The 42,679-nt window shown below is 63.7% G+C and carries 37 protein-coding genes, 3 tRNA genes and 2 riboswitches (1 of these 42 running past the window's edge); of the genes, 21 read left to right on the top strand and 19 right to left on the bottom strand.

What is annotated here, in order from left to right; translation table 11 throughout:
- Positions 1 to 245 precede the first annotated feature (245 nt).
- The 3 genes from rtcA to F2P45_RS18400 form a co-directional block, all read right to left on the bottom strand.
- Positions 246 to 1,268, bottom strand: coding sequence for an RNA 3'-terminal phosphate cyclase (rtcA, locus tag F2P45_RS18410; RefSeq protein WP_166878207.1), 1,023 nt, complete (start codon positions 1,266 to 1,268; stop codon positions 246 to 248).
- A 53-nt stretch (positions 1,269 to 1,321) separates the two neighbouring features.
- Entirely contained in the window at positions 1,322 to 2,557 is a 1,236-nt protein-coding gene (locus F2P45_RS18405) for an RtcB family protein (RefSeq protein WP_166878204.1), read from the bottom strand.
- Positions 2,558 to 3,080: 523 nt separating this feature from the next.
- Positions 3,081 to 4,634, bottom strand: coding sequence for a vWA domain-containing protein (locus F2P45_RS18400; protein ID WP_166878200.1), 1,554 nt, complete (start codon positions 4,632 to 4,634; stop codon positions 3,081 to 3,083).
- A 195-nt stretch (positions 4,635 to 4,829) separates the two neighbouring features.
- On the opposite strand from F2P45_RS18400, the gene rtcR reads away from it, so the two are divergent.
- From rtcR to F2P45_RS18370, 6 genes are all read left to right on the top strand, one after another.
- A complete protein-coding gene (rtcR, locus tag F2P45_RS18395; protein WP_166878197.1) occupies positions 4,830 to 6,446 on the top strand; it encodes an RNA repair transcriptional activator RtcR in 1,617 nt (538 codons plus the stop codon).
- A 109-nt stretch (positions 6,447 to 6,555) separates the two neighbouring features.
- Positions 6,556 to 6,661, top strand: a riboswitch (glycine riboswitch).
- Positions 6,662 to 6,771: riboswitch (glycine riboswitch) on the top strand.
- Positions 6,772 to 6,828: 57 nt separating this feature from the next.
- The gene (locus F2P45_RS18390) at positions 6,829 to 8,061 is read left to right on the top strand and encodes a D-amino acid dehydrogenase (protein ID WP_166878194.1); all 1,233 of its coding nucleotides are present in this window, start codon (positions 6,829 to 6,831) and stop codon (positions 8,059 to 8,061) included.
- A gap of 111 nt (positions 8,062 to 8,172) precedes the next feature.
- Positions 8,173 to 8,919 (top strand): hypothetical protein, encoded by a 747-nt coding sequence (locus F2P45_RS18385; protein ID WP_229505151.1) that lies wholly within the window; start codon positions 8,173 to 8,175, stop codon positions 8,917 to 8,919.
- Positions 8,920 to 8,963: 44 nt separating this feature from the next.
- Entirely contained in the window at positions 8,964 to 9,557 is a 594-nt protein-coding gene (locus F2P45_RS18380) for a C39 family peptidase (protein WP_166878192.1), read from the top strand.
- Positions 9,558 to 9,652: 95 nt separating this feature from the next.
- On the top strand, positions 9,653 to 10,663 hold the full coding sequence (locus F2P45_RS18375; RefSeq protein ID WP_166878189.1) for a MerR family transcriptional regulator: 1,011 nt from the start codon (positions 9,653 to 9,655) through the stop codon (positions 10,661 to 10,663).
- 16 nt (positions 10,664 to 10,679) lie between these two features.
- A complete protein-coding gene (locus F2P45_RS18370; protein ID WP_166878186.1) occupies positions 10,680 to 12,101 on the top strand; it encodes a carotenoid oxygenase family protein in 1,422 nt (473 codons plus the stop codon).
- Positions 12,102 to 12,105: 4 nt separating this feature from the next.
- On the opposite strand, the gene F2P45_RS18365 is transcribed toward F2P45_RS18370, so the two are convergent.
- Positions 12,106 to 12,882 carry an enoyl-CoA hydratase gene (locus tag F2P45_RS18365; protein ID WP_166878184.1) on the bottom strand — a complete coding sequence of 259 codons (777 nt, stop codon included), beginning with the start codon at positions 12,880 to 12,882 and terminating at the stop codon, positions 12,106 to 12,108.
- Positions 12,883 to 13,022: 140 nt separating this feature from the next.
- Here F2P45_RS18365 and F2P45_RS18360 point away from each other — a divergent pair, with 140 nt between their 5' ends.
- On the top strand, positions 13,023 to 13,178 hold the full coding sequence (locus F2P45_RS18360) for a hypothetical protein (protein WP_166878181.1): 156 nt from the start codon (positions 13,023 to 13,025) through the stop codon (positions 13,176 to 13,178).
- Positions 13,179 to 13,191: 13 nt separating this feature from the next.
- On the opposite strand, the gene apaG is transcribed toward F2P45_RS18360, so the two are convergent.
- Positions 13,192 to 13,566, bottom strand: a complete 375-nt coding sequence (gene apaG, locus F2P45_RS18355; protein ID WP_166878179.1) for a Co2+/Mg2+ efflux facilitator ApaG/CorD — start codon at positions 13,564 to 13,566, stop codon at positions 13,192 to 13,194.
- A gap of 180 nt (positions 13,567 to 13,746) precedes the next feature.
- On the opposite strand from apaG, the gene rpe reads away from it, so the two are divergent.
- Both rpe and F2P45_RS18345 read left to right on the top strand, forming a co-directional pair.
- Positions 13,747 to 14,418, top strand: coding sequence for a ribulose-phosphate 3-epimerase (rpe, locus tag F2P45_RS18350; RefSeq protein WP_166878176.1), 672 nt, complete (start codon positions 13,747 to 13,749; stop codon positions 14,416 to 14,418).
- Positions 14,419 to 14,428: 10 nt separating this feature from the next.
- Positions 14,429 to 15,409, top strand: a complete 981-nt coding sequence (locus F2P45_RS18345; protein ID WP_166878173.1) for a BPTI domain-containing protein — start codon at positions 14,429 to 14,431, stop codon at positions 15,407 to 15,409.
- Between the two features lie 141 nt (positions 15,410 to 15,550).
- On the opposite strand, the gene F2P45_RS18340 is transcribed toward F2P45_RS18345, so the two are convergent.
- The 4 genes from F2P45_RS18340 to F2P45_RS18325 form a co-directional block, all read right to left on the bottom strand.
- Positions 15,551 to 17,605, bottom strand: coding sequence for a TonB-dependent receptor (locus tag F2P45_RS18340; protein ID WP_166878170.1), 2,055 nt, complete (start codon positions 17,603 to 17,605; stop codon positions 15,551 to 15,553).
- Positions 17,606 to 17,714: 109 nt separating this feature from the next.
- Positions 17,715 to 19,214, bottom strand: a complete 1,500-nt coding sequence (locus tag F2P45_RS18335; RefSeq protein WP_166878167.1) for a PepSY-associated TM helix domain-containing protein — start codon at positions 19,212 to 19,214, stop codon at positions 17,715 to 17,717.
- Positions 19,207 to 19,458 (bottom strand): hypothetical protein, encoded by a 252-nt coding sequence (locus tag F2P45_RS18330; protein ID WP_166878165.1) that lies wholly within the window; start codon positions 19,456 to 19,458, stop codon positions 19,207 to 19,209. The genes F2P45_RS18335 and F2P45_RS18330 overlap by 8 nt, the downstream gene beginning before the upstream one ends.
- On the bottom strand, positions 19,455 to 19,730 hold the full coding sequence (locus F2P45_RS18325) for a hypothetical protein (protein ID WP_223164777.1): 276 nt from the start codon (positions 19,728 to 19,730) through the stop codon (positions 19,455 to 19,457). The genes F2P45_RS18330 and F2P45_RS18325 overlap by 4 nt, the downstream gene beginning before the upstream one ends.
- A 281-nt stretch (positions 19,731 to 20,011) precedes the next feature.
- On the opposite strand from F2P45_RS18325, the gene F2P45_RS18320 reads away from it, so the two are divergent.
- The 6 genes from F2P45_RS18320 to trpC all read left to right on the top strand — a co-directional run bounded on the left by F2P45_RS18320 (position 20,012) and on the right by trpC (position 25,570).
- Complete coding sequence (locus tag F2P45_RS18320; protein WP_166878160.1) at positions 20,012 to 20,722, top strand: phosphoglycolate phosphatase; 711 nt, start codon at positions 20,012 to 20,014, stop codon at positions 20,720 to 20,722.
- 194 nt (positions 20,723 to 20,916) lie between these two features.
- A complete protein-coding gene (gene trpE / locus F2P45_RS18315) occupies positions 20,917 to 22,413 on the top strand; it encodes an anthranilate synthase component I (protein WP_166878157.1) in 1,497 nt (498 codons plus the stop codon).
- Between the two features lies 1 nt (position 22,414).
- Complete coding sequence (locus tag F2P45_RS18310) at positions 22,415 to 22,978, top strand: anthranilate synthase component II (RefSeq protein WP_166878154.1); 564 nt, start codon at positions 22,415 to 22,417, stop codon at positions 22,976 to 22,978.
- A gap of 25 nt (positions 22,979 to 23,003) precedes the next feature.
- Positions 23,004 to 24,035, top strand: a complete 1,032-nt coding sequence (gene trpD, locus F2P45_RS18305) for an anthranilate phosphoribosyltransferase (RefSeq protein ID WP_166878152.1) — start codon at positions 23,004 to 23,006, stop codon at positions 24,033 to 24,035.
- A 92-nt stretch (positions 24,036 to 24,127) separates the two neighbouring features.
- Entirely contained in the window at positions 24,128 to 24,760 is a 633-nt protein-coding gene (locus F2P45_RS18300) for a LysE family translocator (protein ID WP_166878149.1), read from the top strand.
- A 9-nt stretch (positions 24,761 to 24,769) separates the two neighbouring features.
- Entirely contained in the window at positions 24,770 to 25,570 is an 801-nt protein-coding gene (gene trpC / locus F2P45_RS18295) for an indole-3-glycerol phosphate synthase TrpC (RefSeq protein ID WP_166878146.1), read from the top strand.
- Between the two features lie 48 nt (positions 25,571 to 25,618).
- Here trpC and F2P45_RS18290 read toward each other — a convergent pair whose 3' ends face one another.
- The 6 genes from F2P45_RS18290 to F2P45_RS18265 are packed head-to-tail and all read right to left on the bottom strand — an operon-like array spanning position 25,619 to position 32,875.
- Positions 25,619 to 27,442 (bottom strand): M61 family metallopeptidase, encoded by a 1,824-nt coding sequence (locus F2P45_RS18290; protein WP_166878143.1) that lies wholly within the window; start codon positions 27,440 to 27,442, stop codon positions 25,619 to 25,621.
- Positions 27,443 to 27,488: 46 nt separating this feature from the next.
- Entirely contained in the window at positions 27,489 to 28,076 is a 588-nt protein-coding gene (locus F2P45_RS18285) for a nucleotidyltransferase family protein (protein WP_166878141.1), read from the bottom strand.
- A gap of 14 nt (positions 28,077 to 28,090) precedes the next feature.
- Complete coding sequence (locus F2P45_RS18280) at positions 28,091 to 30,310, bottom strand: xanthine dehydrogenase family protein molybdopterin-binding subunit (RefSeq protein ID WP_166878138.1); 2,220 nt, start codon at positions 30,308 to 30,310, stop codon at positions 28,091 to 28,093.
- A 10-nt stretch (positions 30,311 to 30,320) separates the two neighbouring features.
- Positions 30,321 to 30,779: a (2Fe-2S)-binding protein gene (locus F2P45_RS18275; RefSeq protein WP_166878135.1), complete on the bottom strand. Its 459-nt coding sequence runs from the start codon at positions 30,777 to 30,779 to the stop codon at positions 30,321 to 30,323.
- 53 nt (positions 30,780 to 30,832) lie between these two features.
- Positions 30,833 to 31,630, bottom strand: coding sequence for a DsbC family protein (locus F2P45_RS18270; protein ID WP_166878132.1), 798 nt, complete (start codon positions 31,628 to 31,630; stop codon positions 30,833 to 30,835).
- A gap of 24 nt (positions 31,631 to 31,654) precedes the next feature.
- On the bottom strand, positions 31,655 to 32,875 hold the full coding sequence (locus tag F2P45_RS18265) for an FAD-dependent monooxygenase (RefSeq protein ID WP_166878129.1): 1,221 nt from the start codon (positions 32,873 to 32,875) through the stop codon (positions 31,655 to 31,657).
- A 118-nt stretch (positions 32,876 to 32,993) separates the two neighbouring features.
- On the opposite strand from F2P45_RS18265, the gene F2P45_RS18260 reads away from it, so the two are divergent.
- The 5 genes from F2P45_RS18260 to F2P45_RS18240 all read left to right on the top strand — a co-directional run bounded on the left by F2P45_RS18260 (position 32,994) and on the right by F2P45_RS18240 (position 35,928).
- A tRNA-Phe gene (locus F2P45_RS18260) sits at positions 32,994 to 33,069 on the top strand.
- Positions 33,070 to 33,367: 298 nt separating this feature from the next.
- A complete protein-coding gene (locus tag F2P45_RS18255; protein ID WP_166878126.1) occupies positions 33,368 to 33,823 on the top strand; it encodes a fasciclin domain-containing protein in 456 nt (151 codons plus the stop codon).
- Between the two features lie 93 nt (positions 33,824 to 33,916).
- Positions 33,917 to 33,992, top strand: a tRNA-Phe gene (locus F2P45_RS18250).
- A gap of 548 nt (positions 33,993 to 34,540) precedes the next feature.
- On the top strand, positions 34,541 to 35,887 hold the full coding sequence (locus F2P45_RS18245; protein ID WP_166878123.1) for a sensor domain-containing protein: 1,347 nt from the start codon (positions 34,541 to 34,543) through the stop codon (positions 35,885 to 35,887).
- Positions 35,863 to 35,928 (top strand) — tRNA-Ser (locus F2P45_RS18240). Before F2P45_RS18245 ends, F2P45_RS18240 begins: the two co-directional genes overlap by 25 nt.
- 129 nt (positions 35,929 to 36,057) lie before the next feature.
- On the opposite strand, the gene F2P45_RS18235 is transcribed toward F2P45_RS18240, so the two are convergent.
- Positions 36,058 to 37,785, bottom strand: coding sequence for a hypothetical protein (locus tag F2P45_RS18235; protein WP_166878108.1), 1,728 nt, complete (start codon positions 37,783 to 37,785; stop codon positions 36,058 to 36,060).
- Positions 37,786 to 37,798: 13 nt separating this feature from the next.
- Between F2P45_RS18235 and F2P45_RS37465 the strand changes: the two genes are divergently transcribed.
- A complete protein-coding gene (locus F2P45_RS37465; RefSeq protein WP_441295248.1) occupies positions 37,799 to 37,951 on the top strand; it encodes a 50S ribosomal protein L32 in 153 nt (50 codons plus the stop codon).
- Between the two features lie 24 nt (positions 37,952 to 37,975).
- Here F2P45_RS37465 and F2P45_RS18230 read toward each other — a convergent pair whose 3' ends face one another.
- The 3 genes from F2P45_RS18230 to F2P45_RS18220 all read right to left on the bottom strand — a co-directional run.
- Positions 37,976 to 38,692: a hypothetical protein gene (locus tag F2P45_RS18230; protein ID WP_370663273.1), complete on the bottom strand. Its 717-nt coding sequence runs from the start codon at positions 38,690 to 38,692 to the stop codon at positions 37,976 to 37,978.
- Positions 38,693 to 38,726: 34 nt separating this feature from the next.
- The gene (locus F2P45_RS18225; protein WP_229505150.1) at positions 38,727 to 40,832 is read right to left on the bottom strand and encodes a putative bifunctional diguanylate cyclase/phosphodiesterase; all 2,106 of its coding nucleotides are present in this window, start codon (positions 40,830 to 40,832) and stop codon (positions 38,727 to 38,729) included.
- Positions 40,833 to 41,021: 189 nt separating this feature from the next.
- On the bottom strand, positions 41,022 to 42,679 hold the final stretch of the coding sequence (locus F2P45_RS18220) for a DEAD/DEAH box helicase (RefSeq protein ID WP_166878106.1). Its footprint extends 1,672 nt past the window's final position; only the last 1,658 of its 3,330 coding nucleotides appear in the window; its start codon lies beyond the right edge, outside the window — the gene reads right to left on this strand; it ends in the stop codon at positions 41,022 to 41,024.

Raw genomic sequence — 42,679 nt, 5'->3', positions numbered from 1 at the left:
TATCGACTGTTAATTGTTAAAGAACTTGTTCTGTACCGCCTTCTGCCGTTTGCTACGAAGCGTTGTGTTCGTTGCAGCAGAGAGGTGAGATTATGCAGCGTTTCGCGTTTCTCGTCAACCCCTTCTTTGCTACCGCGTCTCTTTCGGGACGGCCCTCACAGTGCGCTAACTACTTGATTTCGTTAACCGTTTCTGCGGGGAGGCGAACTATAGCAAAGCCCTCGCCACACTGGCAAGGACTCTTTTTACGCCGTCGCGCGAACGGTACAGGTGCTGCGCAGTTCCCCCTCATCGAGCGTGATCGCAACGGGCAGAAAACGACCGATCACTTCCGCATTGGTGGTGGCATGCTGCGAGATCACGTCCGCCGTAAAACTGCCGCCGCCGGCCAGGGCCATCGGCAGCATCAACTGGTCCGCCAGGTGTTCGCCCACCGCGGCCTGGGATGCGATATAGCGGCGCGCCTCGTGCATGGCATCCTTGGCGACCGTCTCGGCGCGCACCATCTTTTCGCCAAAAGCGCAAAACACCTCGGTCGCGTGTTCATATTCAAGGGTAATCAGCAAGGCATTGCCCGGTCCCTGATCGGCTGGCAAGCCGCGCATGCGCAGCTTGTCGCCCGACCAGCCCATTCCCAGGCCGACGCATTCGAGCTCGCGCAGCGCGATCGGCGCCGGCAATCCCGCCACGATTCCCTCGGCATAGCCGCCCGTGCGTTCGCCACGTTCCGTCAAGGTCAACTGCTTCAATTGCGCGCACGGTGCGATGGTCGCCACCACACACCCGCCACCGGCCGGATAGAACCCGGAGCGAACCAGCTCGACATCGATATCGGCGCCCATCTTGCGCAGCAGCGGTATATAGGCGCGTTGCAGGAACTGCGCCGGCGGCGCCATGGGGTTATGCGTGCCGCCGCTGATGCGCACCGTCGAGGGGCCGTCCGCATGCAGCAGTGCCAGCATGACGGTCTGCAGCACCAAAGTGCAACTGCCGGCCGAACCGATCGCAAACTGATAATCGCCGCCCTTGATCGCCTTGGGCGCAAAAACCAGCTTCAGCGAGCCCAGTTCCGCCCCACTGACAGCTGCATCGCTGATCTTTGCGGCAGCCTGCACCGCCACCAGGTGCTGGCGCAGCAGACCGGGCTTCTTGCGGCCGGCCCGGATATTATTGATGCAGAACGCCTTCCCGGTAATCATGGACAAGGTCAGCGCGCTGCGCAGGATTTGTCCGCCGCCTTCGCCGAGGGCGCCATCTAATTCAATCATCTTCAAGTCTTCTTCTTATGCAGTGTAAACAGCGAGTGTAAGCAGCAGCGCCATCAACCCTTGACGCACACCACCTGCTTGAGGATATGGACCACATCCACCAGGTCGCGCTGGGCGTGCATGACCGCGTCGATATCCTTGTACGCCATCGGAATCTCGTCAATCACATTTTCATCCTTGCGGCACTCCACGCCCTCGGTCGCCTTGATCTGGTCGTCGAGCGTATAGCGGCGCTTGGCCTCGGTACGGCTCATGGTGCGGCCGGCGCCGTGGCTGCAGCTATTGAAGCTGTCCGGATTGCCTTTACCGCGAACGATAAAGCTCTTCGCTCCCATCGAACCCGGGATGATACCCAGCTCGCCCGGACGGGCCGACACGGCGCCCTTACGGGTAATCAGCACATCTTTACCGAAGTGATGCTCCTTCTGCACATAATTATGGTGGCAGTTCACCGCTTCCACATGCGTCTCGAACGGCTTGGTGATCACGGTACGCACCGCGGCGATCAGGTTATGCATCATCACATCGCGATTGGTGCGGGCGAATTTCTGCGCCCAGCTGACCGCCTCGATGTAATCGTTATAGTGCTGCGTTCCTTCGGCCAGGTACGCCAGGTCCTGATCGGGCAGGTTGATGAAGTGGGTACGCATATCCTTCTTGGCCAGCTCGATGAAATGGGTACCGATGGCATTACCCACGCCGCGCGAACCCGAATGCAGCATGAACCACACGAAACCGACCTCATCCAGGCAGACTTCCACAAAGTGGTTACCGCTTCCCAGCGTTCCCAGGTGACGGTAGTTGTTCGTGGTTTTCAGCTTCGGCGTTTTCAGGCAGATGGCGTCGAATTCATCTTTCAACTGGCCCCAGGCCACATCCACCGCCGCTGGCGGCGTATTCCACGAACCTTCGTCGCGGCCGCGATAGCCGCGCGTCTTCGGCGACATGCCGTGCGGGATCGCGCGTTCGATGGCGCTACGCAGCGCCGACAGGTTATCCGGCAGGTCGTTCGCGGTCAGGGTGGTCTTGGCCGCCATCATGCCGCAACCGATATCCACACCGACCGCCGCCGGGATCACCGCACCCAGGGTCGGGATCACGCTGCCGATGGTCGAACCTTTACCAAGGTGAACGTCGGGCATGACCGCGATATGCTTGTAAATGAAGGGCATTTTGGCGGTGTTGGCCAGCTGCTTCTTGGCCACGTCTTCCACCGGCACGCCCTTGGTCCACATTTTGACGTGGCGGCCCTCTTCCACATTCAGGACATCGTAGTTTTCGTTTTTCATATTTTTCTCACTATATATAAGATGATGCAAGGGGCGACAACATCGCCCGGACAATTTGCTCTACCAGTTGAGCTACGGCCGCTTGCGCAACCGCCCGGACTCGAACCGGGAACGCAATGTAATCCGGACTGCATTCGCCAAAAAATCAATTCCCGACAAGGAGTCGGCGGGACAAACAGTTGCCGGCGTCAGGCCAACAGCAACCCCCATGTAGTCACGCCAGCATTCGGGGTAAAACGATTGAGCACCGTGCGACAAGATAAATCCGATGCGAGATAAATTTGGAGATGTATTCGCATCAAGCATTCGCACAGCGCTCAAAACCTGTAAAGCAAAGTCCCGACAAGGAGCGGCAAGACGTGTCAGTCGTAGGACGCGAAGCCCTTGCGACCGTGGATGTAGTCTTTGCCTGCATTCGGGGTAAAACGATTGAGCACAATGCGACAAATTTCACTGCGAGCATTTGCAAAATGTAGTCGCATCGGCATTCGCACCGCACTCAAAACCGGTACATCAACGTTCTTTACTCCAGCGCGATCGATTCGATCTCGCCCACCCAGTGACCGGCGCCCAGCTGGCCGGCCGCGAATGCGGCGATGATCTTGAATACATCGTCCGAAAAACCGCCCACATTCAACACATCGCTACGCTCGGCCGCCTGGCTGGTACTGTTCGGCGTGCAGTCGATGCACACCAGCCGCGCCGCCGGATTGCGCTGCTTGAACAGCGCCCATTCGGCCATGGTCGCAGTGGCGCCGGCACGCTGGTCGATCCACGATTCATTGTCGGATACGTACACCACCAGGTCGGCCATCACCTTCTGCTTGTTCATCTGCACCAGCGGCGCGCTGCAGTTGGTACCGCCGCCGCCAATCGCCGCCAGCTTCTGCGCATTGGTCATGACCGTATCGCGGGCATTGAGTTCGCACACCCGCACATAATTCTCGAACGGCAGCACCAGCGCATCCGGATTCTTGCGCAGCATGGCGGCCGAAATCAGTCCGGCGACATCGATACAACGCACCTTCGAGGTGCCGCCGCCGCGATAACCCGACACCGGCGACTGCATCGATCCCGACACATCCGGGCAAATCACCACCCTGCCCTCGACCTTGGGCACATTGGCCAGCGACAGTTCCAGCGCATCCTGCAAGGCGTCGCCGATAGCGCGCGGCACGTCGTTCGATGCCGCCATATACGCCGACATCAGCTGATACGGAAACACACCCGACCTGGCAATCGCTTCCGGATCGCGCAGCTTGTCGGCGATCACTTCGATCATGCCCGGCAGCTCATACACACCATTGCGGGCGAAGGTATTCAAATTCATGCGCACCATGTGCCAGCCGCCCTGGCGTGCAATCTGCGCCCAGGCCTGCGCCGGCAAGGACAATGACGTCAGCATCTGGAACGGCACGTCCGGCACCGGCTGCGACTGGTCGGCCTGATATGCCTGGAAGGCCTTGAGCGCATCCGGCAGCGCTTCGGCATTGAACGGCTTGCCGATCAACCAGGCGAAAAACGCTTCACGCCAGGCTTGCGACGGTGTCGGGTGCACCATCTTCACCACATCGCCCAGCGACGGCGAGGTGCCGATCGAGGCCGACAGTAATTCCTTTTCCGATGCGCGGTTCAGCCATTGCTGCACCAGCTTTTTCGGCCGGGTGCCCAGCGATTGTCGGCCGGCCGCGCCGGAGCGGATAATCTGCACCACAGTGCGCAGCATCTTGCCGTTATTGACCACGCGGCGGAACACCGGGGTCAGTTCCGGCGCGCCCTTGGCGGCCAATACAGCGGTCAGCAGCGCCGGCATATCCTTCATATAACCGCGTTCGCGGCAGTAAATCGCGGTCTGCGCGATAAATCTGGCGTCGACTTTTTCGCACAGTTCCAGCACCGTGGCCAGCTGCGCTTGCGCATTGACGTAATAGGTCGAATTCAGGCAACCGGTGGCGGCATACTGCGCCAGCTGGTGCCGTGGCGTCATGCTGTAAGCCGCAGCGCCTGGCGAATTGAGACCATCGGCGCGAGGGACAAAAATTCCCTTCAAGGTCTGGAACAACTGTGCGTTTGCCATTTTGATTTCCTCATTTTTTCTTGTTTGTATCTCCTCTATTGCAAAGGGCGTGCCAGCGCGTGCCGCATGCGCGCCAGATCCCGCTAAGTCCTTGATTTGAAAAAGATGTCCAATTCGCCAAGCCAAACGGGCAAGAAATGGACAAGCTGGCAATGGCGTGATAAATTATCCGACAAGATAAAAATTTATACGAATATGAAACAGAAACGCATTGTGGTCATCGGATTCATCGGCACCCAGCTCGACAGCGGCAAGGGGCCGGCCCGCTGGGAGAAATGGCGCCCCAGTATCGCCATCACCCAGCATGAGGAATACGTGGTGCACCGCTTCGATCTGCTCTACGGCGGCAAATTCCGCTCGCTGGTCGATGCGGTCACGGCCGACATCGCCGCCGTCTCGCCCGAAACCACGGTGGTCCCGCACGACATTCCGATCAGCGATGCCTGGGATTTCGGCGAGGTCTACGGCGCCCTGTTCGATTTCGCCAAGACCTACCCCTTCGATCCGGACAACGAGGATTACTGGATCCACATCACCACCGGCACCCACGTCGTGCAGATCTGCATGTTCCTGATGACGGAGGCGCGCTTCTTCCCCGGCCGCCTGCTGCAAAGTTCGCCGCCACGGCGCCAGTCCACCACCGAACCGGGCAGCTATGCGCTGATCGACCTCGACCTGTCGCGCTACGACCAGATCGCCCAGCGCTTTTCGCGCGAGCAAGCCGAAGGCGTGGCCTTCCTCAAGTCCGGCATTGCCACCCGCAACGCCAGTTTCAACACCATGATCGACGAGATCGAGCGCGTGGCGATCAAGTCGCGCGCGCCGATGCTGCTGATGGGGCCGACCGGCGCCGGCAAATCCTTCCTCGCGCGCCGGGTCTACGAACTGAAGAAAACGCGCCACCAGCTCGACGGCAAGTTCGTCGAGCTCAACTGCGCCACCCTGCACGGCGACGGCGCCGCCTCGACCCTGTTCGGCCACGTCAAAGGCTCGTTTACGGGCGCCGGCGCCGACCGCCCGGGCTTGCTGCGCAGTGCCCACAAGGGCCTGCTGTTCCTCGACGAAATCGGCGAGCTCGGCCCGGACGAACAGGCAATGCTGCTCAAAGCCATCGAAGAGAAGCGCTTTCATCCGGTCGGCAGCGACAGCGAAGTGCAGAGCGACTTCCAGCTCATCGCCGGCACCAACCGCGACCTGGCAAGCGACGTGGTGGCCGGGCGCTTCCGCGAAGACTTGTACGCGCGCATTAATTTGTGGACCTACGCCTTGCCCGGCCTGGTCGACCGGCCCGAAGATATCGAGCCCAACCTGGTCTACCTGCTCAACCAGTTCAGCCAGGAATACGGGCAGATGGTGCGTTTCAACAAGGAGGCGCGCGAGCGCTACATGCGTTTCGCGATGTCGCCCGAGGCGGTCTGGGCCGGCAACTTCCGCGACCTGTCGGCCTCGGTCACGCGCATGGCGACCCTGGCCGAGGCCGGCGGCATTTCGGAGGGCATCGTCAGCGCCGAAGTGGCCCGCCTGCAAAAACTCTGGCAGCACTACACGCGCGCGCCGGCGCCCATTCAGGCCGAGGTCGACCTCGCCGGCTTGATGGGCGACGACGCCGCGGCCGGCCTCGACCTGTTCGACGCGCTGCAACTGGCCGCCGTGGTCAAGGTGTGCCGGCAGTCCGCCACCCTGTCGGACGCCGGCCGCAAGCTGTTCGCCGTCTCGCGCAGCGCCAAAAGCAAGCCCAACGACGCGGACCGGCTGAAAAAATTCCTGGCGCGCTTCGACCTGGACTGGGACCAGGTCAGCGTCCGCCGGTAATTTGTCGGTATTGTCTCGGAAACAACAGCTATCACTTAAATAGGTTGTATTGACGACATTTCCTGCGGTATTCTGCATACATATGCTCAAGGCATAGTTAGCGCAACGCTAAGTGTTATCGGGAGAGTCCGTTGATCGCAAGCAGGTAAAAGATCGATGGCGCCGAAGGAGCAACCGCCCCGGAATCTCTCAGGCCCCAGGACCGATAACGCATTTGAACTCTGAAGAGCCACCGGGAGTCGTCATCCGGTGCACCGAAGGAGCAAACCGGCCGCGCATCGCGCGCTGCCGGCGAATCTCTCAGGTCCAGCACAGAGGGGGTATCCGACGCGCACCCGCGCGCGGACTCCCCTATCTGACGTTTTTCGGACCTGGAAGACACATGAAAACCATTGCAGTAATTGGCGGCGGGATCACCGGCGTCACGACCGCTTACGCCCTTGCCAAACGTGGCTTCGCCACCACCCTGCTCGAACAGCACCGCTACGCGGCGATGGAAACCTCGTTCGCCAATGGCGGCCAGCTGTCGGCCTCCAACGCCGAAGTCTGGAACCACCGCTCCACCATGCTCAAGGGCCTGAAGTGGATGTTCCGGCGCGATGCGCCGCTGCTGGTCAACCCCAAACCGAGCTGGCACAAGCTGTCGTGGTTCGCCGAATTTGCCGCCGCCATTCCCCACTACCGCCGCAACACCGTGGAAACGGCGCGCCTGGCGATCGCCGCGCGCGAGCACCTGTTCGCGTGGGCCGAGGCCGAGAAGATCGACTTCGACGTCAAGCGCGAAGGCATCCTGCACATCTACCGCGACAAGGCCGGCTTCGAGCACGCCGCCACGGTCAGCAGGATGCTGGCCGCCGGCGGCCTGGCGCGGCGCGCGGTCACGCCGGGCGAGATGCGCGCCATCGAACCGACCCTGGCGGGCGACTACTACGGCGGCTTTTTCACCGACAGCGATGCCACCGGCGATATCCACAAATTCACCACCGGCCTGGCCGCCGCCGCGCGCCGCAATGGCGTCGACTGCCGCTACGGCATGCGCATCGGCGCGCTGCGCAGCGACGGCCGCCACGCCCACGTGACCCTGGGCGACGGCGAGCGCACCCAGACCGAGACCTACGACGGCGTGGTCATCTGCGCCGGCACCGCCAGCCGCGCCCTGGCCGCCAGCCTGGGCGACCGGGTCAACATCTACCCGGTCAAAGGCTACTCGATCACGGTCAATCTGAGCGACGCCGCCAGCCAGGCCGCCGCGCCCAGCGTCAGCCTGCTCGACGACGCCACCAAGCTGGTGACCAGCCGCCTCGGGATCGACCGCTTCCGCGTGGCCGGCACCGCCGAATTCAATGGTTTCAACCGCGACATTCGCGACGACCGGATTCGCCCGCTGATCGACTGGGTGCATGCATGCTTCCCGGGCGTGAACACGCGCAGCGTGATTCCCTGGGCCGGCCTGCGCCCGATGATGCCGACCATGCTGCCGCGCGTCGGCCGCGGCAAATCGCCCTGCGTCTTCTACAACACGGGCCACGGTCATCTGGGCTGGACCCTGTCGGCCGTCACCGCCGACATGATCGGCGACTTGATGCAGCGTTCTCTCGATTTTCCGACGCACTGACCACGTGCGTCGACAACGGTGTCCGGCATGCGTGCATGCCAATGCAGGCGCAGCACCCACCCCGTCTGGACAGGCGGGGCTCTCGTATCAACCTATGTGAGGAGAAGTCTAATGCAAACAAAAATGCTCTCATGCCGTCCCATGCTCGCCGCCCTGCTGTGCGGCGCCAGCCTGGCCCTGGCCGGCGCGCCGGCACAGGCCCAGTCGGATGGAACCAGCACCTTCAAGGCGGTGCCCAAGCGCGCGGCAGCGGCGGCGCAGGCAGCGGCCCAGCGCGACTTCGCCCAATTCGTGACGCACCAGCTGCAAGTGCGCGGCACCAGCGGCACGCCGGTCGACTTCCCGCTCGACATCAACGACATGCAGGACCTGAAGGACGCCAAGGTCGGCTACGGCTTCCCGGTCTACACGATCGATCCGAACGACCTGCTGGCGGGTCGCGCCAGCATGAAGCAGATGGCCAAGGCCACCGGCCAGTGGCGTTTCGTGATCCTGTTGAACCAGCGCCCGATCGGCATGGCCACGCTGGAACTCAATAACGGCAATTACGAAACGGTGGCGTACGGCGCCGCCGTGCTGGCGAAGGATCTGGATGCGTCGATGGGCTACTACGGCGACGCCGAGCGCAGCAATGTGCGCTTCGTGCGCGTCTACCAGGCGCGCTCCGACCTGCTCGAAGTGGTGGGCCGCGACGATGGGCGTACGCGCTACGCGCCGCTGCATTCGGCGCGCGAATCGCTGCTGATGCAGCAGCGCGCCGTCAAGGACGGCAAGGCGGGCGAGGCGCTGATGGACGAAGCCGAGCTGCTGCAGCCGCTGCGCAGCGCGGTCAAGCAAAACCTGGACGCTTCGAAATAAGCCGGCATCGGTTACACCATCCTCAGAACGAATCAGGAGAAAACATGAACACACATATGAAAAAGATCGTCGCCGGTGTATCGCTGATGCTGGCACTGCCAGCGGCCATGGCGCAATGGCGCACGCTGAGCGTGCCGCTGACCACCCAGGAACACAGCCAGTGGTGCTGGTCGGCGTCGAGCAAGGCGGTGCTGAACTTCTACAAGAAGACGCCGAGCCAGTGCCAGATCGTGAACTGGGCGTTCGGCTTGAACTACGCCTGCGGGAACACCTACTTCAACTGGAACAGCCCGGCCAACCAGCCGAACAATATGTACGGCTCCAACGGCAGCGTGCAGAACATCCTCAAGGCGTGGGGCGTGGCGAACGGCGCATACAGCGTGGCGTCGTCGTGGAGCAGCGTGGTATCGGACATCAACGCCAACCGCCCGTTCGTGATGCGCTACGGCTGGAGCAACGGCGGTGGGCACATCATGGTAGGGCGCGGATATGAGACGGCCAATGGCGTCAACCACGTCTACATCATGGACCCGTGGCCGGGTGAGGGCCAGACCTACCGCACCTACAACTCCGCGGTCGCGGCGTCCGACCACCGCTGGACGCACACCCAGCGCATGAGCATCAACGGCCCGATCTAAGTTACGCGCCATCGTCCCCGCGCAGATATTCACGCGGGGACGCTTGACCCTCTCGCTACGTGACGGTTTACCATCTGACAAATGGAGAAACCGGCATGCTACTGAAAATAGGACAACTGGCCAAGCGCAGCGGCTTGAGCGTGCGCGCCTTGCGCCACTACGACGATATCGCCCTGCTCACGCCCTCGGTCCGCTCGGACAAGGGCTACCGCCTGTATGACAGCGCGGACGTGGCCCGACTGTATCGCATCCAGGCGCTGCGCCGCCTCGACCTGCCGCTCACGCAAATCCAGGCCATGCTGGCCGACGGCGGCGCCAGCCTGCCGCAAGTGGTGGCGCAGCAGATCGCATCGCTCGAACGCCAGATCGCGCAGGCGTCCGCCCTGCACGGCCAGCTGCGCGACTTGCAGGCGCAGCTCGACGAGCGCCATGAACCGTCGATGGACAGCTGGCTGGCCGCCCTCGAACGCATGGCCGCCGGCGCGCGCTACTTCACCGACGCCGAACTGCATACGCTCAAGACGCGGCGCCAGTACAGCGGCGGCGACAAGGCGCAGCTGACCGCCACGCTGCACGAGCTGATGGCGCGCGAAGTGGCGCCCGACAGCATTGACGCTGGCGCCTTCGCGCAACGCTGGATCGCCACTCTGTTGGAGGACGTGGGCGGCGACGAAGGCATGCTCATGAAGCTCTACGCCATGAACTGGAACGAGCCCACCCTGCACACGCTCAGCGGCGTCGACCGCGCGGCGATGCAGTTCATTTCGCACGCCATGGCGCACCGGCGCCTGGCCATCTACGCCAACTACTGCACCCCGGCCGAGATGGCCCTGCTGCGCCGGCACTACGTCAGGCAGACCGACAGCTGGCCGACCCTCATCTGCGCCCTGCGCAAGCACCTGACCAACGGCACGCCGGCCGCCAGCCTGGAAGTGCAAGCGCTGGCGCGCCAGTGGCAGGCGCTGTCGCTGGCCAAGGCGGCGGGCAATCCCGCGCTTCAGGCCAAGCTGCGCCACGCCTTCGAGATGGAACCCGGCCTGCGCACCGGTTCCGGCATCGACGCGCCGCTGATCGCGTACGTACGCGACGCCATGCACAGTCTTTAAACCCACCGGGAATCACATGCCAGGCCATTTCTTCATGGGGAACTACGCTCCCCTCGATACCGAATCCGACATCGCCGCGCTGCAGGTAGCCGGCACGCTGCCGCCGCAACTGCGCGGCGCGCTGTACCGGGTCGGACCGAACCCCCGCTTCGCGCCGCGCGACGACCGCTATCACTGGTTTTCCGGCGATGGCATGGTGCACGCCTTCTTCATCGGCGACGGCAAGGTGGCCTATGCCAACCGCTGGGCGCGCACACCGAAATGGCAGCTCGAAGACGATGCCGGCCGCGCCCTGTTCGGCACCTTCGGCAACCCGGCCACCAGCGACCCGTCGGTGCACGGCAAGAACAGCGGCACCGCCAATACGAATATGGTCTGGCACGGGGAACGCCTGTTTGCGCTGGAAGAGTCGCATCAGCCGTTCGAGATGGATCCGCACACGCTGGCGTCAAAAGGGCACCAGGATGTCGGCGGCACCGTGAACCAGCGCTTCACCGCGCATCCCAAGGCCGATCCGGCCACCGGCGAGCTGCACTTTTTCTGCTACCTTCCCGACAGCCCGGGGGAACCCAACATGCAGTACGGCGTGCTCGATGCGCACTGCCGGGTCACCACGGCAGACACCTTCCGCGCACCCTACGCGAGCATGATGCACGACTTCATGCTGACCGAACGCCATGTGCTGTTTCCGGTCACCCCGCTGACCATCAGCGTGGAACGCGCCATGCAAGGACTGCCCCTGTTCGCATGGGAAGCGGACCGGCGCAGCCACGTCGGCATCGGCGTGCGCGGTCAACCCATGGATCGGCTGCGCTGGTTCGCAAGCGATGCCTGCCATGTGTTCCATGTGATGAACGCCTGGGACGACGGCCAGCGCATCGTGGCGTATGTGATGGAGTCGGGCACCGCGCCGGGCATGCCCAACGCCGACGGCAGCCCGGGCGATCCGGCCGCCATGGCGGCGCGCCTGTGCCGCTGGACGTTCGACCTGGAAAGCGATGGCGACGGCTTCGAGCGCACCATCCTCGACGACCTGGCGGCGGAATTCCCGCGCATCGACGAGCGCTTCAGCGGGCGCCGCAACCGCGTGGGGTTTTACTGCTGCCACAGCGAGCAGCGCGTCAGGAATGGTTCGGAGAGTGTGCTGTACGACTCCCTGGCCCGCTTCGACTTTGCATCCGGCAGGCGCCAGCTGTATACCCTGCCGGCCGGCGACGTTGTCTCCGAACCGGTCTTCGTGGCGCGCTCGGCGCAATCGCCCGAAGGCGACGGCTGGCTGCTGGCGGTGGCGTGGCGCGCCAAAGAAGGCCGCAGCGACCTGCTGGTGATCGATGCCACCGATCTGGCGGCCGGCCCCGTTGCAACGGTATGCCTGCCGCACCGGATCCCGTTCGGCTTTCACGGCTGCTGGCGCGCCAGCGCCGAATCACACGCTTGAAACCTTACAGACCGTCGAAGTTGGCCGGACGCTTGGCCAGGAACGCCTGCATGCCTTCCTTCTGCGCCGGCGTGCCGAACGCCGCGTGGAAGTAGCGGCGCTCGTAGCGCACGCCTTCGGTCAGCGTGGTCTCGAACGCGCGGTTAACGCTGTCCTTGATCGCCATCGCCACCGACAGCGACATTGATGCGATCGTGGTGGCGGCGGCCAGCGCTTCTTCCATGACCTTGTCAGCCGCCACCACGCGCGAGACCAGCCCGGTGCGCTCGGCTTCGGCCGCGTCGATCATGCGCGCGGTCAGCAGCATGTCCATCGCCTTGGCCTTGCCGATGGTGCGCGGCAGACGCTGGGTGCCGCCGGCGCCGGGCGTGACGCCGACCTTGATTTCGGGCTGGCCGAATTTGGCGGTGTCCGCCGCGATCAGGAAGTCGCACATCATGGCCAGCTCGCAGCCGCCGCCGAGGCAGAAGCCCTGCACCACGCCGATGACCGGTTTGCGCACGTTGAGGATGTGTTCCCAGTTGCGGCCGATGTAGTTGCCGCCGTAGGTGTCGCCGTAGTCGTAGTCGACCATCGCCGCGATGTCGGCGCCGGCCGCAAAGGCTTTTTCGCTGCCGGTCAGGATGATGCAGCCGATATTGCTGTCGGCGTCGAACTTGTAGAGCGCATCGCCCAGTTCATCCATCATGTTGTCGTTCAGGGCGTTGAGCGCTTTGGGACGGTTCAGGCGAATCACGGCCACTTTGCCGTGGGTCTCGATCAGCAGGTCTGCATAGTTCATGGGATCCTCTTTAAGAAAGCGTGGGGTAATGTGCGATTGTAGCCAATCCGGGCGTCATCAACGGCGCCAGTTTCTGGCCCGGCGCGACGGCGCCGGCCGAAACGAGTAGACTGCTGCGTGTTGAAGACATGGGAGTCGATATGTGGGTGTTAATGCTTGAAGCAGGCGTGGCGTTTTTCCTGCTGGTGTTTATCGTGTGGTGGACGATGTATTCGGGACCGAAGCCGACCAATAACGAACAGCAGCTGAACGCGCCGGAGAAAAAAGAAGAACTCCCCGACGAGACTAAACGCTGATCAGCCGCTCAGTTCAGTGCAGCGTGCGCGGCAGCGACAGGACGAATTCGGGAATCTTGGTCTCGAACTGATGGCCGTCTTCGGCCACGCAGAAGTATTCGCCTGTCATCGAGCCTTGCGGGGTGGCCAGCTGGGTGCCGCTGGTGTATTCGAACTGTTCGCCCGGCTGCAACAGCGGCTGGTGGCCGACCACGCCCAGGCCGCGCACTTCGTCAATGTGGTTGCTGGCGTCGGCGATGACCCAGTGCCGCGAGATCAGCTGCGCGCCGACGGTGCCGGTATTCCTGATCGTGATCGCATAGGTGAACACGTAATTGCTTCGGCTCGGATCGGACTGCTCCGGCAGGTACTGGGTCCTGACAGTGACAGTAAATTCGTAAGCGGCCATCTGGATTTCCTTGATTAAGACTGTAAAAGTTGCCCGGGTGAATTTTCAGGCGCCGGCGTGAACGGCCCGGCGAAGCATCATACCTTGCGCCGCAAAATGCGGCTTGCGGCAGGGGCGCGCCGTGGGAGAGCGTAAAATAGCGCATCTTCATTAACCGCAAGCACTTTGCCAGCCGCCGCCATGACCACTTTCCGCATCGCTCCCAGCATTTTGTCCGCCGATTTCGCCCGTTTGGGCGAAGAAGTCCGCAATGTCGTCGCCTCGGGCGCCGACATCATTCACTTCGACGTGATGGACAACCATTATGTTCCCAACCTGACCATCGGCCCGCTGGTGTGCCAGGCGATCCGCCCGCACGTGCAGGTGCCGATCGACGTGCACCTGATGGTCAAGCCGGTCGACCGCCTGATTCCGGACTTCGCCAAGGCTGGCGCCAACATCATCACCTTTCACCCGGAAGCGTCCGAACATATCGACCGCTCGCTCCAGCTGATCCGCGATAACGGCTGCAAGGCCGGCCTGGTGTTCAATCCGGGCACGCCGCTGCACTTCCTCGACCATGTGATGGACAAGATCGACATGATCCTGATCATGTCGGTCAATCCGGGCTTCGGCGGTCAATCCTTCATTCCCGAAGCGCTGAAGAAAATCGCGCTGGCGCGCCGCATGATCGACGACTCCGGCCGCGATATTTTGCTCGAAGTCGACGGCGGCATCAAGATCGACAATATCGCCGCCGCTGCCGCTGCCGGCGCCGATACCTTCGTGGCCGGGTCGGCGATTTTCGGCCAGCCGGATTACAAGGCCGTGATCGACGCCATGCGCGTGGAGCTGGCCAAGGTCGGCAAGTAAGACCGGCGCCATGCCGTACTTCGACCTTCGCCTCGGATTTGCGCCGTCGTTCGAGCGCGGCGGCGCGATTCGGGTCGAGGGCGATGTGACCGGCATGGCGACCTTCGAAGCCGATCCCACCGGATTTCTGCCAGGCCTGGTTTGCACGCTGCCGGTCGACGCGGGCGGCATGGCGGCCATCCATGCCAGTTGCTCGGCCATGCTGGCGGGATGGGATGACAACTGGAGCCAGGAGGGATGCGACGGCATCAGCTTTGGCGGTACGTTTGCACCGTCCGGCGCGCTGCCGCAACACTTTTCGCTGTGGAGCCCTGAGCGGGCAAGCCTGCCGCACGCCATGATCAGCGCTGTATTCAACTGCTTTCCCCCGGAGCGCTGCAGCGGCGTCGCCGAGGAACAGCTTGAAAGCATCCGCAGCTACTTCCAATTGCAGCCGCCGCTCACGCTGTACGACGAAGTGCCCCTGCGCCTTCGCCTTGCACCTTCGGCGCATCGGGTTGACGCGAACGAGATTGAAACGCGCGTGCGCGCTCTGCCCGATCACGTTGACGTGATCGTCGACTTGTCCGGCCTCGAAGCAATTCAGCGGGCAATGGCGCAGCTATTTCCTGTCAATTTGCTGCTACAGCGACGCCATGCCGTGCATTGGCGGGTACGCAGCAACGCAGTCGACGTGCTGGTGAAGCTCGGGGTCGATCCATCCATGATCGTCTCCATCGAGCGCGCGCAGTTTTCAGACGCGGGATATCCTGTCGTGCTGGGCTGCGTCGTCCGGTCTCCCGACATGTTTTCGCTTGCTCAAAGCAGCGAACGAGTCGCGCTGGTGAGCGCCTTCAGGAGCCAATTCTGCATGACGTACGCGGACGCGGCCAGGGCGGCGGTAGAACTGATCGGCTTCATGAAAACCCATCGGCGTCAATCGCTGGGATTTGGCGAGCCTGTTCCCGACTCGCTGCGACTACCCTTGAACCTGGATACGCAGGGGAAGTAGCAGCAAGCCGGCCGAGTCACAGGTCGAACCAGAAAATCATGAGGCAAAAGCAGCCGCGCTTCGATGTTCGCCATCATGCCGGTCGTCAAAAGGCACTCCAGCGACAGATGCAGTTCAACGCTCAAGCGGCCGGCGTCATTCCTACATGTCGTAACGCACCGCCAGGCCCACGCTGCGCGGGGCGGACACATCGAGCACCCTGCCCGACTGGTTGTTAGCGATGTACTGGCGATCCGCCAGGTTTTTCACATAGGCGGTGACGGTCGCCTTGCCGATCCGGTAGGCGAGGTTGGCATTGATCAGGGTGGCGTCGTCGCTGCGGCGAACCTGGCTCACTTTGCCGCTGGTATCGGTCAGGTAGGCCGATGCGCTGCCATCCTGGTAGATCGCGTCGGCGCTGGCCGTGAGCCGGTCATTGGCGCGATACACCAGCCCGACGCTCAGCTTGCGGCGCGGCGCGCCGATGAATGCGCGGCCGCTCAGGTTCTCGCCGTTGGAGACGAAATCAAGGTAGCGGGTATCGCTGTACGATGCGCCGGCCTGGATCTGAAGCGCGCGGATCATGGCAAACTCGGCGCCAAGTTCCAGCCCTCGCATCCGGCTATGTCCTGCGTTGCCCACTTGTAGCTGTTCGTCGGCATCGAGCCGCGCCACTTGCTGATCTTTCCAGTCGGTGTAGTAGACGTTGGCCGTGGTGCGCAGCTTCTTGTCCAGCCAGGCCGCGCGGTGCGAAACTTCGAAGGTATTCGTGTACTCGGGATCGTATGGCTGGTGATTGGTGCCGACCCGCACGTTGACGCCGCCGCTGCGGTAGCCGCGCTGCACGAAAGCGCCGAACAGCTGCTCCGGCGCCAGGCGGTAGTGCAGTCCCACTTTCGGCAACAAGGCGCTGAAGGTCTTGACCTGCCTGACCGAAGGATCGCTCGCCAGTTCGTCTTCGAGCTGCGTGTTGTTGCGCTCACGCTCGTAGCGCAGGCCGCCGACCAGCTGCCATTGCGGCGTCAGGTCCAGGGTCGCTTCACCGAACACGCTGCGGCTGGCGATGCGGGTCGTTCCCGTCACACTGCCGACGATAACGCCGCTGTAATCGAGCCGGTCGTCCAGCTCGTTCCTGACGGTGCCGTAGTAGACCCCAGCCTGCGCCTGCAGGCCGGGAACCTTGTAGGCGACGCGCACTTCCTGATTGAACAGCCGGTTCTTGTGGACGCGCATGACGGACTGGGTGCGGTCGGCGCGCTGGTCGAAGTCGAGCAGCGCATCGTAGGTGCCGCGCGACGATGAGGTGATGCTGGTCAAGGTCATGGCCGGCGTGATTGCATAGTCGGCGCGCAAGGTCGCCGTGTCCTGGTCCATCTGGTCGAATTCCCCGGTGTTATAGCTCACCGTGTAGTACTGCGGACCTGCGTTCACGGCCTGAATGCCGCGCCGGTTGCGCGTGTGCGCCAGGGTGAACAGCACATCGAGTCCGTCGACCGGCTCCACCAGGATCTTGCCGCGCAGGCTGGTGCTACGCTGCGGGTTGGCGTCCGTGCCCAGGGTCGCATTGCGAATGTAGCCATCGCCACGCTGCACATCGGCCGCGAAGCGCGCCGCCACCTTGCCCTCGACAAGCGCGCCGCCGCCGGCCACCGAGGCGCCGCGCTGGCCATCGTTGCCGCCGTTAAGCCGGGCCGACAGCGATGGCGCATAGGTCGGGTTCCTGGTCTGGAACACGATGGCGCCGGCCAGCGCATTGCGCCCTTGCATGGTCGATTGCGAGCCGCGGAAAATCTCGACCTGCTCCACATCCCACAGCGGCATCGGGCTCAGGGTCAGCATGCGATGCGGCTGCAAGGCGTCATCCACATACACGGAAACGGCACCGTTGCTGGTGGCCGGGCCCTGCTCGTCGAAGCCCGCCACCGGTACGCCGCGAATGCCCCAGGTTTCATTGCCGGACTGGGTATGAAGGCCCGGCAGCCGCCCGATGATGTCGCTCAGCGAGGTATCCGCATGCTCACGGATATCGCGCGCGGTCACCACCGCCACGCTGGCGAGCGTGTCATCGAGCGGACGGTCGATTTTGCTGCCCTTGACGATCACCGTCTCGACCGAGGGTTCCGGATCGGCAGCGGCCGCGCTTCCCGCCGCCATCAGCCACAGGGCCGCCGCGACCGCGATGGCCATCTTGTTCTTTTCAATGTGGAACAGCTTCATACGTTTACTCCGGTTTGTTTTTGTGGTCTGTTTTTGTCGTGCGGCTGGCGCCGCGCCGCACGCGCCAGGCGGCGCGGATACATCATCGCCAGCGATGTCATGTGCGTCGTCAGCCCCGTTCCGCCGCCTTGAGCCGGCGGCTTGCGAACAGCAAGCCCGCACCCAGCGCCAGCATGACGCCGTCGACCATGTGGCTGGTATCGAAGGGACCGGGGAGCGCAAAGAGCAGCGTGTCCCGCGTCGTGAGCGCATTGAGCGGCGCCACGAGCACGAACAGCACGCCGGCCAGGCCAAGCAGGCCGCGTACGGCGCCCGGCTGCGCGCCGCGCCAGAGCGCCCAGGCCGCGCACACGGCCCATGTTGCGATGAACATGACGGCCGGCGCGCCCTGCACCGCCATCGCGCCGGGTGCCAGCCGATCGGCCAGGAACAGGCTGGCGAACGCGATCGGAAAGCCGAGCGTCACCCCTGCGCACAGCCCCTGCATCAGCCGGTGCGAACGCGCCAGCGTGCCGGCGCGCCGCTGCCGGTCCAGCCATAGCACGATGCCGGACACCGGCAGCATGCAGGCGGCCAGCCCGAGTATCAGATACACGAACTTGAGTCCGGCCCCGCCGAAATCGCCAAAATGCAGCGGCAGCATGGCGGAGTAGGTCCGCCATCCGGCGCCCTGGTGCACGCCGCGCGGCAGCGCGACCAGCTGGCCTTGCGCGTCGAATATCTTGCGGTCGGTAGCGCTCAGGTAATCGGGACGCTCGCCGTCAACCGTCACCGTGGCCTTCGCATCGCCGCGCCGGGAAAATGTGATGAAGCGCGGCACGAACGGCTCGCCTGCAATGTCGGGCGCGAGCACGGGGCCGGAGCGGCCGGGCGCCGCCCTGAGCGTGCCCGGTTCGCCGGCGCTGCCCGTCAACTCGGCATACGCCTTGCCGGCGTCGCCGCGATGGACGACGAGCGCAGTCTGCAGCAACAGCAAACCCGCCAGCCCCAGGATACTGCCGGTAAAACCCATCATCCCCAGGAACACCATGCCCCAGGTTCCGGCCACTTTATGCGTGTCCGACCAGCTCAGGCGCCAGCCGCGTCCCGTGCGCAAGGTAAACACCTCGCGAAACAAGCGGCGGTGGGTCATCACTCCGGTCAGTACCAGGAACAGCAGCGCGATCCCCAGCAAACCGGTCACATAGGCACCGATCGGGAAAGGCAGCAGCAGATCGGAATGCAAGCGCCGCAGCATGTGGCCAAAGCCCTGGGGCTTGATCGCGACGAGTGCGCCCGAGACGGGATCGAAGATCGCCATCCGGTCCGAATCGTCCGTCAGCCGCAAAATGAGCCCATTCGTATGATGCGGCAATTGAAAGCTGGCGCTGTCCCCGGCCAGACCGCGCCGGGCAGCCTGCGCCAATGCTGCCTCGACATTCGGCTCGCCGTTGGGAGGCGCGCCGATGCGCTGCAGTTCCGGGTACTGCCACAGCTGAAGCTCGTGCACGAACAAGGCCACCGAACCAGATGCGCAGACGACATACACCATCAGCGCGAGGATAATCCCGGCCCAGGAATGCAGGAGATACCAGGCTTTGGGGCTGGTCGCTTGCGGGTGATCATCCAAAGCGATAAGCGACGACGATGGCCGCGTACAGGATCAAGGCGCTGGCGAGCAGGCGCCGCCACAGCTGCTTCCAGCTACTGAACCAGAGCCACAGCATGGCCGCGATCCAGGCAAGCGGAATCAGTATGCCGCCGAAGAAGATATTGTTGGTGCGCGTGGACGGAAAATGCAGCGCCCATGCCAGGCCGATGCCGCACGCAAGTACCAGCCCGCCCAGCAACGAGACCAGCAAGCGTCCTGTCACTTGGGCGGCGCCGGGACTGGCCGCCCCGACCAATTGGCAAGCCGCACACGCGCGGATTGCGCCGTCCGCCACTGCGAGCGCAGTCCGGCTGCCAGGAATGGCGTCAACAGGCCGGCGGCCAGCAGGCTGACGAGCCAGGCCGCGGCGCCCCGTTCAACGCCGTGCGCCAGCACGCTGCAGGCGGCGGCGACCGCCACGCCCGCCAGGCCCGTTCCACCGGCGAACAGGCGCCAGCGCGCACCAGCGGCAAGCCGCTGGTGCAAGCATTGCATCGACACCAGGAGAACGAAGAAACTAAGCACGATCAAGAATGAGAATAGTTATCATTCCATTCTACTGTTGCATTGCTTCAACGTCAACATGCGTAGGTACGCCCCGCTTGCAGGCACCGCTCCGATGGTCTGACGAATGGCGCAACACGCTCGTTGCGGCCGAATCGGATGCGCCCGAATCGTCGCCGCAATTGCCCGGCATCTGCAAGGGCAGGAAATCCACGGCCCTCGTTGCGTTCAGGTCCGATAAAATGGGCCAATCCCGACCACCTCCGCTCCAGATGACCAATTTTATCCAGTCGATCCACGCCCCGATCCGCGCCGTCATCATCGATCTCGATGGCACCATGCTCGATACCCTGCCCGACTTCCACGTCGCCATCAACGCCATGCGCGGGCAATTCGGCTATGCGCCGATCACGCGGGAGGCAATCGCGCTGATGATCGGCAAAGGTTCCGAAAACCTGATTCGCGGCGTGCTCGCGCTGGAAAACGACGCCGCCGGCGTCGAACAGCGCTTCGATGACGCCATGGCCTTCTACCAAGGTCACTACCTGGCCATCAACGGCGACCATAGCGCGCTGTATGAGGGCGTGATCGACGGCCTGGAGGCGATGCAAGCCGACGGCCTGCGCCTGGCCTGCGTGACCAACAAGCCGATCGCCTTTGCCACCCCGCTGCTGGCGCAAAAGGGCCTGGCGCCGTATTTCGAGGTGGTCTACGGGGGCGACTCGCTGCCACGCAAAAAACCCGACCCGATGCCGCTGCTGCAGGTCTGCGCCGACTTCGACCTGGCGCCGTCGCAAGTGGTGGCCATCGGCGACTCGTCCAACGACGCCGAAGCGGCGCGCGCGGCCGGCTGCTTTGTGTTGACGGTACCGTATGGTTACAACCACGGGCGGGCTATACACGAAACCGATTCCGATGGTATAGTTACCTCACTTGTAGAAGCTTCAATGCTGATTCGTTCACACAACAACGACGCACACTAAAACCTCCACCACATATGTTTTTCATCAAAAAACACAATGTCACCCAAACCGGCTCGATTGAGGCCTGGCTTTGGCGACGCTGGCAATCCTGGGCTAAGTGACCCCGTATTGACTGCTGTCGGCCGCATTTTTGCGCCGGCAGGTTTTTTGAAACCCACCGCCCGCGAACACGCCATGGCGGCATGGAGAAAAGCATGACCGAACTCGAATTCAAATCGTTGGCCACCGACGGCTTCAACCGCATTCCACTGATCTCGGAAGCCTTCGCCGATCTCGAAACGCCCCTGACGCTCTACCTCAAGCTGGCCCAGACCCAGAACGCCGGAAAAAACACCTTCCTGCTCGAATCGGTGGTCGGCGGCGAGCGTTTTGGCCGCTATTCCTTCATCGGCCTGCCCGCCACCACGGTGCTGCGCGCTTTTGGCACGCGCACCGAGATCGTCAAGAACGGCAGCGTGATCGAAACCCACGACGGCAATCCGCTCGACTTCATCGAACAGTACCAGGCGCGCTTCAAGGTGGCGCTGCGCCCTGGCCTGCCGCGCTTTTGTGGCGGCCTGGCCGGCTACTTCGGCTACGACACGGTGCGCCACATCGAACGCAAGCTGGCCGACACGCAGCCCAGGGACGATCTGGGCCTGCCCGACATCCAGCTGATGGTGACCGAGGAACTGGCGGTCATCGACAACCTGTCCGGCAAGCTGTATCTGATCGTGTACGCCGACACCGCGCAGCCGGAAGCCTATTCCAAAGCGCGCCAGCGCCTGAAAGACCTGCGCATGATGCTGCGCCGTGGCGTCGACGCCCCGGTCACATCGAGCTCGGTGCGTACCGAAGCGGTGCGCGACTTCAGCAAAGAGGATTACCTCAAGGCGGTCGCCCGCGCCCACGAATACGTGATGGCCGGCGACCTGATGCAGGTGCAGATCGGCCAGCGCATCCGCAAGCCCTACGTCGACAATCCGCTGACCCTGTACCGCGCCCTGCGCTCCCTGAATCCGTCGCCGTACATGTACTTCTATAACTTCGGCGACATGCAGATCGTCGGCGCCTCGCCCGAGATCCTGGTGCGCAACGAGACCGCGTCCGACGGCACCAAGAAAGTCACCCTGCGCCCGATCGCCGGCACCCGTCCACGCGGCGCCACGCCGGAACGCGACGCCGAACTGTCGAAAGAGCTGCTGGCCGACCCGAAAGAGATCGCCGAACACGTCATGCTGATCGACCTGGCGCGCAATGACCTGGGCCGCATCTCCGAGATCGGCAGCGTCAAGGTCACCGAGCGCATGGTCGTCGAAAAATACTCGCATGTGCAGCACATCGTCTCGAACGTCGAAGGCACGCTCAAGGACGGCATGTCCAACCTGGACGTGCTGCGCGCGACCTTCCCGGCCGGTACCCTGACCGGCGCGCCGAAAGTGCGCGCCATGGAAGTGATCGACGAACTCGAACCGACCAAGCGCGGCATCTATGGCGGCGCCTGCGGCTACCTGTCGTTCGGCGGCGAAATGGATGTGGCGATCGCGATCCGCACCGGTGTGATCAAGGACGGCATGCTGTACGTGCAGGCCGCCGCCGGCATCGTGGCCGATTCGGTCCCCGAGATGGAATGGCAGGAAACCGAAAACAAGGCGCGCGCGGTCCTGCGCGCTGCCGAGCAAGTGCAAGACGGCCTGGATGGGGAGATCTGAGATGCTGCTGATGATTGATAACTACGACTCGTTCACCTACAACCTGGTGCAGTATTTCGGTGAGTTGGGCGAGGACGTTGCTACCTTCCGCAACGACGAAATCACGATCGACGAGATCAGCGCGATGCGCCCGGACCGCATCTGCATCTCGCCCGGTCCCAAGACCCCGGCCGAAGCCGGGATCTCGATCTCCATCCTGGAGCAGTTCAAGGGCAAGCTGCCGATTCTCGGCGTGTGCCTCGGCCACCAGGCCATCGGCGCCGCGTTCGGCGGCAAGGTCATTCGCGCCAAGCAGGTCATGCATGGCAAAACTTCAGTGATCGCGCACACCGGCGTGGGCGTGTTCAAGAATCTTCCGAGTCCGTTTACGGTCATCCGCTACCATTCGCTGGCGATCGAGCGCGCGTCGCTCCCGGCCTGCCTGGAGGTGACGGCATGGACCGACGACGGCGAGATCATGGGCGTGCGGCACAGGCAATTCGATATCGAGGGTGTGCAGTTCCACCCTGAATCGATCCTGTCCGAGCATGGCCATGCCCTGCTGAAGAATTTTCTCGAACGCTAACGCCTGCCCGGATCAAGGAGCTGTCATGCCGATCACCCCACAAGAAGCACTGCTGCGCTGCATCGAACACCGCGAAATTTTCCACGACGAGATGCTGCACCTGTTCCGCCAGATCATGTCGGGCGAAATGTCGCCGACCATGATCGCCGCGCTCACGCTCGGCCTGCGCGTGAAGAAGGAAACCATCGGCGAAATCGCCGCCGCCGCGCAAGTGATGCGCGAATTTTCGACCAAGGTGCCGATGGCCGACACCACCCACCTGCTCGACATCGTCGGCACCGGTGGCGACGGCGCCCACACCTTCAATATTTCGACCACGGCGATGTTCGTAGCCGCCGCCGCCGGCGCGCGCGTGGCCAAGCACGGCGGTCGCAGCGTGTCGTCGTCGTCCGGCAGCGCCGACGTGATCGAGTCGCTGGGCGCGAACATCAACCTCTCGCCCGAGCAGATCGCGCAGTCGATCGCGCAGACCGGCATCGGCTTCATGTTCGCACCGAACCACCACGCCGCCATGAAGCACGCGGCACCGGTGCGGCGCGAGCTGGGCGTGCGCACCATTTTCAACATCCTGGGACCGCTGACCAATCCGGCCGGCGCGCCGAATATCCTGATGGGCGTGTTCCACCAGGATCTGGTGGGCATCCAGGTGCGCGTGCTGCAGCGCCTCGGTGCGCAGCATGCTGTGGTGGTGTATGGGCGCGACAATATGGATGAAGTCTCGCTCGGCGCGGCCACCATGGTCGGTGAACTGGTGAACGGCGAAATTCGCGAGTACGAGATTCATCCGGAAGACTTCGGCCTGCCGATGATCGCCAGCCGCAACCTCAAGGTGGCGAACGCGGAAGAGTCGAAGATCAAGATGATGGAAGCGCTCAACGGCGAGCCGGGCGCGGCCTACGATATCGTGGCCCTGAATGCGGGTACGGCCTTGTATGCGGCCGGTGTGGCGACGTCGATTGAAGATGGCCTGAAAAAGGCACGCGAGGCGATCGAATCGGGCGCCGCGCGGGCCAAGGTCGACCAGTTCGTCCAGGTGACGCAGCAGCTTGCAGTTTGATCCGCAAGCCCTGCACCGTATAGCCGTCTTTCCCGCGCAGGGCTCGGCGCCCCCGCGGGAACGACGGCTCCTACAATAAGGACATCTTCCCCATGTTCGGCATCCACGACCTCCCCCTGTTCATCCTTTCCGGCCTGCTGCTCAACATCATGCCCGGCCCCGACTCGCTCTTGATCATGACGCGCAGCGCCACCCAGGGCTGGCGCGCCGGCGTGGCCCCCACACTGGGCATCGGCGCCGGTACCATGATCCACGTACTGGCCGCGGCACTCGGCCTGTCCGCCATCCTCTCCACCTCGGCGACCGCCTTCATGGTCGTCAAGTACATCGGCGCGGCCTACATCATCTACATGGCGATCGGCCTGCTGCGCAGCAAACGGCGCGACCCGGCTGCCCCTGTCGACGTGCCAGCGCTGCCCTACGCGAAAATCTTCGCCCAGGGCTTCCTGACGAATGTGCTGAACCCCAAGGTGGCGGTGTTTTTCCTCGCCTTCGTGCCGCAGTTTATCTCGCCCGACGCCTCCAGCAAGGCGCTGGCTTTTGTCATCCTCGGCTGCATCTTCAACCTGAACGGCATGCTATGGTGTACCTCGCTGGCGCTGTTCACGGCGCAGGCAAGTGCCCGCATCAAGGTCAACCCGAGCGTGTCGCTGTGGCTTAACCGCGTGACCGGTGGCCTGTTCATCTGGCTCGGCATCAAGCTCGCGCTCTCCAAACCAAACTAAGACCTCATCATGTCCGATATCCTCAATAAAATCCTGGCGGTCAAGGCTGACGAAGTCGCCGCCGCCAAAAAACACCGCGACCTGGCCAGCCTGCGCCGCGAAGTTGAAACCGACGCCACCTTGCGCAGCGGCCTGCGCGGCTTCGAAGCGAGCCTGCGCAAGCACATCGCCGCCGGCCACGCGGGCGTGATCGCCGAAGTCAAAAAGGCCTCCCCCTCGAAGGGCGTATTGCGCGCCGACTTTCGTCCGGCGAACATCGCCGAGAGCTATGCGCGCCACGGCGCCGCGTGCCTGTCGGTGCTGACCGACGTGCAATTCTTCCAGGGCCAGGTCGAATACCTGAAACAGGCGCGCGCCGCCTGCGAGATCCCGGTGATCCGCAAGGACTTCATGATCGATATGTACCAGGTCTACGAAGCGCGCGCGATGGGCGCCGATGCGATCCTGCTGATTGTGTCGGCCCTCGACCACGGCCTGATGGCCGAACTGGAAGCCTGCGCGCACGAACTGGGCATGGACGTGCTGGTCGAAGTGCACGACGGCGACGAACTGACCGCCGCGCTCAAGCTCGATACGAAACTGGTCGGCATCAACAACCGCAACCTGCGCACTTTTGAGACCTCGCTGCAAACGACCATCGACCTGCTGCCGCGCATCCCGGCCGACAAGCTGGTGGTGACCGAATCGGGCATCATGGGCCCAAGCGACGTCAAACGCATGCGCGACGCCAATGTGCATGCCTTCCTGGTCGGCGAAGCCTTCATGCGCGCCCAAGAACCTGGCGTGGAGTTGCAGCGCCTGTTCAGCTGACCGGTCCCTCCCGCCCGTCACCCGCCGCGCCAGCAGCGGGTGCTATTCTCAACGCAGCGCGCTTGGCCGTGCCGGGCCCGCGCTTTTCTTGCGCTCGTCGACCAGGGTCAGTTTCACGTCCGGCACCCGGTCGCCCTGCAACTGCACGCTAAACGTCATCAGCTCGTCGCGCCGGAAGGCGTGCACGGCGACCGTGTCGCCCACCTTGTAGCGCGACAGCAGCGCATCCAGATTCGACGGATTGCCCGCCACGCGCAAACCCTCCACCGCCACCAGAATATCGCCCGCCGACAGGCCGGCCCTGTGGGCAGCGCCACCTTCGTGCACCTGCGTCAGCTTGCAGTCGCCGCCATCGCGCCCGATGCCCACGTCGAAGGCCGGCTTGGCGTTCTTGCGCGCGTCCTCGATCTTGACCCCGAACGGCCCATACAAGCGGGCCAGCGGCAGGTCGGCCGTGCCGCGCACGTATTTGTCGAACAGCGGTTTGAGTTTCAGTCCGCTGATTTCGTCGAACAGCGCTTCGACTTCGGCCTCGGTCACGCCGCGGCCCACGCTCGGATAGAAATCGCGGCCGTAGCGCTGCCACAGCGCCAGCATCACATCGTCGAGCGACTTCTTGCCCTCGGTCTTGGCGCGGATGGTCAGGTCGAAGGCGAGCGCGATCAGCGAACCCTTGCCGTAGTAGCTGACGATGGCGTTCGGCGCATTCTCGTCCTGGCGGTAGTATTTGCCCCAGGCGTCGAAGCTCGAATCGGCCACGCTTTGCTTGGTGCGCCCGCTGCCGCGCAAGACGCCACTGACGGCTTTGCCGAGCAGCTTGAGGTAGGCCGCTTCGCCGATGATGCCGCTGCGGACCAGCATCAGGTCATCGTAGTAGCTGGTAAAGCCTTCGAACAGCCAAAGCAGCGGGGTGTATGTTTCGTTCTGCAGATCGTAGGGCGCAAACGCGGCCGGCTTGATGCGCTTGACGTTCCAGGTATGAAAATACTCGTGGCTGCACAGGCCGAGGAATTTGAGGTAGCCCTCGCCGATGTCGGCCACCTTGGGCGCGGCGGTGCTGGGCAGGTCGGCGCGCGCGCAAATGAGCGCGGTCGAGGCGCGGTGTTCCAGCCCGCCGTAGCCGTCGCCCACGGCCAGCGTGAGGAAGACATAGCGGTCCATCGGCGCGCGGCGGGTGCGCGGCTCGAAAAAGGCGATCTGGGTTTCGCAGATGGCTTTCAGGTCGGCTTGCAGGCGCGCCATGTCGAGGTTGGGCACGCGGCCCGACACCACGATGTCGTGCGCGATGCCGTGCGCCTTGAAGGTGGCCAGCGCGAAGTCGCCCATTTCGACCGGATGGTCGATCAGTTCATCGTAGTCGGCGGCGACGTAGGTGCCGAAGCCGTAGCGCTTGGCGCCCAGTTCCGGCAGCGAGGTGGCCACGCGCCAGGTTTTGGCGGCGGCGTCAAGCGGATGCTGGATGTCGACTTCGTGCGGCGTTTGCTCTTGCCCCAGCACGCGCAGGTAGACGCTGGTGCCGTTGAAGAAGCCGTGGGTCTGGTCCAGGTGCGCGGCGCGCACCGACAGGTCCCAGGCATACACTTCATACTGCACGCTCAAGGCGCCGGCCACCGGGGCGGCCTGCCAGGAATGCTTGTCGAGCTTTGTCAGCGCGACCGGTTTGCCGTTCGATTCGGCGCGGATCTGGACGATATTGCGCGAAAATTCGCGGATCATGTAGCTGCCCGGGATCCACGCGGGCAGGGCAAACACCTGGCCCTCGGGCGACGGTGCGGCCACGGTGACGGTAACGTCGAACAGGTGCCCGCCCAGGTCTTTAGGAACAATGGCGTACTCAATAGCAGCCGGCTTCTTGGGTGTCGGTTTTTTCATGTTCAATGGGTAGTTCGTGGAGATGGACCAGCGCAAGCTGTCCACCTTACGCGAGTGTACTGGTTTTTAACAGGTCCGCGACGGTATCGATGTCCGAAACAACGCCCGGATCGTCGACCGAAACAACACTCACCGGTTGCGCCTTGAGGATGGCGCGCGCGCCCTGGTCGCCCCGCAGCGCCAGCAGCGCCTCGCGGTGCGCGCGGCCAAAACCCACCGGGTTGCCGCGCTGGCCGGCGTGCACCGGCACCACGATCGGCGCGCCCTGCTCCAGCGCGGCGCGCAACGCCAGCATGGTACCGGCGCGTACATACGGCATGTCGCCCAGCGCGATCAGCCACGATGGCGCGTCCGGCGCATGGCGCAGCGCATGTACCAGCGACGCGGCCATGCCGCTGTCGGCATCGTGGCACACGGTGACGATGCAGCCGAGCGCGCGCAGGCACTCGCCCACGCCGCCATCATCAGGCCGCACGACGGCGATCACGTTGTCTACGCAGGAGAGTAAAACGCGGGCGCTGGCGGCGACAAGCAGTTCGCCGCCAGGCAAAGGCTGGAGCAGCTTGCTCGCTGCACCAGTCGGATCGAATCGGCGCCCCCTGCCGGCGGCCAGCAAAATGCCGACAGGGGTCATGGCCGTGCGCGCAATCAGGCGGCCTTCAGGTCGAACGGCAGCTTGCGCAGCCGCTTCCCCGTCAGCGTGAACAGCGCATTGGCAAACGCCGGCGCCAGCGGCGGCAGGCCAGGTTCGCCCATGCCGGTCGGCGCGTCGTTCGACACCACGGTATGGACGTCGACCTGCGGCATGTCGGCCATGCGCGCCACGGTGTAGTCGCCGAAGTTCTGCTGTTCGACCACGCCATCCTTGAGCGTGATGGCCGCGCCGGCCAAGGTGGTACCGAGCGCCATCAGCACCGCGCCCTGCACCTGCGCTTCGATCGTCAATGGATTGACGACCTGGTTGCAGTGGATGCCGGCGGTGACTTTATGCAGCTTGGGTACGCCCTTGACCACGGATGCTTCGACCACGTACGCGACCACCGAGCCGAACGACTCGTGCAGCGCCACGCCCCATGCGCGGCCCTTGGCCAGCTTGCGCTTGCCGTAGCCGGATTTTTCGACCGCCAGGTCGAGCGCGGCCAAGTGGCGCACATGCTTCTCGCCGATCAGCTTTTTTCGGTAGGCCACCGGGTCCATCTTGGCCACGTGCGCGGCTTCGTCGACCAGGGTTTCCATCACAAAGGCGGTATGGGTCGAGCCCACGGAGCGCCACCACAGTACCGGCACATTGGCCTTGACGTTGTGCACGGAGAGCTTGAGCGGCACCTCGTACGGTGCGCCCATGCCTTCGACCATGGTGTGGTCCACGCCATTCTTGATCATGAACGGTTCGAACGGCGTGCCGCTGATGATCGACTGGCCGACGATGGCGTGATCCCACGCGAGGATATTGCCCTTGGCGTCCAGGCCGATATCGGCGCGGTGCACGTGCGACGGACGGTAGTAGCCGCCCTTGATGTCGTCTTCGCGGCTCCAGATCACTTTGACCGGACCGCTTTTGCCGGCCGCCTTCCAGGCCTTGGCGACGTTGACCGCTTCGACCAGGTAGTCCGACGACGGCACCGCGCGGCGGCCAAAACCGCCGCCCGCCATCATGGTGTTGAGCGTGACCTGCTCGGCTTTCAGGCCCGCCGTGGCGGCGATTGCCGCATGGTCGACCGTTTGCATCTGGGTGCCGGCCCATACGGTGCAGCTGTCGGCCTTGAGGTCGACCACGCAGTTGAGCGGCTCCATCGGCGCGTGCGCCAGGTACGGAAATTCGTAGACGGCCGAAATCTTCTTCGGCGCGCCGGCCAGCTTGCTCACGTCGGCCTGTTTGGCGACGGTGCCGGCTTTTTTGGCCAGCGCCTTGAACTCCGCCATCTGCTTCGACGAGCTCACCTTCTCGACCGCGCTGGTATCCCACTCGATCACCAGCGCGTCGCGGCCCTGCTTGGCCGGCCAGTAGCCGTCCGCGATCACCGCCACGCCACGCCCACCACGGTCGGTTGCGATTTCAAACACGTCGATCACGCCCTTGATCGCGCGCGCCCTGGTCGCGTCCAGCCTGGCGACCTTGGCGCCGAACACCGGCGGGTGCGCCACCACCGCCACTTTGGCGTCGGGCAGGGTGAAGTCGATGCCGAACTGCTGCTTGCCGTTCGACTTGGCCAGCGCGTCGAGGCGCTTGACCGGTTTGCCGATGAAGCGGAAATCCTTGGCGTCCTTGAGCACCACGGTGGCCGGCATCGGCTGCTTCATGGCGGCGTCGGCCAGCGAACCGTAGCTGGCTTTGCGTCCGTCCGGGTGCAGCACGAAGCCGCTGGCGGTAGTCAGCTGCGACGCTTGCGCCTTCCACTGCTCGGCGGCGGCGGCCACCAGCATCGCGCGCGCCTTGGCGCCGATTTCGCGGTACTGCATGAACGAGTGGGCGATGGTGCCCGAGCCGCCGGTGATCTGCATGCCGAACGCCGGGTCCTTGAAAACATCGCCGGCCGGCGCCAGTTCGCCGCGCATCTGCGACCAGTCGGCGTCGAGTTCCTCGGCGATCAGCATCGGCAGCGCGGTGTGCACGCCCTGGCCGAATTCGAGCCGGTTGACCATGACCGTGACGCTGTTATCCGGCGCGATGCGCAGGAACGCGTTGGGCGCGTACACCGGCTTGGCGGCGGCATCGGCCGCGCGCGCGAACTTGTTCGCACCGGGCATGAAGAAGCCCAGCACCAGGCCACTGGTGGCGACGGCGCCGGCTTTCATGAAACTGCGGCGCGACATGCCGCCTTCAGGCGGGCGTGTCAACGCCGCCTGGTTGATCCATTCGGTACGCATGCGACTCTCCTCAGGCTAATGTAGTCGCCGCGTCCTTGATGGCTGCGCGGATTCGTTGATAGGTGCCGCAGCGGCAGATATTGCCGCTCATGGCGCCGTCGATGTCGTCATCGGTCGGTTTCTTGTTGGTGCGCAGCAGGGCCGTGGCGCTCATCACCTGGCCGCTCTGACAGTAGCCGCATTGCGGCACGTCGTGGCGTACCCACGCATCCTGCACCGCCTTGCCGACCGCGTCGCCCTCCATCGCTTCGATGGTGGTGATCTTCTGGCCGGCGGCGGCCGAAATGGGCGTGATGCACGAGCGGATCGCGTCGCCGTTCAGGTGCACCGTACAGGCGCCGCACAGGGCCGCGCCGCAGCCGAATTTAGTGCCCGTCATGTTCAGGTTATCGCGCAACGCCCACAGGATGGGCGTGGCCGGATCGGCGTCGACCTGCATGTCGCGGCCGTTGATATTCAAAGTGACCATGTACTACTCCCTTGTTTTGGTACTGCGCTTCGGACTGCTATTTTTATACGGTGCTATTTTTTTGCCGCGACCGGCGCTGGCGCAGCCGCCGCGGCAGGCTTGGCTGTTTTGTTCAGGCTGGCGAATTTGGCTTCCAGTCCCTTGGTATCGATCGCGCCAGGAATGCGGCTGCCGTCGACAAAGAAGATCGCCGGCGTCCCCTCGATGCGCAGTTTGCGACCGAGTTCGAACACCTTGTCGTTCGGGTTGGCGCAGTTGGCGGCGGCGGCCGGCGCTGCTTTGTTATCGAGCATCCAGTCATCCCAGGCCTTGTTGCGGTCGGGCGCGCACCAGATGTTCTTGGACTTGGCCGACGAATCCTCGGACAGGATGTTGTACATGAAGGTGTACACCGTCACGTTGTCGATTTCCTTGAGCGTGGTCTGGCGGAAGCGCTTGCAGTAGCCGCAGTTCGGGTCTTCGAAGATGGCGATGGTGCGCTTGCCGTCGCCCTTGACCAGCTTGAGCGCATGCTGGAACGGCAGGTCGCTGAACTTGATCATGTTGATCTCGTCGACGCGCTCCTTGGTCAGGTTGCGCTGCGTCTTGACGTCCACCACCTGGCCGAAGATCAGGTACTCGCCTGCTTCGTCGGTGTAGATGATGTCGCCATTGGCGCGTACCTCATACAGGCCGCTGTAAGGCGTCTTTTTGATCGATTCGATCTTCAAGTCCTTGCCCAGGCGAGGCTCGATGCGCTTCCTGATCGTCTCTTCCAGGCCCGCTTTGGCCGGGGCGGGTGCGGGGGCGGCGCTGGCGACAGTGGCGGACAATCCGGCCAACACGAACAGCGCGAGTTTACTTTTAGTCATAGCTTCTCCGATTCCTTTAACAGCCTACTTGCCCATGGCGTGCGACATCAGTCGACGCTTCAGCAGTGGCAACTTGTCCAGCAAATTCAGTCCCAGGTTACGCGCGATGCGCACCGGTTCCAGGTTGGTACCGAACAGGCGCGCCAGGCCGTCCGTGGCGACCTGCATCAGCAGGATGTCTTCCTTGCGCGCGCGGGCGTAGCGTGCCAGCACGCGCTCGTCGCCGATGGCGCGCTGCGGTTCGCGCGCGGCGATGGTCTTGAGCAGGGCGGCGACATCGGCAAAGCCGAGGTTCATGCCGTGGCCGGCCAGCGGATGGACCACGTGGGCGGCGTCGCCCACCAGCGCCACGCGCGGCGCGACGATGGCATGCGGGCGAATCAGCGCCAGCGGCAGGTCCTTGACCGCCTCCGGCTGCAGCGGTTTGAGTTCGCCCAGCTTGTCGCCGGCCAGCACCGCGAGGCGCACGGCCAGTTCGCCCAGGCTTTCGTTCATGATGGTGTCGGCCAGCGCATCGGGCGCGGACCAGACCAGCGAAACGCGTTTTCCGGGCAGCGGCAGCAGCGCCACGATGCCTTCTTCGCCGGTGAACCACTGGTGCGCCACGCCATGGTGCGGTTTTTCGCAGGCGAAGTTGGCCACCACGGCGCGCTGGTGGTAGGAGCGGTAGTCGACTCCGATATCGCACTGGCCGCGCACCCACGACTGGGCGCCGTCGGCGCCGACCACCAGCGCACTGGCGATCGTGCCGCCGTCGTCGAGGCGCACGGTGGCGCCGTCAGGGTCGCTGGCCAGGCCCACCGCGCGGCCCTGGACGATGGTGACATTGGGCGCGAAGCGCAGCGCGGCGTCGAGCGCCTGGTTCAGGTTGCGGTCTTCGACAATCCAGGCCAGCGCGCCGACATGGGCGCCAAAAGCATCGAAGGCCAGATCGCCCGGTTTGGCGCCATCGCCGTTGACGGCCATGACATCGACCGCGGCCACCCGCTCCATATCGAGCGCGCCCCACACCTTGAGCTGGGACAGCAAGCCGTGCGCGGTGTGGTTGAGCGCGTAGACGCGCACATCCCAGGGCTGCTCGCCGCCGGTGGCGGCAAGGTTGGAAGGGGCCGATGGCGGGACCAGCACGGTGACGCTGTGACCGGCCTGGGCGAACCCGAGCGCGGTCGTCTTGGCGATGGCGCCGTTGCCAACGATGCACACCGCGCTCTGATGACGCGCGGAAGAAGAATTTGGACTAGTCATACAGAGCATTATAGCGGCTGGCAAGCAGACAGTTTTTTGCGGCAGCCGAACGATTTATCGATAAAGTTGCCAGTCGGCCTTGCAAAGTGCGAATCGGCTGTCTATAATCATGCCTCTTGGCCTGGTAGCTCAGTCGGTAGAGCAGAGGATTGAAAATCCTTGTGTCGGTGGTTCGATTCCGCCCCGGGCCACCAAGAATTCAGAAACGCCACCTTCGGGTGGCTTTTTGCATTTCCGCTCGCCACTTTCCGCTCTCCTCTTTTTGGCGCCCGGCTGCGTGATGGACTCTGCCAACCGCTCGCCTCGCAGTAAATCGCCTGCCTCGATGCGAACCGCATTTGAACCGCTATATCTTAGCCGCGCAAGCGCACACAATAGACTTGCATGGGCAGAAACGATAAATTGGCTGCATACCGGTTCAATATCGGTGCAGCAGAGTCCCTCTTAACCCTTCGCATCGTGCGGCGGTCAATCTATCTAAAGGAAATCGCAATGAAAAAAGTACTCATCGCAACAGCATTCTCCCTGGCATTTGGCGCTGCGAATGCAGCCGATATCGTCGATACCGCCAAGTCGGCCGGCACCTTCAATACGCTGGTCGCGGCGGTGCAGGCTGCGGGCCTGGTCGACACCTTGAAAGGCCCGGGTCCGTTCACTGTGTTCGCGCCAACCGATGAAGCCTTCGCAAAAATCCCGAAAGCCAAGCTCGATGCCCTGCTTAAAGACAAAGCCGCGCTGACCAAGGTGCTCACTTACCACGTGGTGCCAGGCAAAGTGATGGCGGCGGATGTGAAGCCGGGCGCGGTCAAGTCGGTTCAAGGCAGCAACCTGACTGTGACGGCGGCGGGCGGCAAGGTCATGCTCGACAAGGCGCATGTGGTCAAGACCGATATCGCGGCCGATAACGGCGTGATTCACGTGATCGATACGGTCGTGATGCCGAAATAAGCGGCAAAAGTGGGGATGCGGTGCGGGCGTGAATGCAATACTGGCACTGCCCACTAGCCAGACCGGCCGGGGGCTGCTATGATAGCGACCCTTGGCCTGGTAGCTCAGTCGGTAGAGCAGAGGATTGAAAATCCTTGTGTCGGTGGTTCGATTCCGCCCCGGGCCACCAAGAACATCGCTCACGCAACGCCAACCATCGCTGGTTGGCGTTTTTGTTTGTGGAACTTGTCGTCCTCGTGTCAGGTCTATGTCGGCTCATCCCGCAGTCACGACCGCTCATCAACGGTGATAGGTCCGATCGAGCAGGCAATGCAGTCGTCATTGCTGCATCATCAGTCCACTTCTGCACACTTCCGCTGAAATTCTCCGTAACATCCGCCGCATATGTAGTCGCGCTCATCGTCATTCCAAAGAATCACGCTCTTCGTCCGGACAGCAGATAATTTCGATTTCTTTGTAGTCGAAGACGAAGCCCATCACGGGAGAGTCATACCACGGAGTTTTCCGCTGCCGGGGCACCGTGGCCGTGATTTCCCCCTGTCCTACATGTCCAGAGTTAAGTATCCCGAGGATGGCAGCGCGCTCCGCACTCGGCCGCCAGGGCAGCGAAGTTGACGTATTTCGCCATGCCAGGGTCGCGGCGGGTTGTCGACGTGTCCACGTTTACCGCGATGGCTCCGATTCCTTGCTCCCGTCAAATGTCCGTTAAAATGGAACATGGAAAATATCGTCGCCGCCCCCGTGGCCAACCTCACTGACTTGCTGCTTGACGCTGTCTGCATGGTCGACGCCGGTGGACGTTTCGTGTTTGTCAGCGCCGCCTGCGAACGCATCTTCGGCTATACCCAACAGGAAATGATCGGCAAGCTCATGATCGATCTTGTCGCGCCGGCCGACCGTGAGCGCACGCTGGCTGCGGCGCGCAACATCATGAACGGCGAATCCCATATCCATTTCGAAAACCGTTACCTGCGTAAGGACGGGAGCATCGCCCATATCATGTGGTCGGCGCGCTGGTCCGAGCCTGATCAGTTGCGCGTGGCGGTTGCGCGCGATGTAACGCTCCTGAAGCAGGCCCAGGCGCTGCAGGCGGTGCTCTACGCCATTTCCGAGGCGGCGCAGGCAAGCGACGACTTGGTGGACCTGTTTCAGCGCAGCCACGCGATCATCGGCGACCTGCTGCCCGCCTCCGGTTTTGGCGTGGCCCTGCTCGACACGGCCGGCCAGCACTTGCACTTTGCCTATTACGTCGACGGCGGCATGCCGTCCAATGCGTCCTTGACGCGCGTGCTGTGCGAGGAAGCGGTTCGACGCGCAGCGCCGCTGCTGCTGAAGTCCGGGAGCAGTGAAGCACTGCCGGCACAGTTGCAGGCAGTGGCGAACAGCATGACAGGCGGCGCACTTGCGGTGCCACTGAAGACTCCCGAGGGTATCGTCGGCGTTATCGTACTGTGCACGGGAACCGAGGGCGCCAGCTACATGGCTCACGACCGCGACCTGCTGCTGTTCGTGGCGGACCAGCTCGCCGCCGCCATCCAGCGCAAGCGCTTGCATGCGCAAATGCATTTCATGGCTATGTACGACGAGCTCACCCGCCTGCCGAACCGGCGCCTGCTCTACGACCGGCTCGACACCGCCCTCGCCCGCGCTCGACGTCAGCAGGAGGGCTTGTCCTTGCTGTTCATCGACCTGAACCGGTTCAAACTGGTCAACGACAGCTACGGCCACGCATGTGGCGACCTGTTGCTGCGGCAGGTCGCGCGCCGCATCGCCTTCTGCCTGCGCAACGCCGATACGCTGGCGCGCCTGGGCGGTGATGAATTCGTCGTCCTGCTGGAAAATAGCGCCCTGCCCTCGAATGCGGGGCTGGTCGTGGATAAAATCCATCTGGCGCTGGCGGCGCCGGTCGACCTTGGCGAAGGCATCCAACTGCAGGTTTCCGTCAGCATCGGCATTGCGCATTATCCTGAGCATGGCGACAATCGGCAGGCCCTCATGTCCCACGCGGATGAGAGGATGTATGCCGCCAAGGCGGTCGTGGCGGGGGCAGGATCAGAGGATTGAAAATCCTTGTGCCGGTGGTTCGATTCCGCCCCGGGCCACCAAGAACGGTATCAAACGACAACGCCAACCCATGCAGGTTGGCGTTGTCGTTTCCGGCATCCGTAGTCGGCCTGCGCGACCATCTGCCTCAACAGCTCAAGCTTCTACCCAATCCCCCTTACAAGAAAAACCTAGATCCCGAACGCCTTCAGTCCGGCATCGAGCACGACTTCCAAGGGATTCCGCTTCTGCCCGCCCGGATGCATATTGCGCGGCACCTCTTCGTACAGGAAGTAGGCATCCGGTCCACTGAATTGATCGTGAAAAAGCGACTGCCTGCCTCTCAGATAAGGAACAAACGGGTCGGCGCGGACGGTGGAGTACATGGCATTGACGCTAAAACCCAGGGTCGCATCCTGGCTGATGGTGCGGCCACTCAAGGTGCTTTCCAGCCGCACGCCTCGGCAGCCCTTGACGATGAGCGTGACCGGCCCTTCAAAAGCGAGGTAACGCAACTGGAGCGTCAGCCATGCATGCAAGGTGCCCAGGCGCCAGTGACTGCGAATGACCGGGCGCTGCCCGGACTTGCAGATCATCCCGACCAGCCCGCGCGGCTGCAGCACGATCGCCTCTCCCTCAGCAATCTCGAGCAGGGCGACGTCATCGAGTGCATCGACGGTGGACGACACCACCACATCCGCAGGCTGCATCGTGCGAAGCCGCTTCAACATCCACAAGTGCGCGGCGACGCTGGTCAGCCAGTGGCGCCAGCTAAACAGCAGCTTCGTCGTGACGTGGACACCTGCGGGCTGACTCTGGCAATAGTCGGGACGGACGAGCATCTCATCGCCAGGCGCCAGGTTCACGTTCTGCGACACTGCGGAAATGACTGAGCTCTGGCGTGCCCGCTGCGCGTTTGCCGAAGGTGACGCGGGTGCACTGCCCTGCGTTTTACCGATCACAATCGCCGGCCTGCGTGCGGCCAGCGGCGCCAGCACGAAATAGAAGAATGTCCGGATGGCGGCGGGCACAAGCCACCATCCGATCAGCACGCCGAGCGCCGCTGGCAGCACCGGACGCACCACCAGGTAAGCTTGCCAAACGTGATTCTGTTCCGACAGGCCCTCGGCCCGGCGCAGCCGCTCGCGCAGCGGTGCGGCAAGCGCGACGAGGCGCTGCTCATCGACCCGAAATGCGGCAATCGGAGCGGGAAGCGACAGCCCATCAAGCAGCGCCTGCTGGGCACGAAAGTCCTTGTACGCTTTCCGGTTCGCGGCGCGCAGATCGTTGACCTCCCGCTCCAATTGCTGCACGCGCTCATAGGGGGCGGTGAAGGGAACGTTGACCAGCAGTCCTCCCAGAGCCTGTTGATGGACCAGCTCCTTTTGCCTGCTCTGGTAGAGCGCGTAAATTCTCACGTGCGCGAGCTGGAGTTGCTTGAGTGTGTCCAGCGCAGCCTGCCGGTTACCCAGGGCAACAAGACGCGCACGCAAGGCCATCAGATGATCCCGCGCCTGGCGCCGCAGTTCGATCTCGGCTGCACGCATGGCCTGCTGCCTGACATGGTCGACGATCCGATCCGCGCCCTTGAACGCGTCGGACGGCAGCGATACCTTATCGCGCTCGCGCTGCTGAAGGCGGATCTCGTTGTCGAGGACCCGGATTTGCTCATCGAGCTGCTGCACCGTCGCCCCGGACAATTGCTCCACCTGACGCGCAATGCGCTGTGCGACTGTGGCCTGATGGTCGCTCAGATCACCTTGTACTGCACGCAGCGCCGGAACTTCCTTGACAATGCCTTGAACCTGCATCCACTCGCCGCGAATCCATTTTGCGGAAACCAGAACGAGCACAATGAACGTGAATACAAACAGATTACGCCGAACGGTCTGGAACACAACGGAAAGAAAATGACCCACGCAGAACCACCGAATGTTAGAAATTGCAAAGAAGCGGGAGACGCCAACGAAAAACCACAGCAGGAACTACCACAAGCATTGTCAAGCGTCGACTACCCATGCAGCGTGCGCCAACGACGGCCTGGCCTCTATGCCTCACATGCAAAACATACCACTATCCTGGTAACACAATCGGAAACGGACATCGTCTTCATGCATGGCCGCCATCGTTGCGTCCCATGCCGGGTGCGATCTGGATTCCCATGGCGCCGCTACCGCCCTCCATCTCCGCCGCCGCGCCCTTGTTGCCGCCCCTGTCGGCGTCGCCCTTGCCACGGCCCGCCCCGGCCTGCGCGCGCGTCGGCCCTTGCAGCGGAATGACGACGTCGCCCGGCACCGGCCCCAGGTCGAGCGCCGCGCGGATAAAGCTGCGCAGCGAGATCACCAGGTCCGCCGTATGGATGGGACGGCCGGCAGCCAGGTCGGCCGCGGCCTGTCCCGCCAGGCGGCAGTGCTCTTCGGTTCCCAGCAGGAGAATATCGGCCAGGGCCGCTTCGACGGCGTCACGGATGCGGCGTGAGCGATCCGAACTGGCCGGTCCCTCGGGCGCGCCGGCCTCGTCCAGCGCTGGACGGCTGCCCTGGCGCAGATCGCGCAAGTGCGTCGGATCGACCGTCAACTGTCCGGTAAACGATCCGCCCAGGGTGCGATAGGCGGACATCAGCGTTTTCAGGCGCTCGTTGATCTGGCGGTTCATGCGCTCGCGGCGTTGCTGAACGGTCTGCATGATGAGCATGCGGATGCCCACCCCGAGCAAGGTGAAGACCGCCAATCCGACGATGGTCGTCATCGCCCCTTGCCATGAACTGAAATCGATCGTGCGCATCCCGGTCTCGACAGCTGTTTTCGATGCGGCCAGTGTACCCATTTGTCGCCGCCGGCGCTGCGCCGCACATCCGGAATCAGCGCCCTGCCACCTTCAGGACCGGCGCGCCCCCGCCCGCGCGCACCAGGGCTTCGAACTCGTGCGCCGGCAACGGTTTGCTGCGCAGGTAACCCTGGTACTGGTCGCAACCGAGTTCACGCAGATAGGCCAGCTGCGCATCGGTTTCGACACCTTCGGCAATCACCTTCAGGCGCAGGCTGTGCGCCAGCGCGATCACCGAGCGCACGATCGCGGCATCGTCGGCGTCGGAACTGATGTCGCGGACAAAAGAACGGTCGATCTTGAGCGTATCGAGCCGGAACTGCTTCAGGTAGCTCAGGCTGGAATAGCCGGTGCCGAAATCGTCCACCGAAATATGGATCCCCTGTCCGTGCAGGCGGTCGAGCATCCGGGCCGCGTCGGCCGGGTTGTGCATCACCACGCTTTCGGTCACTTCCAGCTCCAGGCAAGAGGCATCCATGCCGGTATCGCGCAGCACGCCGGCAACGAACTCCGGCAAGTCCTTCTGGCGGAATTGATACGCCGACAGATTGACCGCCACCCGCAGCTGCGCCATGCCGGCCAGTTGCCAGGCACGGTTCTGGCGGCATGCCTCGCGCAGCACCCAGGCGCCGAGCGGGATGATCAGGCCGATTTCCTCGGCGACGCCGATGAAATCGTTGGGCGGCACCATGCCGCGCTGCGGGCAGCGCCAGCGCACCAGCGCTTCCATCGCCACCACCGCGCCGCTGGCGACATCCACCTTGGGCTGGTAGTGCAGCTCGAATTGCTGGTTTTCCAGCGCCAGGCGCAGCGCGCGTTCGAGCGCCAGCCGGGCGCCGGCGGCGGCGTTCATCGCCGGCGCGAAAAACTGGTGGTTGGCGCGCCCGACCTTCTTGGCATGGTACATGGCGCTGTCGGCATTGGTCATCAGGTCGCGCAGGCTGGTGCCGTCGTCGGGATACATGCTGATGCCGATGCTGGCCGACACGCTCTGGACCTGCCCCTCCACATCGAGCGGCAGGGCAATGGTGTCGAGCATTTTCCGGGCGACGCTGGCCACCGCCGTTGGCGCCCCGACGTCGCCGAGCAGCACCACGAATTCATCGCCGCCCAGGCGCGCCACCGTATCGTTGGCGCGCAGGCAATCGCTCAGGCGCGCCGCCACCGCCTGCAACAGCTTGTCGCCGTACTGATGGCCGAGCGAATCGTTGATGGTTTTGAAACGGTCCAGATCGAGGAACATCAGGGCGAAGCGCTTGCCCGAGCGTTCGGCGCCGTGAATGGCCTGGACAATGCGGTCTTCCAGCAGGCTGCGGTTGGGCAGGCGGGTCAGGCTGTCGTGCAGCGCCAGATGGTGCAGCTGGCGGTTGGCGCGCCGCAGCGAACTGACCAGGCTGGCCGTGCGCGTGGCCAGGCGCGAATCGACCACCGACAGCAGCAAGGCCATGGTCAGCAGCGAGACTGCGGCGACGCCGACCAGCAGCGCCAGCCAGTTCCCGTCGAGCCCGCCAGTGGAGGTGCAGACGCTGGCGGCGTCGAAGCGCGCCGCCTCCATGCCGGTGAAATGCATGACGATGATGGCCAGTCCCATGAGCACCGCGGCACCCGCCTTCTTGGCATGCGCGACCCAGCTGTTGCCGGCGCGAAGGGTGAACGCCAGCCAGAGCGCCACGATCGACGCCACCACGGCAATGACCGCCGACGCCGCCACGCCAAGCACGTCGTAGCTGATGGCCGGCGCCATGTTCATGGCATGCATGCCCATATAATGCATCCCGCAAATGCCAGCACCCATCAGCAAGCCACCCACCAGAAAATGCATCCGGCTGACACTGGGACGGGTGACGATGCGCAGGGCAAAAGCGGACACGCCGATCGCCACCAGCAGCGACAGCATCGTGATGCCAAGGTCATAACTCATGCGGATCGGCAAGCTGAACGCCAGCATGCTGATGAAGTGCATCGACCAGATGCCGCAGCCCATGGCCAGCGCGCCACCGGCCAGCCAGAGCGTACTGGCGCGCCCGCGCGTCGCCACGACCCGGCCGGTCAGGTTAATGGCGGTGTAGGATGCCATCACCGCGACGAAGACGGAGAGCACGACCAGGCCCGCGTGATAGGTGCCGTTTAGATACTGCAAAGGAAATCCTGTCTCGGTAGAGTGCCAAACAGAATTATCGACGCGCTCCGGCCAAGCTTGAGCACTTATAGTGTAAATCAGAAAAGTATATTGATGAAAATCAATGTTATGTTGTCATCTTATCCACGCCCGACATGAGCGGCGCATAGCGGAGGCCTGCCGGCCGGACCTGAAAAAGCGGCCCGACCTCTATTCATTGGCCGCGAATGCGGCGGCACTGCGCGCGCGCCGCGGCGGCGCCGGCGCCGCCTCCAGCGGCGCGAAAATCCCCTGCAAATCCTCCGCGGTAATCTGCAATCCCTGCGTAGCGCCGCCGCTGAGCACGGCGCCGGCCAGCGCCGCCTTGCGGTGCTGCATCTCCTGGATCTTTTCCTCCAGCGTGTCCCTGGCGATCAGCTTGTAGACGAATACCGGCTTGTCCTGGCCGATGCGCCAGGCGCGGTCGGTGGCCTGGTTCTCCACCGCCGGATTCCACCACGGATCATAGTGGATCACCGTGTCGGCCGCCGTCAGGTTCAGGCCGACACCGCCCGCCTTCAGGCTGATCAGGAAGAGCGGCACCGTGCCGCCCTGGAACGCCGCCACCTGCGCGGCGCGGTCCCTGGTGTCGCCCGTGAGCAGGGCGTAGGGAATCCGGCGCGCGCGCAGTTCTTCTTCGATCAGCGCCAGCATGCTGGTGAACTGCGAAAACACCAGGATCTTGCGGCCTTCGTCGAGCAACTCTTCCAGCATGCCGGTCAGCGCCGCCAGCTTGGCCGACGGTGCCGCGCTCTTGCGCCCGCCGCTCATGGCCACCAGGCGCGGATCGCAGCACACCTGGCGCAGCTTGAGCAAGGCTTCCAGGATCACGATCTGGCTGCGCGCCACGCCCTTGCTGGCGATCGCCGCCCGCACCTTCTTGTCCATCGCCAGGCGCACCGTCTCGTACAGGTCGCGCTGGGCGCCGGCCAGGGTCACTTCGCGCAGCATCTCGCTCTTGGCGGGCAATTCCTTGGCCACGTGGTCCTTGGTGCGGCGCAACAGGAAAGGCTTGATGCGGCGCGTCAGGAAGGCGTTCCGGCCGGAGTCGCCGTCGCGCTCGACCGGCTTGCGGAAGTCGCTGTTGAATTGCTTTTCGTCGCCCAGCAGCCCCGGCAGCAAGAAGTGGAACTGCGACCACAATTCGCCCAGGTGGTTTTGCAGCGGTGTGCCGGTCAGGCACAGGCGGTGGCGCGCGCGCAGCAGCGCGGCCGTCTCGGCCGCCTTGGAGCGGTGATTCTTGATGTATTGCGACTCGTCCAGGATCAGCAGATGGAATTCCTGCTCCAGCAAGGCCGCCTCGTCGCGCGGCAGCAGCGCATAGGTGGTCAGGACCAGGTCGCAGCCGGCCATCTGGCCGAAGCGCCCGGTCCGGTCGGGGCCATGCAGCAGGAGCACCCGCAGCGATGGCGCGAAGCGCGCGGCTTCGTCCTGCCAGTTGCCCATCAGGCTGGTGGGCGCGACAACCAGGACCGGACGGTCCAGCCGCCCCGCTTCCTTTTCCAGCAGGATGTGGGACAGGGTCTGGATGGTCTTGCCCAGGCCCATGTCGTCGGCCAGGATGCCGGCCAGGCCGAATTCGCGCAGAAACTGCATCCACGCCACGCCTTCTTGCTGGTAGCCGCGCAGCGTCGCCTGCAAACCGCGCGGCGGCGCCACCGCTTGCACGCCGTCGAAGCCGGCCAGGCGCTGGCCCAGGGCGCGCAGGCGTTCGCCGCCGATCCAGCGCAGGCGCGCCCCCGCTTCCAGCTCGGCCAGGCGGGCCGCGTCCAGGCTGGGCAGGCGGATGGCGTTGCCGATGCGCTCCAGGAAATACAGTTCGCCCAGGG

Source organism: Massilia mucilaginosa (assembly GCF_011682145.1).
Lineage (GTDB): Bacteria > Pseudomonadota > Gammaproteobacteria > Burkholderiales > Burkholderiaceae_D > Telluria_A > Telluria_A mucilaginosa.
The sequence above is the reverse complement of the archived record's forward strand: the minus strand, read 5'-3'. Positions and strand labels throughout refer to the sequence as shown.

What these genes read in the sequence shown, in the direction of transcription:
- rtcA (WP_166878207.1), bottom strand. Translation starts at nt 1,268, where the DNA reads ATGATTGAATTAGATGGCGCCCTCGGCGAAGGCGGCGGACAAATCCTG.
- F2P45_RS18405 (WP_166878204.1), bottom strand. Translation starts at nt 2,557, where the DNA reads ATGAAAAACGAAAACTACGATGTCCTGAATGTGGAAGAGGGCCGCCAC.
- F2P45_RS18400 (WP_166878200.1), bottom strand. Translation starts at nt 4,634, where the DNA reads ATGGCAAACGCACAGTTGTTCCAGACCTTGAAGGGAATTTTTGTCCCT.
- rtcR (WP_166878197.1), top strand. Translation starts at nt 4,830, where the DNA reads ATGAAACAGAAACGCATTGTGGTCATCGGATTCATCGGCACCCAGCTC.
- F2P45_RS18390 (WP_166878194.1), top strand. Translation starts at nt 6,829, where the DNA reads ATGAAAACCATTGCAGTAATTGGCGGCGGGATCACCGGCGTCACGACC.
- F2P45_RS18385 (WP_229505151.1), top strand. Translation starts at nt 8,173, where the DNA reads ATGCAAACAAAAATGCTCTCATGCCGTCCCATGCTCGCCGCCCTGCTG.
- F2P45_RS18380 (WP_166878192.1), top strand. Translation starts at nt 8,964, where the DNA reads ATGAACACACATATGAAAAAGATCGTCGCCGGTGTATCGCTGATGCTG.
- F2P45_RS18375 (WP_166878189.1), top strand. Translation starts at nt 9,653, where the DNA reads ATGCTACTGAAAATAGGACAACTGGCCAAGCGCAGCGGCTTGAGCGTG.
- F2P45_RS18370 (WP_166878186.1), top strand. Translation starts at nt 10,680, where the DNA reads ATGCCAGGCCATTTCTTCATGGGGAACTACGCTCCCCTCGATACCGAA.
- F2P45_RS18365 (WP_166878184.1), bottom strand. Translation starts at nt 12,882, where the DNA reads ATGAACTATGCAGACCTGCTGATCGAGACCCACGGCAAAGTGGCCGTG.
- F2P45_RS18360 (WP_166878181.1), top strand. Translation starts at nt 13,023, where the DNA reads ATGTGGGTGTTAATGCTTGAAGCAGGCGTGGCGTTTTTCCTGCTGGTG.
- apaG (WP_166878179.1), bottom strand. Translation starts at nt 13,566, where the DNA reads ATGGCCGCTTACGAATTTACTGTCACTGTCAGGACCCAGTACCTGCCG.
- rpe (WP_166878176.1), top strand. Translation starts at nt 13,747, where the DNA reads ATGACCACTTTCCGCATCGCTCCCAGCATTTTGTCCGCCGATTTCGCC.
- F2P45_RS18345 (WP_166878173.1), top strand. Translation starts at nt 14,429, where the DNA reads ATGCCGTACTTCGACCTTCGCCTCGGATTTGCGCCGTCGTTCGAGCGC.
- F2P45_RS18340 (WP_166878170.1), bottom strand. Translation starts at nt 17,605, where the DNA reads ATGAAGCTGTTCCACATTGAAAAGAACAAGATGGCCATCGCGGTCGCG.
- F2P45_RS18325 (WP_223164777.1), bottom strand. Translation starts at nt 19,730, where the DNA reads ATGCAATGCTTGCACCAGCGGCTTGCCGCTGGTGCGCGCTGGCGCCTG.
- F2P45_RS18320 (WP_166878160.1), top strand. Translation starts at nt 20,012, where the DNA reads ATGACCAATTTTATCCAGTCGATCCACGCCCCGATCCGCGCCGTCATC.
- trpE (WP_166878157.1), top strand. Translation starts at nt 20,917, where the DNA reads ATGACCGAACTCGAATTCAAATCGTTGGCCACCGACGGCTTCAACCGC.
- F2P45_RS18310 (WP_166878154.1), top strand. Translation starts at nt 22,415, where the DNA reads ATGCTGCTGATGATTGATAACTACGACTCGTTCACCTACAACCTGGTG.
- trpD (WP_166878152.1), top strand. Translation starts at nt 23,004, where the DNA reads ATGCCGATCACCCCACAAGAAGCACTGCTGCGCTGCATCGAACACCGC.
- F2P45_RS18300 (WP_166878149.1), top strand. Translation starts at nt 24,128, where the DNA reads ATGTTCGGCATCCACGACCTCCCCCTGTTCATCCTTTCCGGCCTGCTG.
- trpC (WP_166878146.1), top strand. Translation starts at nt 24,770, where the DNA reads ATGTCCGATATCCTCAATAAAATCCTGGCGGTCAAGGCTGACGAAGTC.
- F2P45_RS18290 (WP_166878143.1), bottom strand. Translation starts at nt 27,442, where the DNA reads ATGAAAAAACCGACACCCAAGAAGCCGGCTGCTATTGAGTACGCCATT.
- F2P45_RS18285 (WP_166878141.1), bottom strand. Translation starts at nt 28,076, where the DNA reads ATGACCCCTGTCGGCATTTTGCTGGCCGCCGGCAGGGGGCGCCGATTC.
- F2P45_RS18280 (WP_166878138.1), bottom strand. Translation starts at nt 30,310, where the DNA reads ATGCGTACCGAATGGATCAACCAGGCGGCGTTGACACGCCCGCCTGAA.
- F2P45_RS18275 (WP_166878135.1), bottom strand. Translation starts at nt 30,779, where the DNA reads ATGGTCACTTTGAATATCAACGGCCGCGACATGCAGGTCGACGCCGAT.
- F2P45_RS18270 (WP_166878132.1), bottom strand. Translation starts at nt 31,630, where the DNA reads ATGACTAAAAGTAAACTCGCGCTGTTCGTGTTGGCCGGATTGTCCGCC.
- F2P45_RS18265 (WP_166878129.1), bottom strand. Translation starts at nt 32,875, where the DNA reads ATGACTAGTCCAAATTCTTCTTCCGCGCGTCATCAGAGCGCGGTGTGC.
- F2P45_RS18255 (WP_166878126.1), top strand. Translation starts at nt 33,368, where the DNA reads ATGAAAAAAGTACTCATCGCAACAGCATTCTCCCTGGCATTTGGCGCT.
- F2P45_RS18245 (WP_166878123.1), top strand. Translation starts at nt 34,541, where the DNA reads ATGGAAAATATCGTCGCCGCCCCCGTGGCCAACCTCACTGACTTGCTG.
- F2P45_RS37465 (WP_441295248.1), top strand. Translation starts at nt 37,799, where the DNA reads ATGTTAGAAATTGCAAAGAAGCGGGAGACGCCAACGAAAAACCACAGC.
- F2P45_RS18230 (WP_370663273.1), bottom strand. Translation starts at nt 38,692, where the DNA reads ATGGGTACACTGGCCGCATCGAAAACAGCTGTCGAGACCGGGATGCGC.